Source organism: Neopararhizobium haloflavum (assembly GCF_002750855.1).
Lineage (GTDB): Bacteria > Pseudomonadota > Alphaproteobacteria > Rhizobiales > Rhizobiaceae > Georhizobium > Georhizobium haloflavum.
Genome location: NZ_NWUC01000002.1, coordinates 506,528 through 563,482, shown reverse-complemented (window position 1 = coordinate 563,482; position 56,955 = coordinate 506,528). Strand labels below are relative to the sequence as shown.

Genomic DNA, 56,955 nt, shown 5'->3' with positions numbered 1-56,955 from the left:
AGGCGTTTTGCCGGGTCCGCCAGCTGTCGGCATAGCTTTCTCGAGCATCGCGCGAATAGGGAACCGGCGCGACTTTGACACGGATTTCAAACTGCTTGTGCGGTTCGACCGTCGTCTTATCCGTGCCGCCGTTTTCCTCGCCCCAGACGAGCGTCAGGACATCGCCGATCTGGATATCGGGATCGAGCGTACCCAGCGACAGCATCGATCGTTCGTTGAAGCTGTAGCCGCTGAACATCGAAAGACCCACGGTCTTGCCGTTTTTCGTCACCTTGTCGTAGTTCGAAGACGCATAGTTGGAGAGCGGCAAGTCGATGAATTTGTAGTTGTCCGCACCGGGCTCGAAAAACGAACGGAAGACCTTGGCGACGTCGTCGGCGTTCCATGCGAACGTGACCTTGCGACGATGCGGCCGATCCGCGAGCTTTTCGAGCGCTTCGCGGCCGATGAAGTCGTGGTCGAACTTGACGAATGGGCCATAGCCGAGTTCCCAGGGCGTCAGATAATAGTCTTCGACCGATCGCCCGACGTAGCTGCCCCCGATGGAAGCGGTCGCTTCGTAGCTGTCTGCCGCAAGCCATTCGCGAAAGGCGCGCATCATCGGATCGTCGGAATAGACCGCGGGGAGCGGGGAGGGGATCCAGCCCGATTCCAGGGTGTTGGTGGCATAGGCGCGCGATCCGACGGGCACGATGCCGAATTCTTCGCCGGCCGCCAGAATGGCGTCCCGGACCTCGTCGGCCTCGTCATATGGTCCCCATATCTCCAGACCCGGGACGCCCGACATGCCGTGCCTCAAGGCGCGAATATCGCGGCCCGCAATGCGGATCGTGTCCATGTTGAAGAATTTGACGTCGGGCAACGGTCCGCCGTTGAGCTTCTCCAAAATCTTCGGCGCGTTCGGTCCCTGGATTTGATAGCGGTAACGCTTGCGCCTGACAGGCTTGCCGCCCGGCCGCGAAGGCGAGCGATCGTCACGATCGAGGCGCACGTCATAGCCGCCGGTCTCGCCATGAAACTGCACCCAGTTGATCGTCGGCGCCCGGCCGACGATCAGATATTGGTTCTCGGCAAGATGAAAGAGGATCACGTCTCCGATGACATGGCCGCTGGGGCTGCATGGCACGAACTGCTTGGCCTTGTTGACCGGGAAGTTGGCGAAACTGTTTATCCCGAGATGGCTCAGGAGCTTCAAGGCGTCGCGGCCATCGATCATCAGCTCGGCCATGTGGTGTGACTGGTCGAAGAGGACGGCCGTCTCGCGCCAGGCCCGCTGTTCGTCACGCCAATTGGTGAATTCCGGGGGCACGACTGGATAAACATAGGCGCCGATGCGCGAATTGCGGAGCCTTCCGACGACATCCTCTGTCTGGCCCAATTCATCCTGAAGCGTTTGTGACATGCCGTCTCCTCCCATCCATGCCGAATGCCATACGGCATCCATTATGTATACAATGATGGCCACGAGATGACGATGTCAAGCCGAGCCGTTTTGCGAGAGCATGGTGAATCGGCATAACCGTGAGGATGAGACGTGAGGTGCAGCCCGATCGCGGATAGCGTTCGGCCGTTATGTATACAGATCATTCGGCTTTCGCGGTTGATGCCTTTTCACCAACCGCAAGATGCCGCTCAAGCCGTGCGGGGTCGGCTAGCAACGCGGCGCTGTCGGAGGCGTGAACGATCGCGCCGCGCTCCAGAACGATCGCGTCGTCTGTCAGCGGGAGGATCTTGCTGGCCTTCTGTTCGACGATGATCGCCGACATGCCTTCCTCGGTGACCACCCGTCGCAAGGCGTCGAGAAGTTCGGTAACGAGGATCGGAGCAAGCCCTTCCAACGGCTCGTCGAGAAGCAGCAGTTTCGGATTGAGCGCCAATGCGCGGCCGACTGCCAGCATCTGCTGCTCGCCGCCGGAGAGTTGATTGCCGAGGTTGCGCCTGCGTTCCTTCAGGCGCGGAAACATGGCGTAGATACGCTCGACAGTCCATGGGCCGGGTCGCGCGATGGCGGTGAGGTTCTCCTCAACGCTCAGTGAACGAAAGATGTTGCGCTCTTGCGGCACCCAGCCGATGCCGGCCGCCGCGCGCCGTTCGGGACGCATCCGTGTGATATCCACGCCAGAAAGCGCGATCGACCCTGCGTGCCAACTGGTCACGCCGACGACGGTATCCAGCAGCGTCGTCTTTCCGCTGCCGTTGCGTCCGAGAAGAGCCAGGGACTTGCCGTCGTCCAGTGTGAAGCTGACACCATTGAGGACGCGCGCTTCGCCATATCCCGCCATCAGTCCGTCAAGTTTAAGGAGCGGCGCAGCCATCACGGTCCCTCTCCGAGATAGACGGATTTGACGCGGGGGTCGGCGGCGACCTCGTCCACCGAACCTTCTGCGAAAAGGCTGCCTCCCACCAGGACGGAAATTCGGTCGGCGAAGGAGAACACCAGATCCATATCGTGTTCGATCAGGATCACGGTGACGTCCGCCGGCAGGGCTCGCACGATTGCCAGAACGTCGCGTCGTTCCTCTTCCGGAACGCCGGCGGCAGGCTCGTCGAGCAGAAGAACCTTCGGCCGGCTGGCAAAAGCGATGGCGATTTCCAGAAGCCGGCGCCGACCATAGGGCAGGTGCTGCGCCTTGTCGCCCATGACGTCGGCAAGACCGAAACGATCGAGAAGCGCCGCCGCTTCGTCGACGACTGCGCGCTCGCTCGAAAGGGGCGCCCACATGCGGGCTCCGTGCTTCTCGCGTTCCGAAATGGAAAGGACGAGGCTTTCCAATATGGTGAATTCTGCAAAGAGCTGGTTGATCTGGAAGGTGCGCGAAAGGCCGCGGCGCACCCGCTGGTGGCCGGCCATCGCGGTGATGTCTTCGCCTGCGATGAGAACGCGACCGGCGCTGGGTTTCAGGACGCCGGTGATCAGATTGATCAGCGTCGTCTTGCCGGCGCCATTGGGACCGATCAACGCATGGCGCGCGCCGGTTTCGACCTTCAGATTGACATCCTTCGTCGCCTGGAACCCGCCAAACGACTTGGTAAGACCGATGGTTTCCAACGCCAGCGTCATCGCGTTCCCCCAGCCTGGCGGGCTGGACGCCAACTGCCAAGCCGCGTCAGGCGGTCCCGGCCGGTCAGAACGATCGCAACGAGTATCAGGCCAATCCAGAACATCCAGTATTGCGGTGTGAGTTCCGACAGGACGTCGCGCAGCAGTGTGAAGATGATGGCCCCGATGATGCCGCCATAGAGATAGCCGACGCCGCCAAGAACCAGGACAAGAAGAACATCGGCGGAGCGATGGAATGCCAGAACGTCGAGCGACACGAACCCGGTCGTCTGGGTAAGCAGCGCTCCGGCGATCCCGGCATAGGCCGCCGCTACGGTGTAGATGGTGACAAGACGCTTGTTGGAGGGGACGGCCACCATCGCCGCACGCACGGGATTGCTCTTGATGGCGCGCAAGGAAAGGCCGAAGGGTGAATGCACGATCCGGCGCGCCAGCATCGTCAGAACAAAAAGCACGATGAGGCTGTAGATATAGCCGTTGCGTCCCCAGAGATCGAATTCGAACAGGCCGAGGATCGGACGCATCGTCACCCCGGTCAGACCATCGGCGCCGCCCGTCACGCTATCCAGGCGGTTTGCGAGTTCTCCCAGCATCAGGGCGATACCGAGTGTCGTCATCAATCGTGTGAGGTCGGATCCGCGCAGGACGAGAAAGCTCGTCAGGAACCCGAAGGCGGCGGACGCCAAGCCCGCGACGAGCAGACCGAGAGTCGGATCGCCGAAGACATGCTTTGCAAAAAGTCCGGCGCTGTAGGCGCCGAGGCCGAAAAAAGCGGCATGGCCTAGCGAGACGATGCCCGCATAACCGAGCACTAGATCGAGCGAGATGGCGAAAAGCGCGAGGATCGCGATCTCCGTGAAGAGCAGCATCTTCGAAGGCAATAGAAAGATGACGGCGACGGCGCTGAGCCACAGGGCGACTTCGAAAGCGCGCCACCGCGTCCGGCTGACAAGCTGGTCGGCGGCGGCAGTGCTGGATGTCCGCGTCTCGCTCATCGCCCGCCCTCGCGCGAAAACAGGCCATGCGGACGGACAATCAGGACCAGCACCATGACGGCATAGATGACGAAGGCGCCGACCTGCGGCGCATAGTATTTGCCCGCGACGTCTGCAATGCCGAGCAGAAGCGCCGCCAGGAACGGTCCGGTGATCGATGACGTGCCGCCGACGGACACGACGATCAGGAAGTAGATCATGAACTTCAGCGGAAAGTTCGGATCGAGTCCGAGCATCTCGGCTCCGATCGCGCCGCCGAGACCGGCCAGTCCCGAGCCCAGCGCGAATGTCAGGGCGAAAACCAGCGGCACGTTGATGCCAAGGCCGCGCGCCACCCGGCCGTCGTCCACAGCTGCTCTCAACTGGCTGCCGAATCGCGTCCTTGTCAGCGCCAGCTGCAGTGCGATGGCAAGGACCGCACAGCACCCGATGATAAAGAGGCGGTAGCGCCCGATATCTGCACCCATGAACTCGAACCGACCACGCAATTCGTCCGGCAGATTGATCAGTTGCTGCTGGCCGCCCATGAAATAATCGGCTGCGGCGATCGCCATGAAGACGAGCCCAACGGAAAAGAGAACCTGATCCAGGTGAGGGGCGTCGTAGAGGTGTCGATAGAGCGTGCGCTCCAGCAGTGCGCCCACCGCCGCGACAGCGAAAAATGCGATCGGCAGGCAAAGATAGAACGAAACGCCATACCGGTTCAGCAGGACTACCGTGATGTAGCCGCCTGCCATCGCGAACGCGCCGTGTGCCAGGTTGATGAAGTTCATCAGTCCGAGCGTGATCGTCAGGCCGCAGGCCAGGATGAACAAAAGCATCCCGTAGGCGATGCCGTCGAACAGTATGGTCAGCATGATATCGCTCGAACGTCATCAAGGGGAGACGATGCGCCCGCGTCGCCTCCCTGAGCCTGCATCAATCGGCGGCCTGCGCCTTGACCGGATCCTTCACGGCTTCATATGTCTCGAACTCGACATTGTAGAGTTCGCCATCCACCGACTTCACTTCGCGCATGTAGATGTTCTGCACGATGTCGCGCGTTTCAGGATCGATCGAGACCGGACCGCGGGGACTTGTCCAAGAAAGGCCCTTCAGCGCCTCCATCAGCGCGTCGCCGCTCGTGTCGCCTTCGGTCTTCTCCAGCGCAGCGTACAACGCTTGCATGCCGTCATAGCCGCCGATCGCCATGAAGTTCGGTCGCATGCCATCATTCGCCTCCTTGAAGGCAGAGACGAACGCCTCGTTCTCAGGGCTGTCATGCGCAGCGGAATAGAAATGGCCGGTTATGGCACCGAGTGCCGGATCGCCCATTTCGTTCAGAATGTCGTCGTCGGTGACGTCACCGGTGGCGATCAACCGGATGCCTGCTTCGCCAAGACCACGATTGGCAAACTGACGCATGAAGAGCGATCCGGCACCCGACGGCAAAAAGACGAAAACGGCGTCGGGCTCTGCATCGCGCACGCGTTGCAGGAAGGGCGCGAAGTCGGGATTTTGAAGCGGTACGCGCACGGCTTCAAGGATTTCACCTCCATTGTCGGTGAACTCCTTGGTGAACCAAGTTTCCGCGTCGATCCCCGGGCCGTAGTCGCTGACGAGCGTTACGACGGATTGGATGTCGTTTTCGCCCGCCCATGTGGCGACCGGAACCGCCGACTGCGGCAGCGTTCCGCTGGTACGCACGAAATACTCCGATTCCTCGGTAATCACGGAGGTTGCCGCTGCCATGACGACGGCCGGCACCTTGGCCTGTGTGGCGATGGAGCCTGCTGCGAGCGCGAGCGGCGTCAGACCGAAACCTGCAAGCGCATCGACCTCCTCATTGACGACGAGTTCCTGGGCAAGGCGGCGTGTCTGGTCTGCCGTGCCGGCGTCGTCTCGCACGATGAGCTCGACCGTCTTGCCTGCTGCGGTGTCGCCGTGCGCGGCCATATAGGCACGCGCACCAGCCTCGACCTGCCGTCCGGTGGAGGCGAACGGGCCGGTCATCGGCAGGATGAGCCCAACCTTGAACGTCTCTTGTGAAATGGCCGGTGCGGTGAAGCTCGTTGTCATCGCCAGCCCGGCCGCGAGGCCGATAAGTGCACGTCTACCGATCATTTCAATCCTCCACTTTATCGGCGCACGAAACTACAACGCCTATAGCATCCCCACCCTAAGCGTGACAGATGCTTCTTGTCGACGGGTTGCATTCAGGATTGTCGTCACCAAACGGCTTTTTGCGACAACAGAGGCCGTGATTGGCCGCATGCTGCAAGTATTGTATGCAATCAGCTTGAAAGAAGCGCGAGGCCCGGCACGCGATCGATCAGGCTACGGTCTTCATCCATCACGAATTCGAGATTGCGCCGAGCGAGCCGCGCATGTTCGCGCGCGAGCGCCTCGGCGCGTGCCCCCTCGCGCATCTCGATCGCTTCGACGATGTCGCGATGCTGTCGCTGGGCATGAACCAACGATGTGCGAAACGCCAGGATGTCTTCCTGCTTCTCCAGAAAGGCACTCGGCGAGGCGAAGGGCAATTGTGCCGACCGTTCGACCTCGCGCCGCATCGTCTCGCTGCCTGACAGGCCCGCCAGCATCGTGTGGAACTCCTGGTTCAACTCGACATACTGGTCGAAGAGCATGTCTTCGGGCCGCTCGCGGAAGCATTTGTCGAGTTCGCCGACAAGTGCCTTGATCGCCCGCAGCTTAGCTGGCTGTACGCCCCGTTCGGCGGCCAGCCTCGCGGCGGTGCCTTCGAGCACGCCGCGCAGTTCGATTGCATCGACGATGTCGTTGAACGTGAATCCCCGTACCGCGTAGCCACCAGATGGGATTTGCTCCAGCAGCCCTTCTTGCTCCAGCCTCGCCAGTGCGGCACGTAGCGGCGTGCGCGAGATCGACAGACGCTCCGACAGCGCGATTTCCGACAATCGCTGCCCTGGCGCGACCTCGCCGCCGAGCACCAGATCGCGCACGCCGAGAAGCGCCTTCAACGCCTGACTGTCCCGTTTCTTATCCATTCGCATCGCCGTTGCTGGAAGCGGCTTTAGAGCACGAAAGCGCACCGTCTCTCAATAGACGCGGCACCTTCGGCTGTTGAGAAACGCTGCCTGCTTGATTGACGAGGCACCGCGGCACAACTAGGGTTCGCGGCGGAACTGGTTCCGGCCTCAAGCCGGATGAAAAGGGAACACGGTGCGGTCGATCGCTCGACCTACTCCGGGACTGCCCCCGCAACTGTAACCGTCGAGCCTGCTTCCAATCGGCCACTGTCGGCGCACATCGCGCGCTGACGGGAAGGCGGAAGCTCAAAGGTGATGACGCGGAAGTCAGGAGACCTGCCGTTCCGGTCACCCATGCATGGACACGGGGTCCTGTCCATGCGCGGTCGTCCGTGGCGGTGACATTTGAAAAAGTGTTGCCGCAGAACGGGCAGACGACCAGATCATTTGTCGTGTCGATCGTTCCTGACTGTGGCTCCTGCCAACCGAGAGCCGCATGGCTCGAATACGGGGACGATACCCTTATGCAACGCGTTGTCTGCGCCACCTTCCTCTTCGCCGCGCCCGCCATGTTTTCAATCATTTCACCCGCGCTGGCCCAAGAGCCGTCAGCGACCCTGCTGGACCCCTTGCTGGTCACCGACGGGCTGACATCGATCGAGCCGAAAAAGTCGGGCAGGGCGGTCACCGTCATCGACCGCGATGACCTGGAGCGCAGTCAGGCGCGTTACGTTGCCGATGCCCTGCGCGGTGTTCCAGGATTCGCCGTAACGAGATCCGGCTCCTATGGAAGTCAGACCCAGGTGAGGGTGCGCGGCGCGGAAGCCAACCACCTGCTCGTCCTGATCGACGGTGTCGAAGCCAGCGAGACCGCCACGGGAGAGTTCGATTTCGGCAGCCTCGTGGTCGACGATATCGAAAGGATTGAAATCCTGCGCGGCCCGCAGAGCACCTTCTGGGGCTCCAACGCGCTGGCAGGCGTCGTCAACATCATCACGAGGCGTGGCGAACGCGGCGGCTTCAGCGCACGGGCACGCAGCGAGTTCGGCTCGGACGGTGCTTTCCTCGGCGGCGTTGCCCTAAGTGGCGGAGGGGAGAATTACGATGCTGCCCTTTCCGGCAGTTGGCGGCGAACGGACGGAACGAACATCTCCGATTTCGGCAACGAGAAGGACGGCGATCGCAATACGACCCTCAACGGCACCTTGACCGCCGATATCGCGCCCGGACTCTCGCTCGACGGCACATTGCGCTATGTCGACCGCCGCACCGAACTCGATGTGCAGGACTACGCATTCGGCAGTCCGACCGAGGGATTGGTGATCGACAGCGATGAGGAGACGGCCACCCAGGAAGTGTTCGGCTCTGTCGGCCTGACGCACACATCTTTGGATGGCGCGTGGACGCAGAAGGCGCGCCTGACTGGCAGCGACACGTTTCGCGAGAATTTCACCGACGGGGGGCTGACGACGTCGAGTGACGGCAACCGGGTCAACGCGTCCTTCCAGTCGACCTATGCCTTCGATACTCCCGACATCCTCGACGCGCGCCACAAAATCACCGGCGGCTACGAGTGGGAACGCGAAACCTTCTTGCCGTCACATCTCACCGACCGGCAGGACCGAAGCACCCATTCTCTCGTCGGCGAATATCGCGGCGAGTTCCTTGACCAGTTTTATGTGACGGCCGCCGTGAGGCAGGATTTCAACGATCGATTTTCGGATGTCTCGACCTACAGTCTGGGATCGGCCTGGGCGGTTCCGGGGACGGCGACGCGCTTTCATGCGTCGCTGGGTACAGGGGTCACCAATCCCACCTTTGTCGAGCAGTTCGGTTTCCTGCCTGAAAACTTTGTCGGCAATCCCGATCTGGAGCCTGAGGAAAGCTTCGGCTGGGACGTTGGTGTCGAACAGGGGTTCTTCAACGACGCGCTCGTTGTCGACCTGACCTATTTCAATCAGGATCTGACAAACGAGATTGCGACCGTCTTCGGCGGGGCGCCTGACTTCCTTTCGACGGTCGTCAACCGACAAGGTGAAAGCCGACGCCAAGGTGTCGAGGTGGCTGCCACGCTCGATCTCTCGAACGGTTTCTCGGCATTCGCGACCTACACCTATACCGACGCCTCGGAGCAGACCGCTGCCGGCGGCCCGCGTCAACGCGAAGTGCGTCGGCCGCGCCACTCCGGTTCGGTTGGTGCAGCCTATCGCTTCTACGACGATCGCGCTCGGCTGTTTGCCGAAATGATCTTCAATGGCGAGCGCGAGGATCTGGCCTTCGTCCCGTCCCTGCCGCCCCGCGTTACGCTGGACGACTACCAGACCGTGACTGTCGGAGGTGACTTCGCGATCAGCGACAACTTCGACATCTATGGACGCATCGAAAATCTCTTCGATGAAGACTACGAGGAGGTTTTCGGCCACAACTCGCCGGGCCGCTCGGCCTTTGTCGGCATGCGAGCGACGTTTTGACAGCGGGGCTGATCAGGCTTGGCACATAGGTTCACAGGCCGCGCGCCGAGCCGGACCCGCTGCCGGCGGCTCCCATGCGGGACACTTCGCGAAACGCGTTCAGGTCGGAAAGTGACGCCGAGAGATAAGAGGCGATTTGCCGATCGCTCATTCCGAGCTTGGCCAGCGTTTCGATCTCGATCGGCCGCATGAGGCCGAGCAGGCCCCCTGTTGCGTCATGGCCGGAAGATGAACTGCTTGGGCGAATGGGATGATTGTGCGGTGCATTGTGCGACATCGCCGTCTCCCTTGGCTCAAATGGTTCGGCCCGCCGCATTCCATGCCTTCGACCGCCCTCGATGGCTTGATGGAACGCCGCGGGCCGAGCATTTCGGAACGGGGGAAGCCGCCGCATGACTAGACCGCTTCGGGCGCTGCCCGATGAGGTACTCGCTGGTGCTTCTGCCCGGTCCGCTCCGCATCACGGAAGGCACAGTGCCGGGCCAGCCGACGCGTTTCATTGACACAAATCAATTGGAGTGACGGCCGCGGAACTTTCGTCCGGGTTGCAGTCCGAACGCCGGTTCGCCAAAGTCGTTTCATTGACGAAGGCGTGGTGGGGTGATCGACGGCGCTGGTCGCCGCGCATCCCCGGGAGAAGGCATGATCGATGAGAATGCGATGCGAGACGCAGGCGGCTCCGTCGCCCCGCTCGCCGTTCGTTCTCTTGCCTACGCCTACGGGCGCAAGACAGCGCTGAGGGGTATCGACTTCACGTTGCGGCCGGCCCGCGTGACGGCCCTGCTCGGACCGAACGGCGCGGGAAAGACAACGCTGTTCTCACTCATCACCGGGCTGTTCGACAGCCATGGCGGCGAGATCGTCATCGAGGGCGCTGCGCTGCGCAAGGCCCGCTCGCGCGCGCTCGCCAATCTCGGCATCGTCTTTCAGGCGCAAACGCTCGATCTCGACCTCACGGTGGATCAGAACATGCGCTACTTCGCGGCGCTTCGCGGCCTCACCCGGCGCACGGCGCGTGAACGCATTGATCGTCTGCTGGACGCGATCGGGCTGCAGGGGCAGCAGCGCGTGAAAGTGCGCAATTTGAGCGGAGGGCAGCGCCGCCGCGTCGAGGTTGCCCGCGCGCTGATCGACCGGCCCCGTCTCCTGTTGCTCGACGAACCGAGCACTGGTCTCGATATCGAGACGCGCCGCTGGCTCATCGGCCAAATTCACAAGCTCGCTCATGACGAAGGCATCTGCGTCTTGCTCGCAACGCATCTCGTCGACGAAGTGGCGGCCGACGACGATCTTATCGTCCTCGACGAGGGGAAGATCGTGGCGAGCGGAAAGGTCCGCGACGTCGTCGAGGCAGCCCATGCGGCGTCCCTCGACGAAGCATTCACGCGGCTGACCGGCGTGGGGGCCGAACCTCGATGAGAACAGGCCATGCAGCACGCGCCTTCCTGGCCATCTTGTCGCGGGAATTGTTGCGCTTCGTTCAGCAGAAGGGCCGCTTCTTTTCGGCGTTGGTGCGCCCGCTCATCTGGCTTCTGGTCTTTGCTGCCGGCTTTCGGGCCGCGCTCGGCCTGTCGATCATCCCGCCATACAAGACCTATATCACCTACGACGTCTACGTCGTTCCGGGGCTGATCGGAATGATCCAGCTTTTCGCCGGCATGCAGAACTCGCTCTCGATGGTCTACGACCGGGAAATGGGCTCCATGCGGGTGCTTCTCTCCACGCCGCTGCCGCGCAGCTATCTGATCATCTCGCGCATGCTGGCAGGAACGGCTGTCTCGATCGTACAGGTCTATGCCTTCGTCGCGGTCGCCGCGCTCTGCGGAACGGCGATGCCCCTGACGGGTCTGATCGTGCTCTTGCCCGTGCTGGTCCTGACGGGCATGACGCTCGGTGCGCTCGGGATGTTCCTGTCGTCATGGATCCGGCAGTTGGAGAATTTTGCCGGCGTCATGAATTTCCTGATCTTCCCGATGTTCTTCATGTCGTCAGCGCTTTATCCGCTCTGGCGGATAAGGGAGGGCAGCGTGACGGTCTATGAAATCTCGCGCTTCAACCCCTTCACCTACATCGTGGAACTGATCCGCTTCACGCTTTATCTGCAGGTGAACTGGCTGGCGCTCGGCATTGTCGTCGCGAGCTTTGCCGTCTTCGGCACGGCCGCGCTCATCGGCTATACGCCAAGGCGCGGCGGACCGACGGCCGGCCATGGCGGGCCGGCCTGACGCAGCCGATCAGGCGTCCGGGTCGAGGACCTGTTTCAGGAACTCGCGGGTGCGCGGCTTTTTCGGATTGGTGAAGAGCTCTTCAGGCGGGCCCTGTTCCTCGATGCGTCCCTTGTCGAAGAAGCAGACGCGGTCGGAAACCTGCCGGGCGAAGTGCATTTCATGGGTGACGAGCAGCATGGTCAGCTCGTGCTGATCCGCCAGGCTGCGGATGACCTTGAGAACCTCGCCGACGAGCTCCGGGTCGAGCGCGGATGTCGGCTCGTCAAACAGCATGATCTTCGGCCGCATGGCCAATGCGCGCGCGATGCCGACACGTTGCTGCTGGCCACCTGAGAGCTGATGCGGATATTTCTTGGCCTGGTCGGTGAGGCCGACCATCTCGAGCAGCTCTTCGGCGCGCTCGAGAGCATCCTTCTTCGACAGACCCAGTACTTGGCGAGGCGCCTCCGTCAGGTTGCGCAGCACGGTCATGTGAGGGAAAAGATTGAACTGCTGGAACACCATGCCGAGCTGTTCGCGCATTTTGCGCAAATGCTTTTCGGATGCGGGCACGAAGTCGTCGCCCTTCTTCTCGTGCCAGAGAGGCTCGCCTCCGACATAGACGACGCCCTCCTGGATGGGCTCCAGCGTCATGAGAATGCGCAGAACCGTGGATTTGCCGGACCCCGAGGGCCCGATGATCGTGACCATCTCGCCGGGATTGACCTCGAAATCGAGGTGATCGAGCACGGTGAGCGAGCCGAAGCGTTTGACGACGTTGTCGAATTTGATGATGGGCTCGGTCATTTGAGCGCGATCCCCCTCTTGGGCAGGTTCTTGTCGAGCAGGCGGACGCCGGCCGAAGCGATCAGAGTCATGATGAGATAGATGGCGCCGACCATGGACAGCGGTATGAGGTATTGAAAGGTGCGATCGCCGATGATCTTGGCGACATTCAGCATTTCCAGGACCGTCACGACCGAGAGGACCGGCACGTCCTTCATGATCGAGACGAGGTAGTTGCCGAGAGCGGGGATGATGCGCGGCACCGACTGAGGCAGGATGATGTGCGTGAAGGTCCGGCTGCTGGAGATGTTCAGGGCGCGGGCCGCCTCGCGCTGCCCCCGTGCGACCGCCTCGATGCCGGCACGGTAAACCTCCGCCGTGTAAGCGCTGTACTGCAGCCCCAGCGCCAAGGCTCCGGTCAGGAAGGCGGGCAGGACGAGGCCGTATTCCGGTAGCACGTAATAGAGAAAGAACAGCTGAACCAGCAGCGGAGTATCGCGGATGAACTCTGTGAAGACATTGGCCGGCCACGAGATGAAAGGCGTCGGCGCTGCTTTGAGCACGGCCCAGACAAGCCCCAGGATCAGCGCGATGATGAAACCGAGCACCGTGGCCTTGATGGTGATCCACATACCGGTCAGGAGGATCGGGAGGATGGACCATGCAAAGACGAGCGGGCCCTGATCGGTGATCCATTCATATCCAAAAAACATGACCTAGCTCCTCGCCGTGCGCCAGCGCCCGACTGAACGCTCAAGGACCTTCATCATCGCGGTCAGTACGAGGGCCATGCCGAAATACATGGCGAGGACAATGGTGAAGATCGTTGTGCTGTCCTGAGTGAAGTTCCGGATCTGCTCGGCCTTGAATGCCAGGTCCTGGAGACTGATCAACGACACCAGCGCGGTGTCCTTGAGATTTTGAACGGCAAGATTGCCGAACGACGGCATCATCTCGGGAATTGCTTGAGGTAGCGCCACCCGCCACAGCGCCTGGCGGTCGGAGAAATTGAGCGCCGTCGCCGCCTCGTATTGATCGTGCGATACCGATTGGATTGCGCCGCGCACCACCTCCGCACCATAGGCGCCGATGTTGAGGGACAGCGCCAAGACGCCGGCCGCCACGGGCGGCAATCGCAAATCGATGCCGATTGCCTGGCCCAGCAGGGGGAGCGCGAAATAAAGCCAGAAAAGCTGCACCAGCAGCGAGGTGCCGCGGAAAATCTCGATATACCCGATCGAGAGCGCCTTGATGAGCGGGTTGCGCGAAAGCTTCCCGATGCCGGCTGCGAAAGACAGCAGCGCGCCGAAGATCGTGGACCAGAAGGTCAGTTGGATCGTTACCCAAGCGCCTTGGCCGAGCGGCACCAGATACTCAGTCCAGGTCATGCTGCGCCCTTTTCCCCATGCCGCTCGTCCCGAATTCCAGCACAGTCACGATGGGGGCGCCAGGAAGCGCCCCCCTTGTTTCTTGCGGCCCAATCACTCGGCCGAGCACAGTTCCTCGGTCGTCCGATTGAAGGAGCCGTCGATGTCTTCCTGCGTGAAACCGTATCCACCGACGATCTCGGCCCATTCGTCACCGTCCTTGATGGTGGCGAGCGCCTCGTTCCACGCGTCGCGCAGATCGGTGCTCTCATTGGCGAAGGCGAAGCCGCCCCAGGAGCGCTGCTCGGACCCGTCGATGACCGGATCGGAGAAATCCGATGCCAGTTCGACCTGCTCGCTCTGTTCGGCCAGTTCGTTCGCCGTCAGGCCGGTTGCCGCGTAGGCATTGGCGCGACCGGTCGAAACCGTGGAAATGGCGTCGGAGTTGCTGGCGATGGTCACGATCCTGTCTTCCGAAACGCCAAGCTTCTGCATCATTTCCAGCTGGTTGGCACCGGCCATGACGGCGACCGTCAGGTCGTCGCGCTCGGCGAAGTCGGCGTAGGCGTGGATGTCGTCCGGGTTGCCGGAAGCAACGAGCAGGCCCTCGCCGTAGGATGTGTTTGGCTCGGAGTAGATCACCTCCTGGCAGCGTTCGGGCTGGATGGCCATTTCGGCGGCAGCCACGTCGAAGCGATCGGCCTGAAGGCCGGGAATGAGCGATGAGAAGTTGGTGGTGACCCACTCGATATTCTCAATGCCCAGTTCCTCGACGACCTGCTTGGCGACGTCCGGACCAGCACCCTTGGCCTCGCCCGAGGGATCGACAAAGCCGTATGGGATTTCGTTGGCGACCGCGATGCGGATCGTTCCGCTCTCGCGGATCTCCTCAAGCGTGGCCGCGTGAGCCAGGCCCGATACACCGACGAAGGCGACACCTGCGGTGAGTGCCGCAAGAATGTTTCTACGAGTGTTGAGCATCATGATCTCTCCCTGCGTTTCGATGATGTTTGTTCTGATCGCGACGGACCGAAGAAGACCCCGCGGAAAGTGAGGGGTTGAGGCAATCCGCAACTCTCCATGACGGAGAATATATGTGCCTCTATGCGCGAGCTTATCTGCCGTCGCATCTGAGGATCAATAGAGAATAAGCGAAATTTTGTCGACACTTGTGCTCGCTCACCCGCTGCGGGGGCGCCGTTGTTCTGAGTGGTCCGGCGGTGATGGGCCCGTTATGCGGCACGCAGCTGTCCAAGCCACCGGTGGATGAAAGCCAGTTTGGCGGCCACCGTGTCGTTGACGATGAAGGGGTAATAGTCGTGGTGCCCCATGCTCCGGTTCATCGCATTCATGAGCAGCGCTGTGCGATGCCAACGAGAGACGACGCCCTGAAAGTCTTCCGTGTCATACGCTGTCGCCTGCGCGGCAACATTGCCCGCCGGAGCGAAGGTTTCGCCTGTCTCCACACCGTCCACGACATGCAGGTAATGCGCGAAGCTTTCGGCCCAGTCCTCCCACGAATGTGCCGTGGCGTAGGCGGAGATGTGATGGTCGGCCCAGTCGGCGGGCGGGCCGTTTTCGTAGTGCCGCGCCAGCGCCTCGCCGTAATCTTCCCGCTCGTCGCCGAAGATTGAACGATAGGCATCGAGAAAGCCGTCCAGCAGGGCGAGCCGCTCCCAGAAATAATGGCCCGATTCATGGCGCATATGTCCGAGAAGCGTTCGATATTGCTCGTCCAGTTCGGCCCGACGGAACTCTCGCAGATGAGCATCGGCTTCCGTCGCGTCGATGGTGATCACCCCATTCTGGTGACCCATGACGACCTCTCCGGTTCCGCCGTGCTCGGCGCTGACAAGAATGCGGAACGAGAGGCCGGTTGGGTCGCGGCGTTTGGGATAGATCGGAATGTTGAGCCGAAGAACGCTGTAGAGAAGCCGCCTTTTGGCCTCTTCCACCGCGGCCCAACGCCGGCGCTGAGCGTCGTCGTCGATGGGCGGGATCAGTTCGTTGAGGTCGCAGGCGAGACAAAGACCGCCTTGGCGCTCCGCCATCCAGTTGCAGCCGCCGCTGTCGTGGTTGGCGCAGCGATGCACGCCGTCGGTATCCGTGGCTGCGAAAGACAGTCTTGCAGGTTGGAATGCGACCTCCGATCCGCAATTGACGCAGGCTGAATTCTCGAAGAACAGGCGGCTGTCACAGACGGGGCAGGCGAAAGGGCGCATCGGTGGTCTTTCCATATGGAGGAGGCGTGACCTTCAATGCCTCATGTCCCGTCTGGTTCCCCGCAAAGGAGATTGTTCACAATGGCGATGCCAGGCCGATGACGACAGCATCGATGATTTACGTACCTCAAAAAATGCGATAGACCCTTCACGGGTGAGGGAGGATTGATGCGACCAACCGTCCATGACATTGCCGAGGCCGCCGGAGTAAGCCTTGCAACGGTTGATCGTGTTCTCAACCGTCGGCCCGGCGTGCGCCAATCGACCATAGGACGGGTTGAAGAGGCGATCGCCCGCATCGGCTATGTGCGCGACCTGGCGGCCGCCAACCTCGCCAAACGGCGCATTTACCCGCTGGTCTTCATCCTGCCGGAAGGCCCGAATGCATTCATGCGCGCGCTTGAAGCGGCCGTTCTTGAAGCAAAGACCCGGTCGGCCATCGAGCGCACCGACATTCGGCTCCTGACGATACCACCCTTCGACGCACAGGCACTGGCGCAGGCTCTCGACACTCTCGATCTTTCCGAACTGGCCGGTGTCGCGCTGGTGGCGACGGAGGCTGGGGCCGTGCGCGAAGGGGTGGCCCGGCTGCATGATGCCGGCGTGCCGGTCGTTACACTCGTATCGGATCTGCCGAATTCGCGACGGGATCATTACGTCGGCATCGACAACGTGGCAGCGGGACGAACGGCTGCCAGCCTGTTGGGGCGGTTTGTCGGGAATTGCCGCGGAAAGATTGCAGTCGTGGCGGGCTCCATGCTGGTACGCGACCATGTCGAGCGACGCATGGGGTTCGATCAGGTCATGCATGCAGAGTTTCCGGCGCTCGACGTGCTGCCGGTCCTGGAAGGCCTGGACGACGGCGCGACAGTCGCTCGCGTTCTTGCGGGGTGTCTGGAAGCCCATCCCGACGTCGTCGGCGTCTATAGTCTCGGTGCCGGCAACAGGGGGATGATCGAAGTGCTCGAGGCGAGAGGCGTCGGCAGGGCGATCAGCGTCGTGGCACACGAACTGAGCGACCATGCCCGCAAGGCACTCACCAGCGGCACGATAGACGCCGTCATCAACCAGGACGCAGGACACGAAGTCCGAAGTGCGATCCGCGTGATGAAGGCGCGTGCCGATGGCTTGCCGCCGGTGGATGACCAGGAACGGATCCGTATCGACATCTTCCTGAGAGACAATCTCCCATAAGGTTCAGTCCTGCCTGAAAACCGTTTGCAGAGTTTGAGGTACGTAGCACATGTATTTGGGAATCGATCTGGGAACGTCGGGCATCAAGGCGCTATTGATCGATCAGGATCAGGCGGTGGTGGCTTCCGCGACCGCGCCGCTGACGGTCTCGCGGCCGCATGCCGGATGGTCCGAGCAGGACCCGGCGTCTTGGATCACCGCGACGAAGCAGGCGATATCGAGCCTTGAGGGCGAACATGCATCGGAGCTCCAGGCGGTGCGCGGTATCGGTCTTTCCGGCCACATGCATGGTGCCACTCTTCTGGACGGTGATGATGCAGTGCTCCGCCCCTGCATTCTCTGGAACGACACCCGAAGCCACAAGGAGGCCGCGCAGCTCGATGCCGATCCGCGCTTTCGCAAGACGAGTGGAAACATCGTCTTCCCGGGATTCACGGCGCCGAAGCTCGACTGGGTCAAAAACAATGAGCCGGCGTGCTTCGAGCGCGTTGCGAAAGTGCTGCTTCCCAAGGACTACCTCCGCCTATGGCTGACGGGGGAGCACGTTTCGGATATGTCCGATGCCTCGGGCACGGCCTGGCTCGACGTCGAGGCTCGCCAATGGTCGGGTGAGCTTCTGGCAGCCACCAGCCTGTGTGAAGATCACATGCCTCGGCTCGTCGAAGGCACGGCGGAAAGCGGCCGGCTGCGCGGCGTGGTCGCCGACGAATTGGGCCTTCCTGCCGGCATCGTGGTTGCGGGAGGTGCGGGCGACAACGCGGCCTCGGCCTGCGGCATGGGCACGGTGATGCCTGGCAATGCGTTCGCATCGCTGGGCACATCAGGCGTTCTGTTCGCTGCGACGGAAAGCTATCGCCCCAACCCGGAAAGCGCCGTACATACATTCTGCCATGCGCTGCCTGGCACGTGGCATCAGATGGGCGTGATCCTCTCGGCCACGGACGCCCTCAACTGGTTCGCAAGCACGATGAAGGAAGAACCGGCGGCGCTGACGGCTGCGCTCGGGCCGGAAGTCGTGGCGCCCTCGCAAGTGTTGTTCCTGCCCTATCTGTCGGGCGAGCGCACGCCGCACAACGACGCGGCGGCAAGAGGCGCCTTCCTCGGCCTTGGCCACGATGGCGATCGCGCAGCTCTGACGCGGGCGGTGCTGGAAGGTGTGGCCTATGCGTTTCGCGACAGTCTCGAGGCGTTGAAGGCATCGGGCACAGATCTGGACCGAGTCACCGCTATCGGCGGCGGGTCGCGCTCTGACTACTGGCTTGGTGTCCTTGCCAACGTTCTCGACATGCCGGTCGATATCCCGGCTGACGGCGAATTCGGCGCCGCGTTCGGTGCCGCTCGGCTCGGCATGATCGCGGCCGAAGGGGCCGATCCGTTCTCGGTCTGCGCAGCGCCGCACACTGCCCGCACCATCGAGCCAACGTCGCGCCTGACGGGCAGCTTTGCAGATTCCTACGCGCGCTACCGCAAGGCCTATCCCGCCATCAAAGGAGTTTTCCAGTGAGCACAGGTTATTTCGGCGACATCTCGAAAATCCCGTTCGAAGGTCCCGGCAGCACCAATCCGCTGGCTTTCCGGTTCTACGACCCCGACGAGTTGGTCCTCGGCAAACGTATGGAGGATCATCTGCGCTTTGCGGTATGCTACTGGCACTCCTTCGTCTGGCCGGGATCCGATCCGTTCGGTGGGCAGACCTTTGAGCGGCCCTGGTATGGCCCGTCCGGGGCGGCCGATACGATGGCGCTCGCCAAGAAGAAAGCCGACGTCGCATTCGACATGTTCGCAATGCTCGGCGTGCCCTATTTTACCTTTCATGACGCTGATGTCCGGCCGGAGGGCGCAAGCTTTTCGGAGAGCCGCGACCGGCTGAACGAGATCGCCGATTATTTCGAGGCGAAGATGGATGCCACAGGGCTCAAGCTGCTCTGGGGCACGGCCAATCTCTTTTCGCACCGGCGCTATATGGCGGGCGCTGCGACCAACCCTGATCCCGACGTCTTCGCCTATGCGGCCGCGACCGTGAAAAGCTGCATGGACGTGACGCACAGGCTGAAGGGACAAAACTATGTGCTGTGGGGCGGGCGCGAAGGCTATGAAACCCTGCTCAACACCGACATCGGCCGCGAACTCGATCAGATGGGCCGCTTTCTCTCGATGGTCGTCGATTACAAGCACAAGATCGGATTCAAGGGTTCGATCCTGATCGAGCCAAAACCCCAGGAGCCGACGAAGCATCAATATGATTACGACGTTGGAACGATCTACGGATTTCTCAAGCGGTACGGGCTGGAAGGTGAGGTGAAGACCAACATCGAGCAGGGGCACGCGATCCTTGCCGGCCATTCCTTCGAGCACGAACTGGCGCTGGCCGCAGCGCTCGGCATCTTCGGTTCGATCGACATGAACCGAAACGACTACCAGTCCGGCTGGGATACCGATCAGTTTCCCAACAACGTCCCGGAGATGGCGCTCGCCTACTATCAGGTCCTCAGGGCCGGCGGCTTCACGACTGGCGGGACGAACTTCGATGCCAAGCTCAGACGTCAGTCGCTGGACCCGCAGGACTTGCTGATCGCGCACATCGGCGGAATGGACTGTTGCGCGCGGGGCCTGAAGGCCGCGGCATCCATGGTCGAAGAAAAAGCGCTGTCCGCGCCGCTTGCCGAGCGCTACGCCGCCTGGGACAAGCCGGATGCCGCCAGGCTCCTGGACAAGAACGCCGATCTTGAGGCGATCGAGGCCGATGTGCTCGCACGAAATCTCGATCCGCAACCGCGCTCGGGACGCCAGGAATACCTGGAAAACGTGGTCAACCGGTATGTCTAGAATGCCGGTCGCAGCATCGACAGAAGCGGCTTCAGGCTATGCGCGGGGCGGACGTGCTTTCGCGCACCACGAGATCGACCGGCAGCCTGATGCTCTGGACGGGATCTTCGCCGCCATTGATGCGGGCCAGCAGCATCCTGGCGGCCGTCTCGCCAATGGTTGTGCGCGGCTGGTGGATCGTCGTCAGCGTGGGAATGAAATGCTCCGCGATCTCGATGTCGTCGAAGCCGACAACCGAGACGTCGTCGGGCACCCGCACGCCGTGCCGATGCAGTTCGGACATGAACCCGCAGGCCATCGCATCACTGGAACAGAAGACCGCGTCCGGCCGATCGCGAAGCGCAAGCCAGGCCTTGGCAGCCCGAACGCCCGAAGGAAGCGAAAAATCGCCCTCGAAGTACCATTCCCGGCGGACCGGCAGATGGGCCCGTTCAAGAGCCGCCGTCGTCCCCTCCTGTCGGCGTATCGTAAGGACGTTGTCGGGCGGACCCATCACATGCCCGATGCGGGAATGGCCGAGTTGAACCAGATGGTCGATCGCCATCGCCGCTCCCGCCACGTTGTCGATCGTCACCGACAGCTTTTCCGAACCCTCGATCCATTCGCAGGCAAAGATCGCGGGCGGGCGCGCCTGCCGGTCGCCATTGCCGAAAATATGCTCGGGAAGTCCCCCGTCGAGCACGATCAACCCGTCGGCGCGGTTGTTGTGAAGGTATTGAATGATCTGCCTGTCGGCGCCCTTCGGCTGCTGCGTATCGGCAATCAGCACGTTGAACGCAGCGCCGGAAAGAACCGACGCGATACCGGAAAGAATCTGCGAGAAGAACGGGTTGGAGAGATTCGGAACGAGCACGACGATGCCGCCGGTCTGCTGACGGCGCAGGTTTCTGGCGGCATGGTTCACGATGTAGCCGGTCTCCTCGACCGCGGCCATCACGATGGCGCGTGTCTTCGCGGAGACCTTGCCAGGCGCCGTCAGGGCGCGGCTGACGGTCGCCGTGGAGACCCCCGCGGTGCGGGCAACATCGACGATTTTCGGACTCATTCTGGGATCGTGCCTGTTCATTCGATTGTCCTCGGCATCTCTTTGCGCCGAATTTCCTGCGCGATCAAACTTGACTGTGCATTGCGGTTGGGTGATGCTGCTTGTAATCGATTACATTCAATTGTAGAACAAGATGAAATCGATTGCACGCAGAAGGAGCGGCTGACGCGATCAAGCGGAGCCGGCGTGTCCGCAGCGCGAAGCGTTGCAGCGTTTGGAGGAGTATCGTCATGAAGACCATCAAGGGCCCCGGCCTTTTTCTTGCGCAGTTCGCCGGAGACGACGCGCCGTTCAATTCCTGGGACGGGATCACGAAATGGGCGGCCGATTGCGGTTATGCCGGCGTGCAGGTGCCCAGCTGGGATGCGCGTTTCATCGATCTGGACAAGGCGGCATCCTCCAAGGACTATTGCGACGCGTTCAAGGGCAAGGCTGCCGAGAACGGCGTCGAAGTGACGGAGCTTTCGACCCATTTGCAGGGCCAGCTCGTGGCAGTGCATCCCGCCTATGACGAAGGCTTCGACGGCTTCACCGTTCCGCAGATGCGTGGCAATCCCAAGGCCAGGCAGGAGTGGGCCGTCGACCAGGTGAAAAAGGCGATTTCGGCGTCCCGCAACATGGGCATAGGGGCCCTCGCATCCTTCTCCGGCGCGCTCGCCTGGCCCTATGTCTATCCCTGGCCGCAGCGTCCCGCCGGTCTGATCGAAACCGCTTTCGACGAACTGGCCAGGCGCTGGAAGCCAATCCTCGATCACGCCGAGGAAAATGGCGTCGACATCTGCTACGAAATTCATCCCGGCGAGGATCTGCACGACGGTGTGACGTTCGAGATGTTCCTAGAGCGGGTCGGCAATCATGCCCGCGCCAACATGCTTTACGACCCGTCCCACTACACTCTTCAGTGTCTCGATTATCTCGACAACATCGACATCTATGCAGACCGCATCAAGATGTTTCACGTCAAGGATGCCGAGTTCAACCCGACCGGCCGTCAGGGGGTTTATTCCGGCTACCAGAGCTGGGTGAACCGGGCAGGGCGTTTCCGCTCGCCGGGCGATGGCCAGGTCGATTTCGGCGCCGTCTTCTCCAAGCTGACGGCGAATGATTTCGACGGCTGGGCCGTCGTCGAGTGGGAGTGCTGCCTCAAGCATCCTGAGGACGGAGCGCGTGAGGGCGCCGAATTCGTCCGGCAACATATCATCCGGGTCACCGAGCGGGCTTTCGACGATTTCGCTGATGGCGGAACGGACGAGGCAGCCAACCGGCGTATGCTCGGGCTGTCGTAAGGCTTGGCGGGAGGAGAAGCGACATGACGATTTCAGGCAGAAACGACGAGCGCGCCGGCCGCATCCGCCTCGGCATGGTCGGCGGTGGCAAGGACGCCTTCATCGGCGGCGTTCACCGGATCGCGGCGCGGATCGACGGCGACTTCGAGCTTGTCGCCGGCGCATTGTCGTCGACACCTGAGCGCGCTCTGGAATCGGGCCTCGCCCTCGGTCTCGAGGAGAAGCGGATTTACGGCTCTTTCAAGGATATGGCCGCGCGCGAGGCGCGAAGGAAGGATGGCATCGAAGCGGTTGCCATCGTGACGCCGAACCACATGCACTATCCGGCCGCACGCGAATTCTTGAAACGCGGCATCCACGTCATTTGCGACAAGCCACTGACATCGACCATGGCCGACGCCCGCAAGCTGGTGAAGCTGGCGCAGGATGCCGATGCGCTCTTCGTTCTGACCCACAATTACACCGGATACCCGATGATCCGTCAGGCTCGGGACATGGTCGCGGGCGGCGATCTCGGCAAGATCCGCGTTGTCCAGGTGGAGTATGCACAGGACTGGCTGACCGAAGCAGTCGAGAAATCCGGCTCGAAGCAGGCCTCCTGGCGCACCGATCCGGCGAAGTCGGGCGCAGGCGGTTCGCTCGGCGACATCGGCACACACGCATTCAACCTCCTGTCGTTTGTTTCCGGGCTGGACTGCGAGGAGGTGTCGGCCGACATCCAGAGCTTCGTTGATGGCCGTCAACTCGACGACAACGCCCATGTCATGATGCGCTTTTCCGGTGGCGCGCGCGGCATGCTTTGGTCCAGCCAGGTCGCTCCCGGCAACGAGAATGGATTGCGCCTGCGGATCTATGGCGACAAAGGCGGGCTGGAGTGGGCCCAGGAAGACCCGAACTATCTCTGGTTCACACCCTTCGGCAAGGAAAAGCGGCTGATCACGCGCAACGGTGCGGGCGCAGGCGCCGCCGCCGCCAGGGTGAGCCGCATACCGCCGGGCCATCCGGAAGGGTATCTGGAAGGGTTCGCGACGATCTACGCCGAAGCGGCGCGCGCCATCATCGCACATCGCACCGGCAAGAAGCCGTCGAAGGAGGTCGTCTTTCCGACCGTCGAAGACGGCCTTTACGGCATGCAGTTCGTCGATGCCTGCGTGCGCTCGTCGAAGAAGAATGGTGGCTGGGTGAAGCTATGAGCCAGGCCGTGGTCCGAAGCGATGATGCAGCGCCTGCAAGCGCCGGAGCAACTGTGCTCGCGGCGCAGAAGGTTTCCCGCTCCTTCGGGCCTGTCCAGGTTCTCTTCGACATCGACATGACGTTGCGCGCCGGAGAAGTCCACGCACTCATCGGAGAGAACGGCGCCGGCAAATCGACCTTGATGAAGATCCTGTCGGGTTATCTTGCTCCGACCCATGGCGATCTGATGCTCGATGGCAAGACCGTAACGTTCCTCTCGAGCGAAGACGCCGAGGATGCCGGCATCATCCTCATCCATCAGGAATTCAACCTGGCGGAACAACTGACGGTCGAACAGAACATCTTTCTCGGACGCGAGATCCGCAAGGGCTTTCTGCTCGATCACAAGGCTATGCGCGCGGAAACCGAAAGGCTTCTGCGTGAGCTTGAGACGCGGGTTTCTCCGTCGGCCAAGGTTTCCGATATCTCGGTTTCCGACAAGCAGATGGTCGAGATCGCCAAGGCGCTTTCGCGCAATGCGCGCGTTCTGATCATGGATGAACCTACGGCTGTTCTGACCAATCGCGAGGCCGCGATCCTCTTCAGGCAGATCGAACGCCTGAAGCAGAAGGGGACGGCCATCCTCTACACCTCCCACAAGCTAGATGAGGTCGCACGCATAGCTGATCGCATCACGGTCCTGCGCGATGGCCAGAATGTTGCGGCGGTGAAGGCCGGCGAAATGAACGAAGACCAGATGGCGCAGGCCATGGTCGGCCGTGAACTTTCAAACCTTTTCCCACCGAAGCGCGACACGGCCGGGGGCGAGACGGTTATTTCCGTGAAGAACCTCTCGGTCGGCGATATCGTGCATGACGTTTCCTTCGATTTGCAGCGGGGAGAGATCCTGGGTTTTGCGGGCCTCGTCGGATCGGGCCGGACCGAATTGATGGAAGGCATCATCGGTGTTCGCGAATCCTCCGGCACGATCGAAATCGGTGGCCGGCCCATGCCTCTGCGCTCGGTCAAGGATGCCCGCCGGGCAGGCCTCGTCTATCTCACCGAGGATCGCAAGGGACGGGGGCTCATCCTCACGCAGGGGATGCGCACCAACCTGACATTGCTGGCGCTCGACAAGTTCACGCGGGGCACGATCGACGGCAAGGCCGAGGAAGCCGCGCTCGACAAGGCGATCAAGGAATTCGATGTTCGCGCCCCGACGCGTCAGGTTCTCGTCGGAAACCTGTCCGGCGGCAATCAGCAAAAGCTGCTGCTGGCCAAAACCATGCTGGCCGAGCCGGACATCGTCATCATCGACGAGCCGACGCGCGGCATCGACATCGGCACCAAGCAGCAGATCTACGAGTTCATTCACAAGCTCGCGGCGAGCGGAAAGAGCGTCATCGTCATTTCCTCCGAAATGGCCGAGGTCATCGGTCTGGCGTCTCGCGTCGTGGTGATGCGCTCCGGCCGTGTGACCGGAGAGGTCTCGGGCGACGACGTCAACGAAGACGTGATCGTGCGCTACGCGATGGGCCTGGAAGGCAGAAAGTACCAAAGCGATGACTGATACCTCCGCCACGCAAGCCAAGCGTCCCGCATCCGGCTTCAAGATCGACTTTCACGTCTGGGGTCCGATCATCGCCCTGATCGTGCTTGTCATCGCCGGGGCGCTGATGAACCCGAATTTCCTGAGCTACGGGAACGTGACCAACGTCCTCGCCCGCTCGGCATTCATCGGCATCATCGCCGTCGGCATGACATTCGTCATCACATCGGGCGGCCTCGACCTTTCTGTCGGCTCCATGGCCGCGTTCATCGCGGGCGTCATGATCTTGATCATGAACGCGCTGCTGCCGTCCATGGGCGTGGGAATAGGCATCGTCCTCGTAGGCATGGCATCGGCCTTGGTGGTGGGACTCGCCGCAGGCCTGGTGAACGGCCTGCTGATCACCCAGGCGCGGATTGAAGCATTCATCGTGACCCTGGGCACGATGGGTATTTTCCGTTCCCTGATCACATGGCTTGCCGATGGTGGCACCCTGTCGCTCGATTATAGCGTGCGCGAGATCTACCGCCCGGTCTATTATTCCGGCCTTTTCGGCGTTGCATGGCCGATCATCGTTTTCGCCGTCATCGCGATCATCGGCGAGATGATCATGCGGCACACCGCATTCGGTCGCCATTGCGCCGCCATCGGTTCGAACGAACAGGTCGCCCGGTATTCCGCCGTGCATGTCGATCGCGTCCGCCTGGCAACCTACGTCTTCCTCGGCATCCTCGTCGGGATCGCGACGATCATGTATGTGCCGCGGCTCGGCTCGGCTTCCAGCGCGACCGGCGTTCTGTGGGAGCTCGAAGCGATCGCTGCGGTGATCATCGGCGGTACGGTTCTGAAAGGCGGCTTCGGCCGTGTCTGGGGCACCGTCGTCGGTGTCCTCATCCTCAGCCTCATCGACAACCTGCTCAATCTCACGGACCTCGTCAGCCCCTATCTCAATGGGGCGATCCAGGGCGTGATCATCATTTTGGCCGTCGTTCTGCAGCGACAGAAGAAGGCTGCGCGCTGACGGGCAAAAACTGCTCTCAAGGGAGCCTAACACGGGAGAGAGACTATGAACTTGAAGCATTTCGCAGGCGCTCTGGCGCTCGGCACCATGATGGTGATGCCGCTCGCGGCACAAGCTCAGGAAGAAGAGACCGCCGTGATCGGCGTTTCGATTCCCGCCGCAACGCACGGCTGGGCCGGCGGTATGAACTTTCATGCCCAGGCAACGATCGAGGCGTTGGAAGAGCGCTATGAGAACCTCGATTTCGTGCTGTCCACGGCAAGCGATCCGGGCCAGCAGGTCAGCGACATCGAGGACATGATGGCAACGCGCAACATCGACGCGCTCGTCGTGCTGCCGTTCGAATCCGAGCCGCTGACCGGTCCGGTCCAACGCGTCAAGGAAGAAGGCAAGTGGGTGACTGTTGTCGACCGCGGTCTCAGCCAGGAAAACATCGAAGATCTCTATGTTGCCGGCGACAACCCAGGTTTCGGCAGGGTTGCGGGCGAGTACTTCGTGGAAAACATGCCGGACGGCGGTAACATCGTCGTGCTGCGTGGCATCCCGACGACCATCGACAACGAGCGCGTGGAAGCATTCGAAGCCGCGATCGAAGGGTCCGGGATCGAAGTCCTCGGCATGGAACACGGCAATTGGAACCGCGACGATTCCTTCGAGGTCATGCAGGATTTCCTGTCCCGCTATCCCGAGATCGACGCGGTATGGGCTTCCGACGACGATATGGCGGTCGGCGCGCTTGAGGCAATCGCTCAGGCCGGCCGTGAAGACGAGATGTGGGTGCTCGGCGGCGCCGGCATGAAGGAGATGATCCAGCGTGTCATGGACGGCGATGAACAGGTGCCGGCCAATGTCACCTATCCGCCGGCCATGATCGGCACGGCAATCGAGTTGACCGCGCTGAACTTCGTATCCGACGTGCCGGTATCGGGCGAGTTCATCATCGGTTCTGTCCTCATCACGCAGGACAATGCCGAACAGTACTATTTCCCCGACAGCCCGTTCTAAGCGCGCTGACGATCCGAGACGAGCGGCCCCCGAGAATGGGGCCGCTCTTTTCTTGGCGGGTCTTGCATCAGGTCCGAACGAAGAGGGCGGACGTCAGTCGCCCAAATGCCGCTCGCCGCGCTTCTTCGCCAGGGCAATCTGCCTTTCGCGTTCGCGAAAGCGCCGCCGGTCATCCTCCGTGCGGTGATCGAAACAATGCGGGCAGGATACGCCGGCCTCGAAGCGCTCCGAGGCACGATCCTCGGTCGTCAGAGGATGGCGACAGGCTCGGCAAAGCAGGAGTTCGCCCTGCTTCAACCCGTGACCGACTGAAACGCGCTCATCGAAGACGAAGCATTCGCCGTCCCAAAGACTGTTCTGTTCCGGCACGTCTTCCAGATATTTCAGAATGCCGCCCTTGAGGTGATAGACCTCGTCGAACCCGGTCTTCTTCATGAAGGCCGAGGCCTTCTCGCAGCGGATGCCGCCGGTGCAGAACATCGCGATCTTCTTGTTTTCGGCCAGTTCCGGATGGGCGCGTACCCAGTCGGGGAAATCGCGGAAACTCTTCGTTTGCGGATCGAGCGCACCACGAAAGCTGCCGATCGCCACTTCATAATCGTTGCGCGTGTCGATCACGATCGTATTGGGATCGGCGATCAGCTTGTTCCACTCCGCCGGTTCGACATAGGTGCCGGCGTCGTTGGCGGGGTCGATGTCGGGGACGCCCATCGTCACGATCTCCTTCTTCAGCCGCACCTTGAGCCGAAGGAAGGGCATCTGTCTCGCCCAGCTCTCCTTGTGGATGAGGTCGGAAAATTCCGGCTGTTCCCGCAGGTATGCCAGGACGTTGCGTATGCCGGCCGGCGGACCGGCGATCGTTCCATTGATGCCTTCATGGGCGAGCAGGAGTGTTCCCTTGACCTGCTGGGTGCGGCATCGCGCTTCCAGTGGCTCGCGGAATGCGGCGTAGCGGGCAAACGAAACGAAATGATAAAGTGCGGCGACGAGAACGGTGTCCTCACCGTTCTCGTCTGCCTCGCCGATTTTTTGGTCCGTGTCGGTCATGACGCGCAGATAGCGCCTCGCGCGTTCCGCTGCAATCGTCCTCGATTGTCCCGGTGACCGGAGTTGAGCCGATACTTGCCCTCCGATACCCACGAAGGAGGTCACCCGTGCTGTCCGATCAAAACCGCCTTGCTCTCAACGCGGCTGCCCGACGCCTGAACATCGAAGCCGCCGCGCTCGCCGCCGTCGTCGAGGTGGAGAGCGGCGGAAGAACCGGCGCCAATGTGGCGGGGAAGTGGGAGCCGATCATTCGCTTCGAGGGACACTATTTCGATCGGCTGTGCCGGCGGGACAAACGCGACGCAGCGCGAGCGGCCGCTCTGGCTTCGCCGGTTGCCGGAGCGATCGTCAATCCACCGTCTCAGGCGGGGCGGTGGGCCCTGCTCGCCCGAGCCTTGGACCTCGATGCCGATGCCGCGTACCAGTCCGTTTCGTGGGGGATCGGCCAGGTCATGGGCAGCCATTGGCATGCGCTTGGATATCGTTCGGTGGATGACCTTGTCAGGACGGCACGTGAAGGATTTGCCGGCCAACTCGATCTCATGGTTCGCTACATCGAGATGGCAGGGCTTCATCAGGCGTTGTCGGCCCGTGACTGGACCTCGTTCGCGCGTGGCTACAACGGTCCCGGATTTCAGCGGAATGGATACCATCTGCGACTGGAAAGGGTCTATGCCCGGCACGCCGGGCAGTCGCCGACGCTGCGGCGCGGGGACCGGGGGAAGCAGGTGCAAGACCTCCAGGCTGCATTGGCCGCGTCAGGCACGGCGCTTGAGGATGACGGCATTTTCGGCCCGGCGACCGAGGCCGCGGTGCGCGCTTACCAGGAAGCCAGGGGTCTTCGAGCCGACGGCATTGCCGGTCCACGAACGCTCGACGCTCTTGCCGAAAGCGGCGACGCCGGCCTCGGCACGACGCGTCCATCGAGATGCTTCGGCTGGTTGGCGGACTGGTTCTCGCCACGACGTCAGGCTTGAGGTTGAGCAGGGACCTCGCGGTGGACATCCGGTCGGCGAAACGCTAAGCGACGGGTCATGCTGCCAAAGAAGAGAAATGTCCGCGCCATGCAAGAAAAGACCGAGAAGCTTCTGGCTGTGCTTCGGCTCCAGCCTGTTGTTCCCGTCCTTGTGGTCGATGATCCGCAGACCGCGGTACCGCTGGCGCGCGCGCTCGTTGCCGGCGGGTTGAAAGCCATCGAGATCACGTTGCGAACGCCTGCCGCCCTCGAGGCTATCGGAGCAGTCGCGCGCGAAGTCGATGGCGCGGTGGCCGGTGCAGGAACTGTGCTGAACGCGCAGCAATACCAACAGGTCGTGGAAGCTGGTGCGCGCTTCGTCGTATCGCCCGGCACGACGCAAGAGCTGCTGGACGTTGCGCGGCGCTCGCCTGTTCCATTGCTTCCCGGAGCCGCCACGCCGAGCGAGGTGATGGCGCTGCGTGAGGAGGGCTATGAGGTCCTGAAATTCTTTCCTGCGGAGCAGGCAGGTGGTGCGGCCTACCTCAAGTCGCTTGCATCGCCGCTGTCGGGAACCCTGTTCTGTCCGACAGGTGGCGTATCGCCTTCGAACGCTGAAGACTATCTCTCTCTCCCCAACGTCGTGTGTGTCGGCGGTTCATGGGTGGCGCCGAAGGATCTTGTCGCCAACCGCGATTGGGATGCCATCACGAACCTGGCGGCCGAAGCGATGAAGCTGGCCCGCTGACGCGCATGTGATCGCTTGAATTTGCGGATCGTCCCGCGCGTTCCTATCTCGGCTGGAACAACAATCGCAGCCAAACGGGAAGGACGAACCGCAATGCTTGACCCCAAGAGACTCCTCGAACAGTTCATGGGCTCCGGAAAATCGGGCGGGCGGTCATCCGCCGGCGATATTCTCGGATCGCTTGGCACTCTGGGCGGGTCGAGTGGCGGCCTGAAGGAACGCGCCGGCCAGATGGCCGGCATGGCGACCAGCAACCCAATGGCGGCAAGCGCCGTCATGGCGGCGCTTTTGGGCACCAAGACCGGCCGCAAGCTTGGCGGTTCGGCGTTGAAGATCGGTGGCATGGCCGCGGTCGCCGGCCTTGGCTATCTTGCCTACAAGAACTATCAGGCCGGCAAGGCGCCGACGGCCATCCAGCAGGAAAAGCCACAGGAGGTACTGCCTCCGCCTGCCGATAGCGGCTTCGACATCGAACCGACGCGAACCAGCGACGACTTCGCTCTCGCCATGGTTCGGGCGATGATCGCCGCGGCCAAGGCCGATGGCCACATCGACGCGAACGAGCGGGCCGCCATCGTCGGCAAGCTTTCCGAGGACGGCCTCGACGCAGAGGAGATGGCTTTCCTGCAGAAGGAACTGGAAGCACCGGTCGATCTTGATTCCATCGTCTCGGCCGCTCGCACGGATGAGCAGAAAGTCGAGATATATACGGCCTCGCGCATGGCGATCGAACCGGACAATCGGGCCGAAAAGGGCTACCTCGATCTCTTGGCCGGACGCCTTGGGCTTCCCGATGCGCTCGTCGACCATATCGAGGCGACGGTCGCCAGCAGCAAAGCGTCGGCGTAGTTCACCTTCTGAGGTGTGAACGGATCAGGCCGCTCCCTTCACGGGAGCGGCCTGTCTGTTATAGGCTCCCCACACTATCGTGCGGGGCGCAAGGAACTGTCGAGCAGGACGGGCGTTTCTCCGCGTCTTTTCAGGGATTCCGGATGTCCGCATTCATCGCCGACCATCAGGCCATCATCGCGCTTGGCCTGCTCATCCTCATGTTCGTTGGCTTCTTCACCGAGCGTTACCCGCCTGACGTGATCGCGGCGACCGGTGCGGTCGTTTTCGTACTTCTCGGCTTCGTTTCTTCGAACGAACTGCTCGAAGTCTTCTCCAACCCGGCGCCCCTGACCATCGGTGCAATGTTCATCCTGTCGGGTGCACTGGTGAGAACGGGGGTACTGGAGGCGATCTCAAATCGTGCCGTCTCGATGGCCGAGACCCGTCCCTGTGTGGCATTGCTCACGCTGTTCGGCATCGTCAGCTTCGCCTCTGCCTTCGTCAACAATACGCCGGTCGTCCTCGTCACCATACCGGTGATCATCAAGCTGGCCGCTACGATGAATACCGCGTCGACGAAGATGCTGATTCCGCTGTCCTATGTCGCGATCCTTGGCGGGACGTGTACCTTGCTGGGCACATCCACCAATCTTCTGGTCGACGGCGTCGCCCGTGAGAACGGGCTGGAGCCGTTCTCCATTTTCGAGATCACGCCTGTCGGAATTGTCGTGCTGGCGTCGGGCTGGGGTTTGATGGCGCTTCTGGGACCCTGGTTGCTGCCGCGTCGCCAGGGCAGCGGCGAGGCTCTTGAAACGGAAGACCCGCTCTATCTCAGCGAGGTCATGCTGCTGGGCGAGGCCAATGCGGATGATAAATCGCTGAAGGATATCGCTGAACTGAGCCACGAGCCCATCAAGATCGTCTCCGTTCGGCGCGGCAAGGAGCGGCTGCGCGAGAAGCTGGACGACATTCGCCTCAAGACGGGCGACACCGTGGTGATCCAGGCACCAGCAACCGAGATTCTCACATTGAACGAGACACCTGGCTTTCGCGTCGGTCCGAGCCGCGGCATTCGCAAGCTGGAGAACGCTGTGACTGTCGAGGCGTTCGTTGCCCCGCGCCGTCGCAGCGTCGGCCGCACGCTGGCCGAAATGGGATTGGGGAGCCATTTCGGTGCGCGCGTCCTCGGTATTCACCGCGCAAATCACAATCCCGGCCCGGACCTTGCGGCCGTCCGGCTGCGTCCTGCCGACCGATTGCTGATCGAAGGCCAGGAGGAAGGCATCTCGCGCCTTGCAGAAGAAGCCAACCTCGTTTCCATAACCGCTTCGCAAGAGCGTCCATGGCGCCGCGGCAAGGCGCCCATCGCGGTTGGCGCGCTGGTGGCGGTGGTCGCGCTCGCTGCCTTCAATATCATGCCGATCGAGGCGTTGGCGATCATCGCCGTCGTCTCCATCCTGATCCTGCGCTGCATCGATTCCGAAGAGGCATGGAGCGCGGTTGATGGATCGATCCTGATCCTGATCTTCGCGATGCTGGCAATCGGCACCGGGCTGCAGAACACCGGCGCGATCGAATTGCTGGTCGAGGCGGTTGGCCCATCGATCCAGTCGATGCCGCCATTTGTCGCGCTGTTGGCGCTCTATGCGTTGACGTCCACCCTGACGGAAGTCGCGACCAACAACGCGATCGCCGTCATCCTGACACCGATCGCGATCGGCCTTGCCGAGAGCCTGGGGATCGATCCGCGTGCGTTCGTCGTCGCGGTCATGTTCGCAGCCAGTGCAAGCTTTGCGACCCCTATCGGCTATCAGACCAACACACTGGTCTATGGTGCCGGGAACTATCGCTTCTCCGACTTCCTCAAGATCGGTGTGCCGATGAACATTCTCATCGGCCTCGTGACATGCGTGGCGATCAGCTTCTTTTTCGGCCTGTCCGCTGGCGGATAGCGCTCCTCAGCGTGATAGGAAATCCCGCATCCGATCCAGCGCGCGTTCGATGTTTTCTTCGGAATTGGCATAGGAAAGCCGGATATAGCCCTCGCCGAGAATGCCGAAATCCGGCCCTCCGATGAGCGCCACGCCGGACTCTTCCAGCAGGGCAGATGCCAGCGCCTTGGCTTTCCAGCTGGTCGCCTTGATGTTGGGGAAGGCGTAGAACGCACCCTTCGGCGTGGCGCACTCGACGCCAGGAATGGCCCGAAGTCCCTCCACGACGATTTTCCGGCGTCGATCGAAGGCCGCCATCATCGTCTCTACGTCGTCCTGAGGCCCGTCGATGGCAGCGATGCCGGCGAATTGGCTTGGCGCGTTCACGCATGACCAACAGTTCACGGCAAGCTTGCGCACCTTGTCGTAGAGCGCGTCGGGCCAGATCGACCATCCCATCCGCCAACCGGTCATCGCCCAGGTCTTCGACCACCCGTTGAGCACGATAAGGCGGTCGCGGATTTCGGGAAACTGAAGCAGAGACGTGTGACGCTCGCCGTCGTACGTCATCACGTCATAGATTTCGTCTGACAGGATCGCGACGTCGGGATGATCGGCAAGCCCTTCGACAAGCTTTTCGATCTCGCTGCGCGGCGTGATCCCGCCCGTCGGGTTTGCGGGAGAATTGAGGATGAGAAGACGCGTCTTGTCGGTGATCAGGGAGAGGGTTTCCTCGGCCGAAAAGGCAAAGCCCGTCTCCTCGCGAATTGGGACCGGCACCGGCTTGGCGCCGGTGAATTCGATCATCGAGCGATAGATCGGAAATCCGGGATCGGGATAGAGGATTTCTGCGCCCGGCTCGCCGAACATGACGATGGCCGCATACATCGTCGGCTTTCCGCCCGGCATGATCATGACGCTTTCTGGCGAGACCTCGATGCCGGTCGTCGTCATGGTCCGTCGCACGACGGCCTCTCGCGTCGCAACCAGCCCCGTTGCTGGGGTATAGCCGTGCTGTCCATCCTTCAGCGCCTTGATGGCTGCTTCTACGATGTGCTCCGGTGTCTTGAAATCGGGCTGACCGATGCCGAGATTGATAATGTCCTTGCCCTGCTGGGCGAGCGCGGTTGCCCGGGCCAGAACGGCAAAGGCATTCTCCTCGCCCATCCTGTCGAAAGCCGCGATCGTCTTCAGCATATGTATGTCCTCCCGCAAATTCTCGATGCCGCGTTGTTTTGGCCGGCACGTTGATGTCTTATCCCGCCGCAAAGATCAATCGAACGGATGGACGGAATGCGTGACCTGCGTGACTGGAAGGGCTGCCTCCCGCCGAAACGGCAGGAAAGAAAGGGCCGGTTCGTGACACTTGAGCCGTTCGATCCGGCCCGCCATTTGGAAGAGCTCTGGATAGCGCTCGGCGGAAAGGATGGCATCAATGAGAGATTGCGCTATTTCCCGTGTCCGGATTTTGCGGACGCCGCTGAATTGGGCACCTGGCTTGTCCAGGCGCAGGATGGCTGGGTGACGTTCGTCTTTCGCGATAACGCGGCGGCGGAACTCACCGGGATGGCAAGCTACATGCGCATCGATCCTGGCAATGGCGTCGTGGAGGTGGGCTCGGTTGCGCACGGGCTCGCAATGGCGCGTTCGCCTGCCGCCACCGAAGTGCACTATCTGATGGCCCGGCACATCTTCGACGACCTCGGGTATCGCCGATACGAGTGGAAATGCCATAACGACAATGCTGCGTCCAAGCGAACGGCAGAGCGTCTGGGCTTCGTTTTCGAAGGCATCTTCCGTCAGCACGTCGTCTCCAAGGGCGCCAATCGCGACACCGCTTGGTTCGCGATGATCGATACCGAGTGGCCGATCATCCGCTCAGCCATGGAACAATGGCTTGCACCCGGAAATTTCGACGCTGACGGCCGTCAGATCGAGCGATTGGAAATCATTCGTGCGCGCCAGATCGCGCCGCAAACCGAAAAGGCAATATGACGTGCGCAAATCCGATCGCAACGCCGCCATCGCAGCAGCCACGATCCTCGTCATCGCAGGCCTCGGCTTCTTCGTCATGCCGGGCTTGATGATGTCGCTTTCACAGATATCGCCTTGGCTCGCCTACGCGGTGGCGATCGTCTTCATCCTGGCGTTCTTCGGCATCTTCTGGCTGAGGGCACACTATCAGCGCAAGCGCGACGAACGCGAAGAAGCCGAGCGGTTGCGGTAAGCTACACGGCAAGCGCCGCCGTCAAGAGAACGAGGCCGATCAGGAACACGCAAGCCGCGCCGAATATCTCGATCGCGTTCGTCAGCCTCACGGCACCGCTGGCGCTGGAATAGCGGATTGCTGTGCTCTTGGCCCCCACCGCCAGCGAGGCGAGGATCGAAACGGTGATTGCCGTACCGATCGACATGGCAAACACCGAAAGAACACCGCCGAGATAGAGCCCGTTCAAGAGGGCGAAAGTCAGCACGATCAAGGCACCGGAGCAGGGCCGCAAGCCGACGGCTGCGACGGCCGACCAGGCGTCTCCCATCGAAATCGACTGTCCTGAAAGGACCTTCGGATCGGGAGCGTGGCTATGTCCGCACGTCGCGCACACCTCATCACGAGCATGGGCGTGGCCGTGGCCGCCTTGTTCATGCGGTCCGTGATGATGATTGTGGTGGTGGTGCTGCTGCTGATGATGATGGCCTTGGTGTCCGTGTCCGCCCGCGGCGGCTAGCACAGGCCCGCGGCTCGTCATCATGGGAGCAAGCTTGCGCCAGAGGAGAAACGCACCGAATGCCGTAATCAAGCCGAAACTGGCGACCTCGAGGCTGCGCGTGGCATCCGTCATGGATATGGATGTCCCGCGCAAGGCCAGATATGTGACGCCGACGACGACGATGGCGACAAAGCCCTGCAGCAGTGCCGATGCGAAGGACAGCAGGATGCCACGTCGAAGCGCGACCTCGTTTGCCACCATATACGCCGAGATAACTGCCTTCCCGTGGCCCGGCCCGGCGGCATGGAAAACACCGTAGGCGAACGAAAGACCGACGAGCCCTCCCAGGTGCCAGGGATTTTCCCGCATGGCCTTCAAAGCTTCGGTCAAGGCTCGGTAGAAGGCTTGCTGTTGCGCATTCACCCAGGCGAAGAAACCGCCGAGCACGCCGCCAGCCTCGATCGAAGGTTCGGCCGAACCGATGCCGAGCGAGGATTGCGCGAGGGCGGCACCGGAGAGGACCATGCAGATCGCCGCAATGAAAAAAATGGCGCCCAGCGGGTAGGGGAGCCGTTTCAGCATGACAGTTCCAGCCGTGTCGCGAACAGGCTGGAGATGTCGTTGCCGCCGGGATCGTTGAAAAAGGCATCCGTCAGGCTCGACTGATTCTCGGCAAGGACCTGATCGGGATCAGGGCGCACCACTTCGCTTTCGCACGTGCCGCGATCGCCCAGCACGACAAGGTCGCTATCGTCGACGAAGTCGATTGCGGCGTACATCGTCGGGTCGTAGACCCCGAAGCTCAGCGTGCCGTCGAGGGGAGCCGCCTTCGCCGGCTTGACTGCGAAGAACATCAGCAGCTGACCGTTCTCGAAATTCGCAAAGATCTGCTCGGGAGGGCTGACACCCAGATCGGCACCATCGCGCTTGATGGAGGTGTAATAGTCGAAATCCGCCAGCGAGGCTTTGACTGTTTCGCCGATGGCCTGGAGCTCTTCCGGCTCCAGTTCCAGATTGGTGTTGGCGTCGAATTCCAGCATCACCGTGGAGGAAAAGAGCTCGTCGAAACGCCAGACGTGGCGAAGCTCCTTCACGGTGCCGTCGTCGCTGAGAGCGACTTCAAGCCTTGCCTCGGCGAAGATGTGCGGATGGGCAAGTGCGCCGTTCGTGGCCAGCGTGCCCGCAAACGCCAATGCCGTAACGTGCCTCCAAGTCACCATGCGTCCTGCCCCTGCCGATTCGATTCAGTCCAGCCGTACCACAGACTGTTGCCTGACAGCCAAAGGCGGCTGAATTTCGGCATGTAACGTTGGGCCTATAGCGCGCCCGTGTTGCGAAACCATGCCGTCTGGTGATCGACGAACGCCCGGACTTTGGCAGGCAGATAGCGTCGGTGCGGGTAGATGGCATAGATGCCACGGTCGTCGACGAGATGATCCTCGTAGATCGAGACAAGCTCGCCGTTCTCGATTTTCTCCTTGGCGACAAAATCGGGCAGCATCGCCACGCCGAGACCGGCCAGTGTGGCCCGCATGGCGGCAAGCGGGCTGTTGACCTCCAGCCGGGCGCTGACATTGACGGCGAACTGGCTGCCGTCCGCACGTCGAAAGCGCCAGTTCGTCAGGCTTCTGGCGTTGGTGTCGACAATGCATGGCAGACCGGTCAGTTCGCTGGGGTCCCTCATCGGGCCGTGACGCTCGATGAAGTCTGGCGTTGCGCAGACGATGATGCGGAACGGCGCGAGCTTGCGGGCGATCAGGCCGGAATCCTCAAGCCGGGTGATCCTGATCGCGATGTCGAAGCCTTCCTCCACGAGATCCACAAACCTGTCGTCGGAGATGATCTCCAGCGTCAGGTCGGGATGAGCCGCGGCGAAATCGATCAGCGACTGGCCAATCTCGGCGTCGGCGAAGGTGCGTGGTGCCGATATCCGAAGCTTGCCCTTGAGGTCCGCGTTGTTCTCCCGAACGAGATCGGCAAGATTGTCGATCTCCTTGAGAATTTCCGAGGCGCTCTTGAAATAGGTATGCCCCGCTTCCGTGAGCGAGAATTGGCGCGTGGTTCGATTGAGGAGCAAGGCGCCCAGATCGTCTTCCAACTCACGCACATATTTTGACAGGAGGGCTTTCGAGCGCCCGATCTTGCGCGAGGCGGAAGAAAAGCCCTCCGCCTCCACCACATCGATGAAGGCACGGATGCGTGTAAGTGTGTCCAAGATTGTGTGTCCCTTGGCTGGCTGAAATGACCGATCCCAGAGCAGTCGCGCCATCGGGCCGGAGCAGTCTTCTTGTTGATGCTTCGCTGAAGTAACTGGTCCTTCCTGCATACGATCGCAAGCCTAAGTGGGATTTGTGATGCGCGCATGCCGCAGTCTCGGCCGTTCAGGCGCGCCACGATCCGCAATGAAAGTTTTCGCTTGATTGTGACAGCGCGACTCACTAAATCGCGAATTGCCCAAAGTCGCACGTGCCTGTGGGTGTCCGCCGAACCCTCGAATGGTGAGGAACTCGGTAAGGTACCTGGAACTAACCCCTCCAGTCGTTTCTCCGGCCAACCGGAAAGGCGAGGACATCTTGAAGCAACGACGGTGCGGGCCTTTCTGGTGTCTGCCGGCTGTCCATAAGCCGGGGTTACTGAAGAGGCACACCCTCATTGCCGAAAGTGCGGTTGGGAATACCCCATCCAATCCAAGGCAGACAAAGTCTGGAATCGTCGCCCGGGCGGGCGCTGGTTCAATCGTCGCGTCGCAAGTTTTCGGAACAATGGCTTTCCATCGGCCGTTGAATGTCCGGGCTGGCGTCGTCCTTTGTCATCCGGCTTTCGCCGGGCAGCTGGAATGGGAGCAGCCCCGATGACCACTGACCGCATTCGCGATTTTCTTGCCACGCGCCGTCCGGAAGGGCCGTGCCTCGTCGTCGATCTCGATATCGTGCGCGACAATTATCGCGCCTTCGAGAAGGCGTTGCCCGACAGCTCCATTTATTATGCGGTAAAGGCCAACCCGGCGCCGGAGGTTCTTCGCCTGCTCGCCTCTCTCGGCTCCAATTTCGACTGCGCATCCGTCGCTGAAATCGAAATGGCGCTCGAGGCCGGCGCGACACCGCGCCGTATTTCGTTTGGCAACACGATCAAGAAGGAGCGTGACGTTGCGCGCGCTCATGACCTCGGCGTGTCCCTGTTCGCCGTCGACAGCCACGAAGAAGTGGAAAAGATCGCCCGCGCAGCCCCTGGCGCCCGGGTCTTCTGCCGTGTGTTGACGGATGGTGAGGGGGCCGAATGGCCCTTGTCGCGCAAGTTCGGATGCGTGCCGCAGATGGCCGTCGATGTGCTTGTCTACGCCCACCAGCTCGGCCTCGTATCCCACGGCGTGTCGTTCCATGTCGGCTCGCAGATGACGAAGCTCGACGCCTGGGACGCCGCGCTCGCCGATGCGCGCCGCGTGTTCGAGAAGCTCGCGCAGCAGGGAATCGAACTGAAGATGGTCAATATGGGCGGCGGCTTTCCGACCAAATACCTCAAGGACATCCCGACCGCCCAGCAATACGGTCAGGCGATCTTCGGCGCGCTTCGCAAGCACTTCGGCAACCAGTTGCCGGAAACGATCATCGAGCCGGGCCGCGGCATGGTCGGCAACGCCGGTGTGATCAAGGCCGAAGTCGTGCTTGTGTCGAAAAAGGCCGACACCGACCAGATGCGTTGGGTGTTTCTCGACATCGGCAAGTTCGGCGGTCTCGCCGAAACGATGGATGAGGCGATCCGCTACCCCATCCGCACCGCCCGCGATGGCGATGCGATGGAAAACTGCGTCATCGCCGGCCCGACATGCGATTCTGCCGACGTGCTCTACGAGAAGACGCCGTATCCTTTGCCGATCTCGCTGACGATCGGTGACGAGGTGCTGATCGAGGGCACAGGCGCCTATACGACGACCTATTCGTCGGTGGCGTTCAACGGCTTCGAACCGCTCCGATCCTACGTCATCTGACGGCCGGGCGGCTTGCCGCCCGACACGTCCGCTTGAGGCCGCGCGTCAGCCCGATGAGGGCCGGGGCACGTGCGGCCTCGCGTCTTCTTCCGCCGATTTGAAGGTTTGTCGCGATGACTACGCTGACCCACAGGATTGACCCGACCCGCGCCGGACTTGCAGCCGGAGACTTGGTGACCGTGCGTGCCGAAGCGCCGCACGAGGTCGATGAGCGCAACGCGCTGCTGGCCCGTGCCATGGCGCCGGATTGGCGCACCAGGACGTCCGAGAAGCTGCGCCATGGCCGCCTTCCGTCTGCGGGACTCGCCTTTGTGGCGAAGAACCGCATGGGACACATTCTCGGCACCGTTCGCCTGTGGGACATCCATGCCGGTATCGACCGTGAGGGCGATCCCATCCCGGCGTTGCTTCTTGGACCGCTTGCGGTCGACCCTGCTGCCAAGGCCGCCGGCATCGGCTCGGCCCTGATGATCCGCGCCATCGAAAAGGCACGCCGCTATGACCATGGCGCCATCCTGCTCGTCGGCGACGCGCCTTATTACGAACGCTTCGGTTTTTCGATCGAGAAGACCGCCACGCTGATGATGCCGGGTCCCTTTGCGCGCGACCGCCTTCTGGCGCTCGAGTTGAAGCATGGCTGGCTTGACGGTGCCGTCGGCTTCATCCAGGCAAGTGGCCGTCCGGCCTGAGCAATGGCACAGACGGGCTTCCAGCCTCTTGACGCGTAGCACCCGGGTCGCCATATCCCGTTCCGGGTGAAGGCCCCTGCCGCTCGCGGACACATAAATGTCCTTGGTGAAGCCTTCCGACGATTTCCCGTCAGCCTTTGCGCCATGAACGCATGCGGTCCGGCGGCAATGCGAGCTCCGCAGTCTCGACAGGCATGCCATATCGCGAAAGGCAAGAATGATGAGCACTCATCATGCTCTACCCCCGCGCGACGTCCTGAAGGATCAGGCGCGGCGGCTCCGCAAAACCCTCGAAACATCAAGCCAGCCGGTCTCCCACGGACGCGCCTTGGAACTCATCGCCGGTCAGTACGGCTATCGTGACTGGAACACGCTCAGCGCTTCGGCTCCAGCCGACCGCGCCAGGCCTCCAGTCCAGGTTGGCGATACTGTGCGAGGCACTTATCTCGGCCAGCACTTCACAGGCGCCGTAAGGGGCCTTCAGGCGTTGTCCGACGATCGGCACTACCGGGCGACAATCGTCTTCGATCGCCCGGTCGATGTCGTCACCTTCGACAGCTTCTCGGCGCTGCGCCATCGGGTTACCCTGACGATCGATGAAAGGGGGCGCACCCGCGAGAGGACATCGAACGGTCGGCCTCACCTCGAACTGGCTCTCTGAAAGCTGCAACGGGCACCTCGGCGGTAGCTGCCGCGGTGCCCATCTCATTTCAATTCGTAGACGTCGACATCCAGCCTGTTGCTTTTCGGATCATGCCGGTCGTCGGAAGGGCTGTCATAGGCGACGAGCAGGTGGCGCTTGCCGTCCATCTCGAAGAAGGACAAGCCTTCCGCATGGTCGCACCCCTCCATGATCGGAAGGGCCATCATGGTTTCGATCTCCCCGGCGGTGATCACATCGGCGCGCTCCGGAAAGCGGTCGATCGTGTAGATCTTTTGAATACCATCGATGTTCTGGGTCGCGCCGGCCAGCACGAGAAGCGCTTCGCCGTCGAAAAGCAGGTCCCTGATGCCGAGCCCGTCGAGGTCAAGCGCATGGATCGTATAGCGCGACCCGCCGTCAAGTTTGCGGTGCTTCAGCCGGCCCTTGCCATCGTCCTTGAAACGCATCGTCACGATCAGCGCATGGCTGCCGAGCACCGGACCACGCAATCCGAGATGAAGGCGATCGCCCTTCACCGCAAGCCCTTCCACGTCGAAGCCGTTCTCCTTGCACGGAATGTTCATGAAGGGCGCCAGCAGTGGATCGTCGGCAAGCACCTTGCGGATTGCCTTCTCACCCGATTTTCCCATGGCGAACATGGCTGCGCGCCGGGCGTTGCTGCCGTCCTCCAGCGCCTCGATGGAAGCGACCGGCATGAAAACACCCGGCTCGCTCTCGACGATCGGAACGCGTCCGAGAAAGCCACGGTTTTCGTCCCAATCGATATGGCTGAGGCCGTTTTGCGTGCCGTCCTCAGCATTCGGATGCTTGCGCTTCAGCCCGTGGCTCCCGGTGATCCAGAGATAGCCGTCGTCAATCGCCAGTCCCTCGATGTCCATCTCGCCCGTCAACCCGCCGGGCAGGTCGAAGGCATGGCCGATGGCGAAATTCTCGTGACCCGCGAATGTGTTCGTTGCCTCGTCAAAGACCAGCCTTTCAACCGTTGCGGTTTCGTCGCAGGCGCAGAAAAGCGTACGCCCGATTGTCGCCAGCGCGGAAATGTCCTCGGTGATCACCGCATCGACGAGCCGCAATTCGCTCTTGTCCAGAAATGTCAGCCGCAGGCGGCTCTGCGGGTGCTGCCCAACGAAATCGACGGAGATGTCTTTTTCATGCTTCGTTCGGCGATTGGTCTGACGACGGGACACGGGTCTTTTCCTTATTCGCGGCTACGACAAGGCAAACGCGGTTTGTCCATCAGCAGTTCCGGAATTAAGCGGCCATCAGGTCGCGCAACGCTGCCAGGTCCTCGGCGAAAAGTCGCCGTTCGCGCGCTGCAGTCTCCGCATCGGGGATGCGCAGCAGGAAGGATGGGTGAACGGTGACGAAAATCTTGAGATCTGCGTCATTCCTTAGCACCTGCCGCCGGTTCTTCGTTACAGGAAGGGTCTTGCCGTAAAGAGCGGTCAATGCAGTGGCACCGAGCGCAACCACAAGCTTCGGCTTGATCAAGGCAATCTCTCGGTCCAGCCACCAGCGGCAAGCCTGGACCTCTCCTCCATTGGGCTTTTGGTGTAGTCGTCGCTTGCCACGCGGTACGAACTTGAAATGCTTCACGGCATTGGTGACGTAGACGCGTTGACGGTCGATCCCCACCTGCGCCAGCGTGTCGTCGAACACCTTGCCTGCAGGCCCGACGAACGGCGCGCCGGCCAGGTCCTCCTGATCGCCGGGTTGCTCGCCGACGAAGATGATCTCCGCGTTCTCGGGGCCCTCGCCGAAAACGGTCTGAGTGGCGTCCCGGTAGAGGGGACACCGCGTGCACCCGTCTGCCATTTTCCGCAGGTCGTCGAGCGATGACGCGTCGGTGATTTCCGTCATGGTTTGGCGGCCTTCCCAATAGCGCTGCTGAATGCGAGAATGGTGGGGCGCCGCGGATGTCGGCGCGCTCTCCACCATGTTTTCCGCGCGTCGTCCGGCGCTCGCGATCAATGCCGGAATGAGCGGCGCCTCAGGCAGGTTCCGCCAGTATTTCTTGGGCATCTCCGCCTGCATCGCCTTCACCTTGAGACGAGCGGGATTGAAGATGGATGAGAAATAGGTGCGCCAGAGATCTTCCGCCGCATCGGCCGAAGGCGCATCTTCCTTGCGGGCGCCGGGTGCGATGGTGAGGCGCTCGCCGTCCCAATCGATCGTCCGCCAAGGCGTCATGATCGTCCAGTTCATTCCAGCAAAGCGTTTGACGAAAAAATCCGCCTCCCGCTCGGCGATGTAATGATCGGGTTCGAACCAGGCGACGAAACGGTCCTTGCCACCGACGGCCACTTTGCGGAACCGGACAAAGGCATGCATCTTGTGCGCATCCCGCCGAATTGCCTTTTCCATGCGCTCCAGGCGTTGAACGTCCAGATCCGACAAGACCTTCAGCAGGTCCGCTTCCTGCGAGACACGCAACAGCAACCGGTACATGAAGGCGAATCGATCGTCGTCGCTGTGATGCATGATCGTTTGGAGGCGTTCGATGAATGGGCGCGGAACCGTCAGGTCCGCATTGTCGCGCGGTTCGGGCAACGCCGACGCGGCTGCATCGAAAAGATCGTCGGATTGTGCGCCCTTCACCGTCCAGCGAACCTGAGCGGGCTCTATGCCGGCCAGTGCCAGCGCTCGGGCGGAATGGCGCCAGCCGTCAAAGTCGGTCTGATCTGCCAGTTCTACCGTAAACATCAAAACAGCGACAACTGCGCCGGTTTCGGCGTCAGTCTTTCCTTCAGCTCGGGCCGATCGATCAATCCGAGCGGATGCCAATCGAGGGCGATGATGAACGGCCTGATCTTGTCGAGCGATTGGCAGACGCGACGCAGATCCTCAAGTCGAAGCGTGCGATATCGGCGCACCTGCAATATCTTCGCGACAGCTTTCGTTCCCAGTCCAGGCACGCGCAGCAGCGTTTCCCGGTCACCGCGATTGACGTCGACGGGGAACCGATCTCGATGATCGAGCGCCCATGCCAGTTTGGGATCGATCGCCAGATCGAGCATTCCGCCCGGACGGCCAGCCACGATTTCCTGCTGCTCGAAACCATAAAACCGCATGAGCCAATCGGCCTGATAAAGGCGATGTTCGCGCATCAGGGGCGGCTCGGAAAGCGGCAGCGCCGCCTTGGCGTCGGGTATCGGGCTGAACGCTGAATAATAGACCCTTTTGAGACGATAGCTGGAATATAGACGCGCGCTCGATTTCAGGATCGTGTCGTCATTGGCCGGGTCGGCGCCGATGATCATCTGCGTCGATTGCCCGCCCGGTGCGAAGCGTTCCTTGCGCTTCGTTCTCAGCGTCGGTTCGGATTTCTCCTCGATCTTGAGCCTCAGATTGCCCATCGCCCGGCGAATGTTTGCCGGCTGCTTTTCCGGAGCCAGGCGGCCAAGACTATCGTCGGTTGGCAGTTCGACGTTGATCGAGAGCCGATCGGCAAAGCGCCCTGCTTCCTCCAGCAAGAGCGGATCGCAGTCGGGTATGGTCTTCAAATGGATATAGCCGGCAAATCGATGGGTCAGCCGCAATTGCCGGGCGACCTCGACCAATCGCGCCATCGTTTCGTCGGGCGATCGAATGATCCCCGAGGACAGGAACAGGCCCTCGATATAGTTGCGCTTGTAGAAGTCGAGCGTCAGGTTGACCACTTCCTGTACGGTGAACCTTGCCCTGCGAACGTTCGAAGACGACCGGTTGATGCAATAGGCGCAGTCGTAGATGCAGAAATTGGTGAGAAGAATTTTCAGAAGCGAGATGCACCGACCGTCCGGCGCGTAGGAATGACAGATTCCAGCACCGGTGACGGACCCGATGCCGCCCGAGTTCAGGGAGTTGCGCCTGGTCGAACCCGAGGAGGCGCAGGAAGCGTCATACTTTGCTGCGTCGGAAAGGATCGCCAGCTTTTCGACAGTTGTTAATTTGGCCATGAGTTCATGTTATGTTCCAGATGCGGTATTGGCCATAACAATTGACATGGTGCAAGCAGGATTCTTGGCGTTGCCCCTTCAGGCGGTGATGTCGACGACGCCGCAGTCTCCCGCCTCGGAACCGAAAGCGAGTTGCGTACCGGCCTTGTTCCAGCTTAGCGAGGAAATCGCGCCGTTGCCGGGCCGCCGCAGCAAGACTTCCTTCTGATCGGAAAACCGGGACGCGAGGATCATGCCGTCGTTGAAGCCGATCGCCACCATGTCCTCGCGCGGATGACAGGCAACGATCGTGACGAGCGCATCGGCTCGCGTGCCGAGCTCCATCGGCGCCTTTCCCATCGGCCCGTCTTTGCCTGAGAACGGCCACACGATGGCAGCCGGGGCGCCCGACGAGGCCAGCCATTTCCCTTTCGCGCTCCATGACAGGGACTTCACCTTGGCGGGGTAGCCGGACATCCGCATGTCGTGATTGTCGGCCATGCGCCAGCCATGGAGCGCATTCTCCTGCATCGTGGTCACGAGGAACTTGCCGTCGGGAGAAAACGTGACACCCGTGTGGCTGCCCTTCCATTCGAGCTCCGTCGGCTTGGCACCCATGCCTGCCCAGTGCAGCGTGACACCATTGTATCGCGCGATTGCAATCCGCAGCCCTTTCGGCGCAAAGGCGAGACCCTCGACGGTCCGCGGACAGGCGAAAGTTCTGAGTGCGCTTTCGGCTTGCCGGACATAGGCCGTGCGCCCAGACGAAAATGCGACGCTAGCAGACGGTCCGGCAGCGATCTGCCCGATCCATTTCATGCCGATCTCGGCAAGAACGGTCATCGCCCCGTCGGCAAGATGGGCGACGACGCGTCCGTCTTCCCCGCCCGTCAAGAGTGTCCGACCGTCTTGCGCGACATCGGCGGTGAGGAGGCCGTCATGCGCCCCGGTGGTTTGGTGTCCATGATCGAGCCGATGGACCGTGCCGTCGGCGAGCGCAAAGACAGGAACGTCTGCGAGGAAGCGGGCCGCGACACAATAGCTGTCGAGGTCGAGCGGTGCGACGGTCGGCATGCGATCAAACCGCCTGGCAGGCGAGGAATGTACGTTCGAGCTTCTCGCGATCGAGATCGCGGCCGATGAAGACGATGCGGCTCTCGCGCTTCTCGCCCTCCTTCCAGTCTCGTTGATGATCCCCTTCGACCAGCATGTGGATGCCCTGCACGACATAGCGCTGCTCATCATCCTTGAAGGCGATGATGCCTTTCAGGCGCAGGATGTTGGGACCATCGATCTGGGTGATCTTCTCGATCCAGGGGAAGAACCGCTTCGGGTCCAGCGTGCCGGCACGCAAGGAAACCGACTGGACGGTCGCGTCGTGAATGGCCGACGCTTCGCCGTGATGGTCGTGCCCGTGGTGCGCATGATCCCCGTGGTCATGATGATGGTGATGGTGGTCATGACCATGGTCGTGATCGTGATCGCAATCTGGCCCGCAGACATGGTCCGGATCCTCATGATCGAGAAAATGCGGATCGTTCTCCAAGGCGCGCTGCAGATCGAAGGCGCCGCGATTGAGCACATTGGCAACATCCACGTTCGCGCGTTCGGCGCGATGGATGCGCGCCGAGGGATTGATGGCGCGGATCGTTGCTTCGATCGTCTTGAGTTCGCCCTCATCGACGAGGTCGGTCTTGTTCAGGATCACCACGTCGGCAAAGGCGATCTGGTCTTCTGCTTCCCTGGAATCCTTGAGCCTCAGCGGCAGGTGCTTGGCATCGACAAGCGCCACGACCGCATCGAGCTGGGTCTTCGCGCGAACGTCCTCGTCCATGAAGAAGGTCTGGGCAACCGGCGCCGGGTCGGCGAGGCCCGTGGTTTCCACGATGATCGCATCAAAGCGCCCCGGCCTGCGCATCAGACCTTCGACGACCCGGATCAGGTCGCCGCGTACCGTGCAGCAGACACACCCGTTGTTCATTTCGTAGATTTCCTCGTCGGACTCCACGATCAGGTCGTTGTCGATGCCGATCTCGCCGAATTCGTTGACGATGACAGCATATTTCTGCCCGTGGTTTTCCGAAAGGATGCGGTTGAGAAGCGTGGTCTTGCCGGCGCCGAGATAGCCGGTCAGCACCGTGACGGGAATTGGGCTTGTGTCGGACGTCGTCTGAATGGCGGGATCGCTCATGGGACACCTTTCATCTGTTGCCGCCGATATAGGCGCTTCGTCCGGTCCATGCCACACCTCTCTTGGAGGGGTCAGCCGAGCCGGCCGCTGTCGAACGCATGAACGTCTTCCAGAAGCTCGATGAAGCTTCGCGCAGCCTGCTCGATGATGCGCTCACCCTTTTCTGCCGTCGCCGCCGAGGCGTCGCCCACGACCCCATCCGGATTGAGATCGGCGGCTTTCCAGCCGAAAGCGTGCGGACCATAGGCGCGCAGATGGGTCATAGTGCCGGCGAGTTCGCGCTGAAAGGAGGGGAAGTCGCGCGCTTTGCCCATATCGACGGATTCCGGCCTGAGCGCGAGGATCATGGACGTCTCGATCAATCCACCATGGATATCGAACGGCTTGTCGGCGGGATCGATGACGTTCTTGGCAAGTTCGAAGCGGGTCCAGCTGGTCGCGACGGCCAGCATGTCGAAGCGAACGCGCGCCTCCGTCGCGACGATCGTCATCAGGGGGGCATTGCCGCCATGTGCGTTCAGCATGACGAACTTCGAAATTCCAAGCCGGTTCATCTCGCCGGCGATGGCGATCCACCGCTCGACGGCCTCATCGTAACGAAGACTGCGCGTGCCGGGCGTGTCCAGGTGCTCGATCGAGTATCCGACGGGCTCGGTCGGCAGGAAGGTCACTGGCAGATGGGCGGGCAACATGCCCGCAACGCGCTCGGCCAGTCCTTGCGCGATGATCGCATCGGTTTCGAACGGCAAATGCGGACCGTGCTGCTCATGTGCGCCGAGCGGCAGCACCGCGATCCAGCGTGAACGGTCGCGCGCCTCGATCGGCTCCTGACGCAGGGTCTCGGTCAGGAAAAGGGGTGGATGGGACATTTCTGCCTGCACTCCGGTCGGTTAATGTGAGCCGGCAAACAAGTGGGTCTTGCCCTACGATAGGGCGGGCATAGCTGCTTGGGGGTACTTGGAGCAAGCTCCAAACAATTGGGGGAGCGCATATGGCGAAGAAAGACAAGAAGGCTGACGGCAAGAAGCGCAAGGATGGTGCGGCCGAGCAGGACGGGGCATTTGCTGCGACACTGGCGCAAACCGCGCGTTCGGTCCGCACGCGGCTCACCCTGCATCTGACGGAATGCGGTCTCTATGCCGGACAGGATTCGGTCATCATGTCGCTCGCCGAAGAGGATGGGCAGTCCCCCGGCATGATCGCCGAACGCCTGGGTGTGCGTGCGCCCACCATCACGAAGACGATTTCTCGGCTCGCTGCGCAAGGCTTTGTGGAAAGGCGCGACAGCAGCGACGACGGTCGAAAGGCCGCGATCTTCTTGACGGGGCAGGGCCAGGAGGCTGTCGGCACCATCCGGCGTGCCGTCCGTCTCACCGAACAGTCCATGCTTGAGGGATTATCAGGGAAGGAAGCACGCAATCTGCTCAAGCTGCTCCGACGGCTCGATCAGAATCTTCAGCAGTGAACCCAAGCGCTGACCCGCATCGCCGACCATTGTGTCCGGTTGTTGAATCTGTTTAATTAAAATCTTTAGATCGAGGATCGGAGAAAGGGCGGCGCCGCGTGGGACAGAAGGTCAAGCTTTCCACAATTGCGGAATCGCTTGGTCTGTCGACCGCCACGGTATCCTTGGCGTTGCGTGATAGTCCGCTCGTCGCCGACAGCACGCGCGACCGGATCAAGGAACAGGCCCGCTCGCTCGGCTACATCTACAACCGCCGCGCCGCCAGCCTGCGAACCTCGCGATCCGGTATCATCGGCGTCGTCGTTCACGACATCATGAACCCGTTCTATGCGGAAATCCTGCGTGCCATCGAAAGCGAGCTCGACCGGAACAGACAGACCTTCATCCTGTCCAACCATTACGATTCCGTCGAAAAGCAACGCAATTTCATCGAAACGCTTTTGCAACTGGGCGGTGACGGGGTCATCATGTCGCCGGCAATCGGTACGCCCGCCGCCGACCTCGCGCTCGCCGAGGACAATGGCCTGCCTGCCATTCTCGTGGCGCGCTCGGTCACCGGGATCGACGTCCCGACGTTCCGCGGGGATGACGCTTATGGCATCGCCTTGGCCACCAATCACCTGATCGGGCTCGGTCACCGGACGATTGCGATGATCGGCGGCACCGACCAGACCTCCACGGGCCGGGACCGTTATCAGGGCTACGTCGATGCGCTCAGAAAGGCGCAGATCGAAGTCGACTCGGAGCTGCGCATCCCTGGGCCCCGTACCAAGCAGGGCGGTTTCGAGGCAGCGGTCACCTTCCTGTCGATGCGACAGAAGCCCACCGCTGCCGTCTGCTGGAACGATCTCGTGGCGATCGGCCTGATGAACGGCATCGCCCGTGCGGGGCTCATCCCCGGCAAGGATATCTCCGTCACCGGCTATGACGACCTGGAGGAAGCGGCCATTGCGACGCCGGCGCTCACGACAGTCTGGAATGGCCAGGCCGAGGTTGGCCGCATGGCAGCGCGCGCTCTGCTCGACAAGCTTGCCGGCAGCCACGCCGAGGACTACCTGCATCTGATCAAGCCGGAGATGCGCATTCGGCAATCGACCTCGCCCCACAAGGCCATCTGAAGAACCACCAGGATAGAAGCCATGCCCGAAACAGCGCCACGCGTCCTCATGCAGTCGCGAATGAACGAACGTTTGAAGGCGCGCGTCGAGGCAGAGTTTCCTGTGCTCTACGTCGATCGACTGGACGCCGTCTCGGATAGTGACGCTTCGAGCATCACCGCGATCGCCGGATGGGGCGATGTCAGTTCGGCGTTGATCGACCGGCTGACCAATCTGAAGGTGATCGCCAATTTCGGTGTGGGCTATGACGCGATCGATGCCGGGCATGCGGCGCAGAAGGGCGTGATGGTCACCAACACACCGGACGTCTTGTCGGCAGAAGTGGCCGACGTCGCCGTTGGCCTGTTGCTCAACACGGTGCGTGAGCTGCCTCGCGCCGAAACCCACTTGCGCGAAGGCAACTGGGCACGCGCCGGTGCCTACCCGTTGACAGGATTGACGCTCCGCGGCCGTTCGGTTGGGATTTATGGTCTTGGACGCATCGGGATGGAGATTGCCAAGCGTCTTGCCGCGTTCGACCTGCCCGTCAGCTATTACGCCCGCCACCGGAAGGATGTGCCCTACGCATATGAGGCCAGTCTCGAAGCGTTGGCGCGCGCTGTCGATACATTGATCGTGGCCGTGCCGGGCGGAGCCGCGACGGAAAAGTCCGTCGATGCGGAAGTATTGCGGGCCCTGGGTCCTCAAGGCGTGCTGATCAACATCGGGCGGGGCACAGTCGTCGACGAGGCGGCGCTGATCGATGCATTGGCGGATGGAACCATCGCCGCAGCCGGCCTCGACGTGTTCGCCAACGAACCGCATGTCCCGCAGGCTCTGATAGACCTGCCCAATGCTTCACTGCTTCCGCATGTTGCATCGGCATCCGTCGCAACGCGCGATGCCATGGCCGATCTGGCTGCCGACAATTTGATCGCCTGGCTGCGCAAGGGCAGGGCGCTGACGCCCGTGCCCGAATGTGCTCACCTCAATCGCTGAAACCGTTACTCGGCAGCGGCCCTGCCGTTGTGATCGGACTGTCGGCGCTCCACTCGGCTGCGCACGGCATCGCCGAAACCGCGGAAGATGGCGGCGGAGGGGGCGTCGCTTCGGAACCAGTATTCCGGATGCCACTGGACGCCCACGGCAAAGCCCTTTGCGTCGGCGACCGACACCGCTTCTATCGTCCCGTCTTCCGCCACCGCCTCAACGGCAAGTCCAGGCGCAAGCTGGTCGATGCCCTGGCGGTGCAGTGAGTTGACGTTGATCTCGCCGGTACCGACCATCGCTGCCAGGCAAGACCCTTCCGCGATGCGAACGGGATGCCTGATGGCGAAGCTTTCGTCTGTATCGTCGGATTCGGGCTTGCGGTGATCCATCCGCTCGGGAAGCATCTGGATCTCGTTGGCCAGCGTTCCCCCAAGCGCCACGTTGAGTTCCTGAATCCCGCGGCAGATCGCCAGAAGCGGCAGGCCGCGGGCGATGGCCTCTCTGATCAGCGCCAGGCTGACAGTGTCGCGCGCGGTGTCGAACGGACCGTAGGACGGCGATTCCGCGACACCGTAGAGGGTCGGATGAACGTTGGTCTTCGAACCGGTGACCAGCAGGCCGTCAACACGATCAAGGACGCTGCCCACATCAAGGCCGCCTTCAATTGCGGGAACGATCAGCGGAATGACGCCAGAGCCGCCGAAGGCGGCGGCGAGATACTGATGCGGAGCGGCATGCCAGTCGTATCCGTCGAAATGACGGATATCGGCAGGCACGGCGACGACGGGCATTGTCATGGCGTCAACCTTGATGGATTCGTGTTTGCAGACGATTGGCGCGAATTCGGCGGTCTTGCAAGTCGGATCAGCTACGCTTCGGCGTTCACAAGCCTCTCCGGGCAAAATGCAGTCCGGGCGCATCGTCATAAATGCTTGGGTGGCGTATTGTCCGCACGCGCAGAGACGTTACAAGAAGCGCAATCGGAGCTTTGCAGCCAAGGAGGGAATTCATGGACCGCCGCCGCTTCATCGTCGGCTCGGCCCTGGCAGGGAGCGCCGCATCCGGTCTGGCAGCACCGGCATTGGCGCAATCACGCGGGCGCGTGAGCTGGCGTTGTGCGTCAGGATTTCCCGCCAGCCTGGAAACCGTGCACGGCGCCGCACTTGTTCTTGCCGAGGCCGTTGGTGCTGCAACCGATGGGCGCTTCGAGATCACGGTGCTGGACGAGGACGCGGCGGTTGCCGCCGGAGACGGCGCCCTCGACGCGGTTCAGTCGGGATCGGTCGAGATGCTGCATACAGCGCCGCATTATTTCGCCGGCCGCGACCCGGCCTTCGCCTTCGGCTCGGGCTTGCCGTTCGGCCTCAACCAGCGCTTGACGGATGCCTGGCTGCACGAGGGGGGCGGGCTCGATCTCATGAACACGTTCTTCGCCGGCCACAACGTCGTCGGCCTGCCCGCTGGCAACACCGGAGCGCAGATGGGCGGCTGGTTCAACAAGGAGATCAATTCGCTCGATGACCTGGCCGGCGTGCGGTTTCGCATCGGCGGATTCGGAAGCCGGATCATCTCCGAGATCGGTGTCGTTCCCCATGCTCTCGAACCGGGCAACATCGTGGCGGCGCTGGAAGCGCAGGAAATCGATGCGGCTGAATTTGCAGGCCCGGCCGATGATATCGCGCTCGGTCTCCATCGCGCGGCGCGCTACCTCTATTATCCGGGCTGGTGGGAGGGCGGCATTGCCTTGATGGCGATGATCAACCGCGACAGCTGGGGCGCGCTGACCCCCGAATATCAGGCGATCCTGCGCAATGCGGCAGCGCTTGCGAACATGCGCACGATGGCCCGCTACGATATTCTCAACCCCGCTGCGATGCAGGAACTGGAAACTGTCGGAACGATCGTGCGGCCCTACAGCAACGACATCATGGATGCCTGTTTCGCGGCCTCCGAGCAGGTTTACCGCGATATTTCCGATGAGAACGAGACATTTGCGACGATGCTGGACTCTTACATGGCCTACCGACGGACGGGCTATGCTTGGCTGCGTCGCGCCGACTACGCCTATGATACGTTCCTCATGATCCTCGAGCGAGGCGGTCGCCTGTGACGATGCCACTTTCGTCATGCCATGCCGCCCGCATCTTCGATGTCTCGCAGCGGGTCGCACTCGTAACGGGGGCGGCATCGGGCCTCGGCCAAGCTATCGCGCGGGTATTGCTGGACAATGGCGCCCGCGTGGTCATGGGCGACAAACACGCGGTTGCGCCGTGTGGCAACGATAGACGGTCCCTGGCGGTTGAATGCGACGTCACGGATGACGCAGCAATCACGGGCATGTTCGATCAGGCGGAGCAGCAATTCGGTCTGGTCGATGTCGTCTTCAACGTCGCCGGGATAGGCCTTCGCGAATCTGCCGCCGAAACGTCGCGAGATCATTGGCGCACCATCATGAGGGTCAATGGCGAATCGGCGTTCTGCGTTTCCCGCGAGGCCGGACGGCGACTGATCGCTGCGAGGCATTCGGGCTCGATCGTCAATGTCACGAGCTTTCTGAGGGAGCGGCCCATGCGCAACGTCGCTGCCTACGGGGCATCCAAGGCCGCCATGCACCAGATGACCCGCTCGCTGGCGTTTGAGTGGGCACGCCATGGCATCCGCGTCAACGAGATAGCGCCCGGCTGGTTTCCGACAGGAATGACCGCACCGTTTCTCGAAGGCCGTGCCGGGTCGGTCGTTGCGCAGGCCAACCCGATGCGACGGCTGGGAAGCCCCGACGATCTGGCGGGCGTGGTCCTGCTGCTCGCGTCGGATGCATCGGCCTACATCACCGGCGCGTCGATCGCCGTCGATGGCGGACAGCACCTGGATTGATGCCCGAAACAATCGGTCGTTGAAACGTCGAATCGCGCAGCTTTCGGGCGTCGAAATGGCCGTGTGAAAGCTTTCTTTTCGCCAGTGCGCCGCACAATGAAAAGCGTTTGACGCGACCTTCTCCGCAACCACAATAGCCCTCGAAGAGCGATCCTCATCGACGCTCATGGGAGGTGAATTGGCATGACGTTCCACGATGTTACGCTGGACGACAAATACGACCTGTCCCGTGACAGGGTCTTCGTCACCGGCTCGCAGGCCATCGTCCGCGTCCTGCTGATGCGAAAGGAACTGGATCGGCGCGCCGGGCTCAATACCGCAGGCTTCGTATCCGGCTATCGCGGTTCCCCCCTCGGTGGACTCGATCAGCAGCTGTTCAGCGCAAGAACGCAGTTCGAGAAGAACGACATCGTATTCCAGCCGGGGCTCAACGAGGAACTGGCAGCCACCGCGGTTTGGGGCACGCAGCAGGCTGAGCTCGACGGTTTCGGCCGTTATGACGGCGTCTTCTCGCTGTGGTACGGCAAGGGGCCGGGCGTCGATCGTTCGGGAGATGTTTTTCGTCACGCCAATCTCGCCGGCTCCGCCAGGAACGGGGGCGTCCTGGCGCTGATGGGAGACGATCACACAGCCGAATCCTCGACCAACGCCCACCAGACGGAGTTTCAGTTCGTCGACAACATGATCCCGATCCTCAATCCTGCCGGCGTTCAGGAGATGATCGATTATGGCATCATGGGCTTCGCGCTTTCACGCTTCGCCGGCACCTGGACGGCGTTGAAATGCGTCAAGGACAACGTCGAGTCCACCGCATCCGTCCAGGCAGGGCTTGACCGCTTCAATGTCGTCATCCCGGATTTCGAGATGCCGGAAGGCGGCCTCAATATTCGCCCCGGTGACCTCGATTTCCTCGGACAGGAAGAGCGGATGCACGAGTACAAGCGCGCTGCCGCGAGTGCCTTCATCCGGGCCAATGGTCTGAACCGGATCGTCTTTTCGGGCGGACGCGACGCCACGCTGGGCATCGTTACGGTTGGCAAGTCCTATCTCGATGTTCGCCAGGCCCTTGCCGATCTCGGGATCGACGAGAGCCGCGCCGAAAGCCTTGGAATACGGCTTCTCAAGGTCGCCGCGCCGTGGCCCTTCGATCTGGAGGATGTGCGCCCCTTCGCTCACGGGTTGAAGACGATCATCGTCGTTGAGGAAAAGCGGTCGCTCATCGAAAGCCAGCTCCGCGAAGCGCTCTACGGCACGGCCGACCAGCCGCTCATTGTCGGCAAGCGCGATGAGCGCGGTGGTTGGCTCTTCCCGGTCAAGGGTGCGCTCGATCCGAACGACATTGCCATCGCAATCGGGGAGCGCGTATTGGCGACGGTCGGTCATTCGGACGAAATCGCCGGCCGGGTCGCGCGTCTCCGCCAGTCGCAGGCCATGCTGGCGGACACGGTTGATGTCGCCGCCCGTCGCCCGCACTTCTGCTCAGGCTGTCCGCACAACACTTCGACAAACGTCCCGGAGGGATCGGTCGCCGCGGCCGGAATAGGCTGCCATTTCATGGCGCTGTGGATGGATCGCAGCACGATGGGCTTCACCCAGATGGGCGGTGAGGGGGCACAATGGGTCGGGCAGGCGCCGTTCTCCCGGCGGGACCACATCTTCCAGAATCTTGGAGACGGCACCTATAACCACTCCGGTGTTCTGGCCTTGCGTTTCGCCGTCGCCGCCAAGACGCGGATTACCTACAAGATCCTCTACAACGATGCGGTCGCCATGACCGGCGGTCAGGCTCACGAAGGCGGCCTGACGGTGGACGCCATCGCCCGGCAGGTGCGCGCCGAAGGCGTCGACAGGATCGCGGTAGTTACCGACGAGCCGTACAAGTATCCCCCAGAGGTGCGCTTTCCCGACGGCACGACGATCGACCATCGCGGCGACCTTGATCGGGTGCAGCGCGAACTCGCGGCGATCGATGGCGTCTCGGTTCTGCTTTACGACCAGACCTGCGCCGCCGAAAAACGGCGCCGGCGCAAGCGCGGCACGTTTCCCGATCCGGACAAACGGGTGCTGATCAACGAGTTGGTCTGTGAAGGTTGCGGCGATTGCGGTGTCAAGTCGAACTGCGTCGCCGTGCAGCCCGTCGAAACCGAATTCGGCCGCAAGAGACGGATCGATCAGTCGAACTGCAACAAGGATTTCTCGTGCCTGGAAGGCTTCTGCCCCTCATTCGTCACGGTTCACGGCGCGAAGTTGAAGAAGGCGAAGGGCACCGCGGTGGCAAGCGGCGGCGACCCGCTGGACGGGGTTCCTGATCCCCAATTGCCGCCGATGGACGAGAGCGGCTGGGCAGGCATCGTGACCGGCATCGGCGGGACGGGGGTCGTCACTATCGGCGCGATCCTCGGCATGGCAGCCCATCTTGAAGACAAGGGCTGTGGCATGATCGACATGGCCGGCCTTGCGCAAAAGGGCGGCGCGGTCTTCAGCCATGTCCGCATAGCCAACCGGCCGGAAGACATCGCCGCGATCCGCGTGTCTGCCGGCAAGGCCGATCTCGTTCTTGGCTGCGATCTGGTGGTCACCGGGTCGCGCAAGGTTCTGGCGGCGATCGCCGAAGGTCGAACGACGGTGATCGCCAACACTGCCGAGGTGATGCCAGGCGATTTCACTCGCAACGCAGACTTTTCACTGCCCACGGAGCGCTTGCGTCGCGCCATTCGTGCTGCGGCCGGCGAGCCGCATACCCACTTCATCGATGCGACGCGCGTTGCCGAAGTCTTGTTCGGCAACGCGATCGCAGCGAACATGATGATGCTGGGGATGGCCTATCAGAATGGCGGCGTGCCGCTTGCCGCCGAAGCGATCGAGAAGGCGATCGAATTGAACGGGCAGGCCGTCACGATGAATGTAGCCGCCTTTCGCTGGGGTCGCCGCGCTGCGCACGATCCCGATGGTGTCGCCACCATATCAGCCCGCGATCAGAGGCCGGACGACGATGTGCCCCCGACGCTCGAGGATATCGTCGCGCGTCGCACCACCTTCCTTGCGGATTATCAGGATGCGGCCTATGCGGCGCGCTATCGTCATCGGATCGATCGGATCGCCGAAGCCGAGAAAAGCGTCTCCGGCGCGCCAGGGCCGTTGACCGAAACCGCCGCGCGATCGCTCTTCAAGCTGATGGCCATCAAGGACGAATACGAGGTCGCGCGCCTCTACACCGGCCGCGCCTTCGCCCGCCAGCTGGCTGCTCAGTTCGAGAGCCACGAGCGCCTGGAATTTCATCTTGCCCCACCGATCCTTGCCAAGCACGACGACAAGGGCAGATCGAAGAAGCGCACCTTCGGCCCCTGGATGATGACGGCCTTCAAGATGCTGGCGCCGCTGCGCAGGCTGCGCAACACGCCGCTGGACATCTTTGGCTATACGGCTGAGCGGCGGATGGAGCGCCGGATGCTGGCCGATTACGAAGCCGAACTCGATACGGTTGCATCATCGATCAGCAGTCGCCGGATCGAGAAGGCGGTCGAATGGCTCGCCTATCCGCAGCAGATACGCGGCTTCGGCCATGTCAAGAAAGCCAATTACGAGACGGCGAAGGCGATGGCTGATCGATTGCGCCGTGCCTACGAGCACGATACGTCCGCTGTCCGCGAGGCGGCGGAGTAGGCGGC

General features: G+C 61.9%; 52 protein-coding genes and 1 riboswitch (1 of these 53 running past the window's edge). Of the genes, 26 read left to right on the top strand and 26 right to left on the bottom strand.

The annotated features are described in order from the left end of the window. From ligM to CN673_RS07090, 7 genes are all read right to left on the bottom strand, one after another. On the bottom strand, nt 1–1,402 hold the 5' portion of the coding sequence (ligM, locus tag CN673_RS07120) for a vanillate/3-O-methylgallate O-demethylase (RefSeq protein ID WP_099865661.1). The gene continues 2 nt to the left of window position 1, outside the view; 1,402 of the gene's 1,404 nt are visible here — the first part of the coding sequence; its start codon is at nt 1,400–1,402; only part of the stop codon is in view: it crosses the left edge, with 1 base visible at nt 1. 181 nt (nt 1,403–1,583) lie between these two features. Further along, on the bottom strand, nt 1,584–2,315 hold the full coding sequence (locus CN673_RS07115; protein ID WP_099865514.1) for an ABC transporter ATP-binding protein: 732 nt from the start codon (nt 2,313–2,315) through the stop codon (nt 1,584–1,586). Continuing rightward, nucleotides 2,315–3,061, bottom strand: coding sequence for an ABC transporter ATP-binding protein (locus CN673_RS07110; RefSeq protein ID WP_099865513.1), 747 nt, complete (start codon nt 3,059–3,061; stop codon nt 2,315–2,317). Before CN673_RS07110 ends, CN673_RS07115 begins: the two co-directional genes overlap by 1 nt. Next, entirely contained in the window at nt 3,058–4,056 is a 999-nt protein-coding gene (locus CN673_RS07105; protein WP_099865512.1) for a branched-chain amino acid ABC transporter permease, read from the bottom strand. The genes CN673_RS07110 and CN673_RS07105 overlap by 4 nt, the downstream gene beginning before the upstream one ends. Further along, nucleotides 4,053–4,913: a branched-chain amino acid ABC transporter permease gene (locus CN673_RS07100; protein ID WP_099865511.1), complete on the bottom strand. Its 861-nt coding sequence runs from the start codon at nt 4,911–4,913 to the stop codon at nt 4,053–4,055. Before CN673_RS07100 ends, CN673_RS07105 begins: the two co-directional genes overlap by 4 nt. Before the next feature lie 61 nt (nt 4,914–4,974). Next, the gene (locus CN673_RS07095; protein ID WP_099865510.1) at nt 4,975–6,159 is read right to left on the bottom strand and encodes an ABC transporter substrate-binding protein; all 1,185 of its coding nucleotides are present in this window, start codon (nt 6,157–6,159) and stop codon (nt 4,975–4,977) included. A 170-nt stretch (nt 6,160–6,329) separates the two neighbouring features. Beyond that, nucleotides 6,330–7,061 (bottom strand): GntR family transcriptional regulator, encoded by a 732-nt coding sequence (locus CN673_RS07090; protein WP_245409812.1) that lies wholly within the window; start codon nt 7,059–7,061, stop codon nt 6,330–6,332. A gap of 122 nt (nt 7,062–7,183) precedes the next feature. Continuing rightward, nucleotides 7,184–7,401: riboswitch (cobalamin riboswitch) on the top strand. Nucleotides 7,402–7,567: 166 nt separating this feature from the next. Between CN673_RS07090 and CN673_RS07085 the strand changes: the two genes are divergently transcribed. Next, complete coding sequence (locus CN673_RS07085) at nt 7,568–9,514, top strand: TonB-dependent receptor plug domain-containing protein (protein WP_099865508.1); 1,947 nt, start codon at nt 7,568–7,570, stop codon at nt 9,512–9,514. A 31-nt stretch (nt 9,515–9,545) separates the two neighbouring features. Here the strand turns inward: CN673_RS07085 and CN673_RS07080 are convergent, their stop codons facing one another. Further along, on the bottom strand, nt 9,546–9,791 hold the full coding sequence (locus CN673_RS07080; RefSeq protein ID WP_157928819.1) for a hypothetical protein: 246 nt from the start codon (nt 9,789–9,791) through the stop codon (nt 9,546–9,548). Between the two features lie 365 nt (nt 9,792–10,156). On the opposite strand from CN673_RS07080, the gene CN673_RS07075 reads away from it, so the two are divergent. Further along, entirely contained in the window at nt 10,157–10,933 is a 777-nt protein-coding gene (locus CN673_RS07075) for a lanthanide ABC transporter ATP-binding protein PedB/LutE (protein WP_198585921.1), read from the top strand. Beyond that, a complete protein-coding gene (locus CN673_RS07070) occupies nt 10,930–11,739 on the top strand; it encodes a lanthanide ABC transporter permease protein PedC (protein WP_099865506.1) in 810 nt (269 codons plus the stop codon). Before CN673_RS07075 ends, CN673_RS07070 begins: the two co-directional genes overlap by 4 nt. 9 nt (nt 11,740–11,748) lie before the next feature. Here CN673_RS07070 and ehuA read toward each other — a convergent pair whose 3' ends face one another. The 5 genes from ehuA to CN673_RS07045 form a co-directional block, all read right to left on the bottom strand. After that, nucleotides 11,749–12,528: an ectoine/hydroxyectoine ABC transporter ATP-binding protein EhuA gene (gene ehuA / locus CN673_RS07065; protein WP_099865505.1), complete on the bottom strand. Its 780-nt coding sequence runs from the start codon at nt 12,526–12,528 to the stop codon at nt 11,749–11,751. After that, nucleotides 12,525–13,220: an ectoine/hydroxyectoine ABC transporter permease subunit EhuD gene (ehuD, locus tag CN673_RS07060; RefSeq protein WP_099865504.1), complete on the bottom strand. Its 696-nt coding sequence runs from the start codon at nt 13,218–13,220 to the stop codon at nt 12,525–12,527. Before ehuD ends, ehuA begins: the two co-directional genes overlap by 4 nt. Before the next feature lie 3 nt (nt 13,221–13,223). Beyond that, nucleotides 13,224–13,895, bottom strand: a complete 672-nt coding sequence (ehuC, locus tag CN673_RS07055) for an ectoine/hydroxyectoine ABC transporter permease subunit EhuC (RefSeq protein WP_099865503.1) — start codon at nt 13,893–13,895, stop codon at nt 13,224–13,226. Nucleotides 13,896–13,988: 93 nt separating this feature from the next. After that, nucleotides 13,989–14,858 carry an ectoine/hydroxyectoine ABC transporter substrate-binding protein EhuB gene (ehuB, locus tag CN673_RS07050; RefSeq protein ID WP_198585920.1) on the bottom strand — a complete coding sequence of 290 codons (870 nt, stop codon included), beginning with the start codon at nt 14,856–14,858 and terminating at the stop codon, nt 13,989–13,991. Between the two features lie 248 nt (nt 14,859–15,106). After that, nucleotides 15,107–16,096 carry a zinc-binding metallopeptidase family protein gene (locus tag CN673_RS07045; RefSeq protein ID WP_198585919.1) on the bottom strand — a complete coding sequence of 330 codons (990 nt, stop codon included), beginning with the start codon at nt 16,094–16,096 and terminating at the stop codon, nt 15,107–15,109. 168 nt (nt 16,097–16,264) lie between these two features. On the opposite strand from CN673_RS07045, the gene CN673_RS07040 reads away from it, so the two are divergent. From CN673_RS07040 to xylA, 3 genes are read left to right on the top strand one after another with little or no spacing between them, the layout of a single operon-like run. Continuing rightward, the gene (locus CN673_RS07040; protein WP_099865501.1) at nt 16,265–17,290 is read left to right on the top strand and encodes a LacI family DNA-binding transcriptional regulator; all 1,026 of its coding nucleotides are present in this window, start codon (nt 16,265–16,267) and stop codon (nt 17,288–17,290) included. Between the two features lie 49 nt (nt 17,291–17,339). Then, nucleotides 17,340–18,794, top strand: a complete 1,455-nt coding sequence (xylB, locus tag CN673_RS07035) for a xylulokinase (protein WP_099865500.1) — start codon at nt 17,340–17,342, stop codon at nt 18,792–18,794. After that, nucleotides 18,791–20,116 (top strand): xylose isomerase, encoded by a 1,326-nt coding sequence (xylA, locus tag CN673_RS07030; RefSeq protein ID WP_099865499.1) that lies wholly within the window; start codon nt 18,791–18,793, stop codon nt 20,114–20,116. The genes xylB and xylA overlap by 4 nt, the downstream gene beginning before the upstream one ends. A 31-nt stretch (nt 20,117–20,147) precedes the next feature. On the opposite strand, the gene CN673_RS07025 is transcribed toward xylA, so the two are convergent. Next, a complete protein-coding gene (locus CN673_RS07025; RefSeq protein WP_245409811.1) occupies nt 20,148–21,161 on the bottom strand; it encodes a LacI family DNA-binding transcriptional regulator in 1,014 nt (337 codons plus the stop codon). Nucleotides 21,162–21,391: 230 nt separating this feature from the next. Here CN673_RS07025 and CN673_RS07020 point away from each other — a divergent pair, with 230 nt between their 5' ends. From CN673_RS07020 to CN673_RS07000, 5 genes are read left to right on the top strand one after another with little or no spacing between them, the layout of a single operon-like run. Next, complete coding sequence (locus CN673_RS07020) at nt 21,392–22,447, top strand: sugar phosphate isomerase/epimerase family protein (protein WP_099865497.1); 1,056 nt, start codon at nt 21,392–21,394, stop codon at nt 22,445–22,447. A 23-nt stretch (nt 22,448–22,470) separates the two neighbouring features. After that, nucleotides 22,471–23,640 (top strand): Gfo/Idh/MocA family protein, encoded by a 1,170-nt coding sequence (locus CN673_RS07015; RefSeq protein ID WP_099865496.1) that lies wholly within the window; start codon nt 22,471–22,473, stop codon nt 23,638–23,640. Then, nucleotides 23,637–25,190 carry a sugar ABC transporter ATP-binding protein gene (locus CN673_RS07010; RefSeq protein WP_099865495.1) on the top strand — a complete coding sequence of 518 codons (1,554 nt, stop codon included), beginning with the start codon at nt 23,637–23,639 and terminating at the stop codon, nt 25,188–25,190. Before CN673_RS07015 ends, CN673_RS07010 begins: the two co-directional genes overlap by 4 nt. Next, a complete protein-coding gene (locus tag CN673_RS07005; RefSeq protein WP_099865494.1) occupies nt 25,183–26,190 on the top strand; it encodes an ABC transporter permease in 1,008 nt (335 codons plus the stop codon). The genes CN673_RS07010 and CN673_RS07005 overlap by 8 nt, the downstream gene beginning before the upstream one ends. 45 nt (nt 26,191–26,235) lie before the next feature. Continuing rightward, nucleotides 26,236–27,195, top strand: a complete 960-nt coding sequence (locus CN673_RS07000) for an ABC transporter substrate-binding protein (protein WP_099865493.1) — start codon at nt 26,236–26,238, stop codon at nt 27,193–27,195. Between the two features lie 93 nt (nt 27,196–27,288). On the opposite strand, the gene trhO is transcribed toward CN673_RS07000, so the two are convergent. Next, complete coding sequence (gene trhO / locus CN673_RS06995; protein WP_099865492.1) at nt 27,289–28,242, bottom strand: oxygen-dependent tRNA uridine(34) hydroxylase TrhO; 954 nt, start codon at nt 28,240–28,242, stop codon at nt 27,289–27,291. 107 nt (nt 28,243–28,349) lie between these two features. Between trhO and CN673_RS06990 the strand changes: the two genes are divergently transcribed. From CN673_RS06990 to CN673_RS06975, 4 genes are all read left to right on the top strand, one after another. Continuing rightward, the gene (locus CN673_RS06990) at nt 28,350–29,219 is read left to right on the top strand and encodes an N-acetylmuramidase domain-containing protein (RefSeq protein ID WP_099865491.1); all 870 of its coding nucleotides are present in this window, start codon (nt 28,350–28,352) and stop codon (nt 29,217–29,219) included. An 87-nt stretch (nt 29,220–29,306) separates the two neighbouring features. Next, nucleotides 29,307–29,945 carry a 2-dehydro-3-deoxy-phosphogluconate aldolase gene (locus tag CN673_RS06985; RefSeq protein ID WP_099865658.1) on the top strand — a complete coding sequence of 213 codons (639 nt, stop codon included), beginning with the start codon at nt 29,307–29,309 and terminating at the stop codon, nt 29,943–29,945. Between the two features lie 93 nt (nt 29,946–30,038). Beyond that, on the top strand, nt 30,039–30,794 hold the full coding sequence (locus CN673_RS06980; RefSeq protein WP_099865490.1) for a tellurite resistance TerB family protein: 756 nt from the start codon (nt 30,039–30,041) through the stop codon (nt 30,792–30,794). Nucleotides 30,795–30,937: 143 nt separating this feature from the next. Next, on the top strand, nt 30,938–32,728 hold the full coding sequence (locus CN673_RS06975; RefSeq protein WP_099865489.1) for an SLC13 family permease: 1,791 nt from the start codon (nt 30,938–30,940) through the stop codon (nt 32,726–32,728). 6 nt (nt 32,729–32,734) lie between these two features. Here CN673_RS06975 and CN673_RS06970 read toward each other — a convergent pair whose 3' ends face one another. Continuing rightward, on the bottom strand, nt 32,735–33,904 hold the full coding sequence (locus CN673_RS06970) for a pyridoxal phosphate-dependent aminotransferase (RefSeq protein ID WP_099865488.1): 1,170 nt from the start codon (nt 33,902–33,904) through the stop codon (nt 32,735–32,737). A 96-nt stretch (nt 33,905–34,000) separates the two neighbouring features. On the opposite strand from CN673_RS06970, the gene CN673_RS06965 reads away from it, so the two are divergent. Continuing rightward, on the top strand, nt 34,001–34,702 hold the full coding sequence (locus CN673_RS06965; protein ID WP_099865657.1) for a GNAT family N-acetyltransferase: 702 nt from the start codon (nt 34,001–34,003) through the stop codon (nt 34,700–34,702). Nucleotide 34,703: 1 nt separating this feature from the next. Further along, nucleotides 34,704–34,934 carry a hypothetical protein gene (locus CN673_RS06960; RefSeq protein WP_099865487.1) on the top strand — a complete coding sequence of 77 codons (231 nt, stop codon included), beginning with the start codon at nt 34,704–34,706 and terminating at the stop codon, nt 34,932–34,934. A 1-nt stretch (nt 34,935) separates the two neighbouring features. Here the strand turns inward: CN673_RS06960 and CN673_RS06955 are convergent, their stop codons facing one another. The 3 genes from CN673_RS06955 to CN673_RS06945 all read right to left on the bottom strand — a co-directional run bounded on the left by CN673_RS06955 (nt 34,936) and on the right by CN673_RS06945 (nt 37,630). After that, nucleotides 34,936–35,997, bottom strand: a complete 1,062-nt coding sequence (locus CN673_RS06955) for a nickel/cobalt transporter (protein ID WP_099865486.1) — start codon at nt 35,995–35,997, stop codon at nt 34,936–34,938. Further along, nucleotides 35,991–36,635, bottom strand: a complete 645-nt coding sequence (locus CN673_RS06950) for a DUF1007 family protein (protein WP_099865485.1) — start codon at nt 36,633–36,635, stop codon at nt 35,991–35,993. Before CN673_RS06950 ends, CN673_RS06955 begins: the two co-directional genes overlap by 7 nt. A gap of 95 nt (nt 36,636–36,730) precedes the next feature. After that, nucleotides 36,731–37,630, bottom strand: coding sequence for a LysR family transcriptional regulator (locus CN673_RS06945; RefSeq protein WP_099865656.1), 900 nt, complete (start codon nt 37,628–37,630; stop codon nt 36,731–36,733). 636 nt (nt 37,631–38,266) lie between these two features. On the opposite strand from CN673_RS06945, the gene odc2 reads away from it, so the two are divergent. From odc2 to CN673_RS06930, 3 genes are all read left to right on the top strand, one after another. Beyond that, the gene (gene odc2 / locus CN673_RS06940; protein ID WP_099865484.1) at nt 38,267–39,400 is read left to right on the top strand and encodes an ornithine/lysine decarboxylase; all 1,134 of its coding nucleotides are present in this window, start codon (nt 38,267–38,269) and stop codon (nt 39,398–39,400) included. 113 nt (nt 39,401–39,513) lie between these two features. Continuing rightward, nucleotides 39,514–40,089 carry a GNAT family N-acetyltransferase gene (locus CN673_RS06935; RefSeq protein ID WP_099865483.1) on the top strand — a complete coding sequence of 192 codons (576 nt, stop codon included), beginning with the start codon at nt 39,514–39,516 and terminating at the stop codon, nt 40,087–40,089. A 220-nt stretch (nt 40,090–40,309) separates the two neighbouring features. Beyond that, nucleotides 40,310–40,750: a glyoxalase superfamily protein gene (locus tag CN673_RS06930; protein ID WP_099865655.1), complete on the top strand. Its 441-nt coding sequence runs from the start codon at nt 40,310–40,312 to the stop codon at nt 40,748–40,750. A 44-nt stretch (nt 40,751–40,794) separates the two neighbouring features. Here the strand turns inward: CN673_RS06930 and CN673_RS06925 are convergent, their stop codons facing one another. From CN673_RS06925 to CN673_RS06900, 6 genes are all read right to left on the bottom strand, one after another. Then, nucleotides 40,795–41,940, bottom strand: a complete 1,146-nt coding sequence (locus CN673_RS06925) for a DUF3616 domain-containing protein (protein WP_157928818.1) — start codon at nt 41,938–41,940, stop codon at nt 40,795–40,797. Nucleotides 41,941–42,004: 64 nt separating this feature from the next. Beyond that, the gene (locus tag CN673_RS06920; protein ID WP_099865481.1) at nt 42,005–43,456 is read right to left on the bottom strand and encodes a UdgX family uracil-DNA binding protein; all 1,452 of its coding nucleotides are present in this window, start codon (nt 43,454–43,456) and stop codon (nt 42,005–42,007) included. Further along, a complete protein-coding gene (locus CN673_RS06915) occupies nt 43,456–44,691 on the bottom strand; it encodes a putative DNA modification/repair radical SAM protein (protein ID WP_099865480.1) in 1,236 nt (411 codons plus the stop codon). The genes CN673_RS06920 and CN673_RS06915 overlap by 1 nt, the downstream gene beginning before the upstream one ends. A gap of 78 nt (nt 44,692–44,769) precedes the next feature. Beyond that, on the bottom strand, nt 44,770–45,744 hold the full coding sequence (locus CN673_RS06910; protein ID WP_099865479.1) for a WD40 repeat domain-containing protein: 975 nt from the start codon (nt 45,742–45,744) through the stop codon (nt 44,770–44,772). Between the two features lie 4 nt (nt 45,745–45,748). After that, complete coding sequence (locus CN673_RS06905; protein ID WP_099865478.1) at nt 45,749–46,861, bottom strand: CobW family GTP-binding protein; 1,113 nt, start codon at nt 46,859–46,861, stop codon at nt 45,749–45,751. A gap of 71 nt (nt 46,862–46,932) precedes the next feature. Further along, a complete protein-coding gene (locus CN673_RS06900) occupies nt 46,933–47,730 on the bottom strand; it encodes a creatininase family protein (RefSeq protein ID WP_099865477.1) in 798 nt (265 codons plus the stop codon). Between the two features lie 122 nt (nt 47,731–47,852). Between CN673_RS06900 and CN673_RS06895 the strand changes: the two genes are divergently transcribed. The 3 genes from CN673_RS06895 to CN673_RS06885 all read left to right on the top strand — a co-directional run bounded on the left by CN673_RS06895 (nt 47,853) and on the right by CN673_RS06885 (nt 50,422). Further along, nucleotides 47,853–48,326 carry a MarR family winged helix-turn-helix transcriptional regulator gene (locus CN673_RS06895; protein ID WP_099865476.1) on the top strand — a complete coding sequence of 158 codons (474 nt, stop codon included), beginning with the start codon at nt 47,853–47,855 and terminating at the stop codon, nt 48,324–48,326. 98 nt (nt 48,327–48,424) lie between these two features. Next, nucleotides 48,425–49,444 carry a LacI family DNA-binding transcriptional regulator gene (locus CN673_RS06890; protein ID WP_099865475.1) on the top strand — a complete coding sequence of 340 codons (1,020 nt, stop codon included), beginning with the start codon at nt 48,425–48,427 and terminating at the stop codon, nt 49,442–49,444. A gap of 21 nt (nt 49,445–49,465) precedes the next feature. Further along, entirely contained in the window at nt 49,466–50,422 is a 957-nt protein-coding gene (locus tag CN673_RS06885) for a 2-hydroxyacid dehydrogenase (protein WP_099865474.1), read from the top strand. 5 nt (nt 50,423–50,427) lie between these two features. Here the strand turns inward: CN673_RS06885 and CN673_RS06880 are convergent, their stop codons facing one another. After that, the gene (locus CN673_RS06880; RefSeq protein WP_099865654.1) at nt 50,428–51,210 is read right to left on the bottom strand and encodes a gamma-glutamyl-gamma-aminobutyrate hydrolase family protein; all 783 of its coding nucleotides are present in this window, start codon (nt 51,208–51,210) and stop codon (nt 50,428–50,430) included. Nucleotides 51,211–51,422: 212 nt separating this feature from the next. Between CN673_RS06880 and CN673_RS06875 the strand changes: the two genes are divergently transcribed. The 3 genes from CN673_RS06875 to CN673_RS06865 all read left to right on the top strand — a co-directional run bounded on the left by CN673_RS06875 (nt 51,423) and on the right by CN673_RS06865 (nt 56,950). Beyond that, nucleotides 51,423–52,523, top strand: coding sequence for a TRAP transporter substrate-binding protein (locus CN673_RS06875; RefSeq protein ID WP_099865473.1), 1,101 nt, complete (start codon nt 51,423–51,425; stop codon nt 52,521–52,523). Between the two features lie 2 nt (nt 52,524–52,525). Then, nucleotides 52,526–53,287, top strand: coding sequence for an SDR family NAD(P)-dependent oxidoreductase (locus tag CN673_RS06870; RefSeq protein WP_099865472.1), 762 nt, complete (start codon nt 52,526–52,528; stop codon nt 53,285–53,287). Nucleotides 53,288–53,470: 183 nt separating this feature from the next. Beyond that, on the top strand, nt 53,471–56,950 hold the full coding sequence (locus CN673_RS06865; RefSeq protein ID WP_099865471.1) for an indolepyruvate ferredoxin oxidoreductase family protein: 3,480 nt from the start codon (nt 53,471–53,473) through the stop codon (nt 56,948–56,950). Nucleotides 56,951–56,955 lie beyond the last annotated feature (5 nt).

Coding starts and splice junctions, on each gene's coding strand:
- CN673_RS06965 (WP_099865657.1), top strand. CDS start 34,001: ATGCGTGACCTGCGTGACTGGAAGGGCTGCCTCCCGCCGAAACGGCAG.
- CN673_RS06880 (WP_099865654.1), bottom strand. CDS start 51,210: ATGACAATGCCCGTCGTCGCCGTGCCTGCCGATATCCGTCATTTCGAC.
- CN673_RS07085 (WP_099865508.1), top strand. CDS start 7,568: ATGCAACGCGTTGTCTGCGCCACCTTCCTCTTCGCCGCGCCCGCCATG.
- CN673_RS07105 (WP_099865512.1), bottom strand. CDS start 4,056: ATGAGCGAGACGCGGACATCCAGCACTGCCGCCGCCGACCAGCTTGTC.
- CN673_RS07005 (WP_099865494.1), top strand. CDS start 25,183: ATGACTGATACCTCCGCCACGCAAGCCAAGCGTCCCGCATCCGGCTTC.
- CN673_RS06955 (WP_099865486.1), bottom strand. CDS start 35,997: ATGCTGAAACGGCTCCCCTACCCGCTGGGCGCCATTTTTTTCATTGCG.
- CN673_RS07080 (WP_157928819.1), bottom strand. CDS start 9,791: ATGTCGCACAATGCACCGCACAATCATCCCATTCGCCCAAGCAGTTCA.
- CN673_RS07115 (WP_099865514.1), bottom strand. CDS start 2,315: ATGGCTGCGCCGCTCCTTAAACTTGACGGACTGATGGCGGGATATGGC.
- CN673_RS07010 (WP_099865495.1), top strand. CDS start 23,637: ATGAGCCAGGCCGTGGTCCGAAGCGATGATGCAGCGCCTGCAAGCGCC.
- CN673_RS06920 (WP_099865481.1), bottom strand. CDS start 43,456: ATGTTTACGGTAGAACTGGCAGATCAGACCGACTTTGACGGCTGGCGC.
- CN673_RS07045 (WP_198585919.1), bottom strand. CDS start 16,096: ATGCGCCCTTTCGCCTGCCCCGTCTGTGACAGCCGCCTGTTCTTCGAG.
- CN673_RS07100 (WP_099865511.1), bottom strand. CDS start 4,913: ATGCTGACCATACTGTTCGACGGCATCGCCTACGGGATGCTTTTGTTC.
- CN673_RS06900 (WP_099865477.1), bottom strand. CDS start 47,730: ATGTCCCATCCACCCCTTTTCCTGACCGAGACCCTGCGTCAGGAGCCG.
- CN673_RS07095 (WP_099865510.1), bottom strand. CDS start 6,159: ATGATCGGTAGACGTGCACTTATCGGCCTCGCGGCCGGGCTGGCGATG.
- CN673_RS06885 (WP_099865474.1), top strand. CDS start 49,466: ATGCCCGAAACAGCGCCACGCGTCCTCATGCAGTCGCGAATGAACGAA.
- CN673_RS06875 (WP_099865473.1), top strand. CDS start 51,423: ATGGACCGCCGCCGCTTCATCGTCGGCTCGGCCCTGGCAGGGAGCGCC.
- CN673_RS07075 (WP_198585921.1), top strand. CDS start 10,157: ATGATCGATGAGAATGCGATGCGAGACGCAGGCGGCTCCGTCGCCCCG.
- CN673_RS07020 (WP_099865497.1), top strand. CDS start 21,392: ATGAAGACCATCAAGGGCCCCGGCCTTTTTCTTGCGCAGTTCGCCGGA.
- odc2 (WP_099865484.1), top strand. CDS start 38,267: ATGACCACTGACCGCATTCGCGATTTTCTTGCCACGCGCCGTCCGGAA.
- ehuA (WP_099865505.1), bottom strand. CDS start 12,528: ATGACCGAGCCCATCATCAAATTCGACAACGTCGTCAAACGCTTCGGC.
- CN673_RS06930 (WP_099865655.1), top strand. CDS start 40,310: ATGAGCACTCATCATGCTCTACCCCCGCGCGACGTCCTGAAGGATCAG.
- CN673_RS06905 (WP_099865478.1), bottom strand. CDS start 46,861: ATGAGCGATCCCGCCATTCAGACGACGTCCGACACAAGCCCAATTCCC.
- CN673_RS07025 (WP_245409811.1), bottom strand. CDS start 21,161: ATGAGTCCGAAAATCGTCGATGTTGCCCGCACCGCGGGGGTCTCCACG.
- CN673_RS06975 (WP_099865489.1), top strand. CDS start 30,938: ATGTCCGCATTCATCGCCGACCATCAGGCCATCATCGCGCTTGGCCTG.
- CN673_RS06980 (WP_099865490.1), top strand. CDS start 30,039: ATGCTTGACCCCAAGAGACTCCTCGAACAGTTCATGGGCTCCGGAAAA.
- CN673_RS07015 (WP_099865496.1), top strand. CDS start 22,471: ATGACGATTTCAGGCAGAAACGACGAGCGCGCCGGCCGCATCCGCCTC.
- CN673_RS06970 (WP_099865488.1), bottom strand. CDS start 33,904: ATGCTGAAGACGATCGCGGCTTTCGACAGGATGGGCGAGGAGAATGCC.
- trhO (WP_099865492.1), bottom strand. CDS start 28,242: ATGACCGACACGGACCAAAAAATCGGCGAGGCAGACGAGAACGGTGAG.
- CN673_RS06865 (WP_099865471.1), top strand. CDS start 53,471: ATGACGTTCCACGATGTTACGCTGGACGACAAATACGACCTGTCCCGT.
- xylB (WP_099865500.1), top strand. CDS start 17,340: ATGTATTTGGGAATCGATCTGGGAACGTCGGGCATCAAGGCGCTATTG.
- ehuD (WP_099865504.1), bottom strand. CDS start 13,220: ATGTTTTTTGGATATGAATGGATCACCGATCAGGGCCCGCTCGTCTTT.
- CN673_RS06985 (WP_099865658.1), top strand. CDS start 29,307: ATGCAAGAAAAGACCGAGAAGCTTCTGGCTGTGCTTCGGCTCCAGCCT.
- ehuC (WP_099865503.1), bottom strand. CDS start 13,895: ATGACCTGGACTGAGTATCTGGTGCCGCTCGGCCAAGGCGCTTGGGTA.
- CN673_RS06935 (WP_099865483.1), top strand. CDS start 39,514: ATGACTACGCTGACCCACAGGATTGACCCGACCCGCGCCGGACTTGCA.
- CN673_RS07110 (WP_099865513.1), bottom strand. CDS start 3,061: ATGACGCTGGCGTTGGAAACCATCGGTCTTACCAAGTCGTTTGGCGGG.
- CN673_RS06910 (WP_099865479.1), bottom strand. CDS start 45,744: ATGCCGACCGTCGCACCGCTCGACCTCGACAGCTATTGTGTCGCGGCC.
- CN673_RS07070 (WP_099865506.1), top strand. CDS start 10,930: ATGAGAACAGGCCATGCAGCACGCGCCTTCCTGGCCATCTTGTCGCGG.
- CN673_RS07000 (WP_099865493.1), top strand. CDS start 26,236: ATGAACTTGAAGCATTTCGCAGGCGCTCTGGCGCTCGGCACCATGATG.
- CN673_RS06915 (WP_099865480.1), bottom strand. CDS start 44,691: ATGGCCAAATTAACAACTGTCGAAAAGCTGGCGATCCTTTCCGACGCA.
- CN673_RS06895 (WP_099865476.1), top strand. CDS start 47,853: ATGGCGAAGAAAGACAAGAAGGCTGACGGCAAGAAGCGCAAGGATGGT.
- CN673_RS07090 (WP_245409812.1), bottom strand. CDS start 7,061: ATGGATAAGAAACGGGACAGTCAGGCGTTGAAGGCGCTTCTCGGCGTG.
- ehuB (WP_198585920.1), bottom strand. CDS start 14,858: ATGATGCTCAACACTCGTAGAAACATTCTTGCGGCACTCACCGCAGGT.
- CN673_RS06870 (WP_099865472.1), top strand. CDS start 52,526: ATGCCACTTTCGTCATGCCATGCCGCCCGCATCTTCGATGTCTCGCAG.
- CN673_RS06950 (WP_099865485.1), bottom strand. CDS start 36,635: ATGGTGACTTGGAGGCACGTTACGGCATTGGCGTTTGCGGGCACGCTG.
- CN673_RS07040 (WP_099865501.1), top strand. CDS start 16,265: ATGCGACCAACCGTCCATGACATTGCCGAGGCCGCCGGAGTAAGCCTT.